Source organism: Stenotrophomonas sp. Pemsol (genome assembly GCF_003586545.1).
GTDB lineage: Bacteria > Pseudomonadota > Gammaproteobacteria > Xanthomonadales > Xanthomonadaceae > Stenotrophomonas > Stenotrophomonas sepilia.
Window position 1 is genome coordinate 3,339,084 of the sequence record NZ_CP025780.1, and the last position, 55,341, is coordinate 3,394,424.

54 protein-coding genes, 1 tRNA gene, 1 pseudogene and 2 riboswitches (1 of these 58 cut by a window edge) are annotated in these 55,341 nt (G+C 66.7%); of the genes and pseudogenes, 23 read left to right on the forward strand and 33 right to left on the reverse strand.

The features are described 5' to 3' along the window. Positions 1-10: 10 nt before the first annotated feature. Positions 11-1,198: a CmlA/FloR family chloramphenicol efflux MFS transporter gene (gene cml / locus PEM_RS15300; RefSeq protein ID WP_005419566.1), complete on the reverse strand. Its 1,188-nt coding sequence runs from the start codon at positions 1,196-1,198 to the stop codon at positions 11-13. A 253-nt stretch (positions 1,199-1,451) separates the two neighbouring features. Then, positions 1,452-1,904, reverse strand: coding sequence for a PA2169 family four-helix-bundle protein (locus PEM_RS15305; protein WP_005419568.1), 453 nt, complete (start codon positions 1,902-1,904; stop codon positions 1,452-1,454). A gap of 464 nt (positions 1,905-2,368) precedes the next feature. Here PEM_RS15305 and PEM_RS15310 point away from each other — a divergent pair, with 464 nt between their 5' ends. After that, complete coding sequence (locus PEM_RS15310) at positions 2,369-3,010, forward strand: glutathione S-transferase family protein (RefSeq protein ID WP_111174832.1); 642 nt, start codon at positions 2,369-2,371, stop codon at positions 3,008-3,010. A 23-nt stretch (positions 3,011-3,033) separates the two neighbouring features. On the opposite strand, the gene PEM_RS15315 is transcribed toward PEM_RS15310, so the two are convergent. After that, positions 3,034-3,441, reverse strand: a complete 408-nt coding sequence (locus PEM_RS15315) for a hypothetical protein (RefSeq protein WP_111128058.1) — start codon at positions 3,439-3,441, stop codon at positions 3,034-3,036. 49 nt (positions 3,442-3,490) lie between these two features. Then, positions 3,491-3,910, reverse strand: a complete 420-nt coding sequence (locus PEM_RS15320) for an H-NS histone family protein (RefSeq protein ID WP_069139687.1) — start codon at positions 3,908-3,910, stop codon at positions 3,491-3,493. Positions 3,911-4,028: 118 nt separating this feature from the next. On the opposite strand from PEM_RS15320, the gene PEM_RS15325 reads away from it, so the two are divergent. Then, positions 4,029-4,421 carry a DoxX family protein gene (locus tag PEM_RS15325; protein WP_019660763.1) on the forward strand — a complete coding sequence of 131 codons (393 nt, stop codon included), beginning with the start codon at positions 4,029-4,031 and terminating at the stop codon, positions 4,419-4,421. 18 nt (positions 4,422-4,439) lie between these two features. On the opposite strand, the gene PEM_RS15330 is transcribed toward PEM_RS15325, so the two are convergent. Together PEM_RS15330 and PEM_RS15335 are read right to left on the reverse strand one after the other, a co-directional pair. Next, positions 4,440-6,215, reverse strand: coding sequence for a serine hydrolase domain-containing protein (locus PEM_RS15330; RefSeq protein WP_240431555.1), 1,776 nt, complete (start codon positions 6,213-6,215; stop codon positions 4,440-4,442). Between the two features lie 61 nt (positions 6,216-6,276). Then, on the reverse strand, positions 6,277-6,918 hold the full coding sequence (locus tag PEM_RS15335) for a hypothetical protein (RefSeq protein ID WP_111128059.1): 642 nt from the start codon (positions 6,916-6,918) through the stop codon (positions 6,277-6,279). An 898-nt stretch (positions 6,919-7,816) separates the two neighbouring features. On the opposite strand from PEM_RS15335, the gene PEM_RS15340 reads away from it, so the two are divergent. From PEM_RS15340 to PEM_RS15350, 3 genes are all read left to right on the forward strand, one after another. After that, positions 7,817-8,599: a hypothetical protein gene (locus PEM_RS15340; RefSeq protein WP_146256612.1), complete on the forward strand. Its 783-nt coding sequence runs from the start codon at positions 7,817-7,819 to the stop codon at positions 8,597-8,599. 451 nt (positions 8,600-9,050) lie between these two features. Further along, positions 9,051-9,455, forward strand: a complete 405-nt coding sequence (locus PEM_RS15345) for a hypothetical protein (protein ID WP_005419578.1) — start codon at positions 9,051-9,053, stop codon at positions 9,453-9,455. A 27-nt stretch (positions 9,456-9,482) separates the two neighbouring features. Beyond that, on the forward strand, positions 9,483-10,619 hold the full coding sequence (locus PEM_RS15350; protein WP_111128063.1) for an XVIPCD domain-containing protein: 1,137 nt from the start codon (positions 9,483-9,485) through the stop codon (positions 10,617-10,619). 88 nt (positions 10,620-10,707) lie between these two features. Here PEM_RS15350 and PEM_RS15355 read toward each other — a convergent pair whose 3' ends face one another. The 6 genes and pseudogenes from PEM_RS15355 to dtd all read right to left on the reverse strand — a co-directional run bounded on the left by PEM_RS15355 (position 10,708) and on the right by dtd (position 15,779). Further along, positions 10,708-11,718 carry a phage portal protein gene (locus tag PEM_RS15355; protein WP_111128065.1) on the reverse strand — a complete coding sequence of 337 codons (1,011 nt, stop codon included), beginning with the start codon at positions 11,716-11,718 and terminating at the stop codon, positions 10,708-10,710. Beyond that, positions 11,717-12,520 (reverse strand): annotated as a pseudogene (locus PEM_RS15360) (terminase family protein); the annotation flags it as partial. The pseudogene PEM_RS15360 and the gene PEM_RS15355, both read right to left, overlap by 2 nt. Before the next feature lie 182 nt (positions 12,521-12,702). Further along, positions 12,703-12,778: transfer RNA gene (locus PEM_RS15365), tRNA-Ile, on the reverse strand. 40 nt (positions 12,779-12,818) lie between these two features. After that, positions 12,819-13,130, reverse strand: coding sequence for a hypothetical protein (locus tag PEM_RS15370; protein WP_065186327.1), 312 nt, complete (start codon positions 13,128-13,130; stop codon positions 12,819-12,821). A 264-nt stretch (positions 13,131-13,394) separates the two neighbouring features. After that, the gene (gene rpoD, locus PEM_RS15375) at positions 13,395-15,248 is read right to left on the reverse strand and encodes an RNA polymerase sigma factor RpoD (RefSeq protein ID WP_005419586.1); all 1,854 of its coding nucleotides are present in this window, start codon (positions 15,246-15,248) and stop codon (positions 13,395-13,397) included. A gap of 90 nt (positions 15,249-15,338) precedes the next feature. Further along, complete coding sequence (dtd, locus tag PEM_RS15380; protein ID WP_005419588.1) at positions 15,339-15,779, reverse strand: D-aminoacyl-tRNA deacylase; 441 nt, start codon at positions 15,777-15,779, stop codon at positions 15,339-15,341. Positions 15,780-15,840: 61 nt separating this feature from the next. Between dtd and PEM_RS15385 the strand changes: the two genes are divergently transcribed. The 4 genes from PEM_RS15385 to PEM_RS15400 all read left to right on the forward strand — a co-directional run bounded on the left by PEM_RS15385 (position 15,841) and on the right by PEM_RS15400 (position 20,096). Further along, a complete protein-coding gene (locus PEM_RS15385) occupies positions 15,841-16,761 on the forward strand; it encodes a lauroyl acyltransferase (RefSeq protein ID WP_053496997.1) in 921 nt (306 codons plus the stop codon). Positions 16,762-16,848: 87 nt separating this feature from the next. Continuing rightward, positions 16,849-17,985 carry a GTP cyclohydrolase II RibA gene (gene ribA, locus PEM_RS15390; RefSeq protein WP_053496995.1) on the forward strand — a complete coding sequence of 379 codons (1,137 nt, stop codon included), beginning with the start codon at positions 16,849-16,851 and terminating at the stop codon, positions 17,983-17,985. Positions 17,986-18,060: 75 nt separating this feature from the next. Then, positions 18,061-18,561, forward strand: coding sequence for a PH domain-containing protein (locus PEM_RS15395; RefSeq protein ID WP_005419594.1), 501 nt, complete (start codon positions 18,061-18,063; stop codon positions 18,559-18,561). Continuing rightward, on the forward strand, positions 18,558-20,096 hold the full coding sequence (locus PEM_RS15400; RefSeq protein WP_111174833.1) for a PH domain-containing protein: 1,539 nt from the start codon (positions 18,558-18,560) through the stop codon (positions 20,094-20,096). Before PEM_RS15395 ends, PEM_RS15400 begins: the two co-directional genes overlap by 4 nt. Before the next feature lie 113 nt (positions 20,097-20,209). Here PEM_RS15400 and PEM_RS15405 read toward each other — a convergent pair whose 3' ends face one another. After that, positions 20,210-21,268: a CDP-glycerol glycerophosphotransferase family protein gene (locus PEM_RS15405; protein WP_111128751.1), complete on the reverse strand. Its 1,059-nt coding sequence runs from the start codon at positions 21,266-21,268 to the stop codon at positions 20,210-20,212. Here PEM_RS15405 and PEM_RS15410 point away from each other — a divergent pair. Further along, the gene (locus PEM_RS15410; RefSeq protein ID WP_005419599.1) at positions 21,267-22,073 is read left to right on the forward strand and encodes a glycosyltransferase family 2 protein; all 807 of its coding nucleotides are present in this window, start codon (positions 21,267-21,269) and stop codon (positions 22,071-22,073) included. The genes PEM_RS15405 and PEM_RS15410 overlap by 2 nt on opposite strands. 30 nt (positions 22,074-22,103) lie before the next feature. Here the strand turns inward: PEM_RS15410 and PEM_RS15415 are convergent, their stop codons facing one another. The 5 genes from PEM_RS15415 to def all read right to left on the reverse strand — a co-directional run bounded on the left by PEM_RS15415 (position 22,104) and on the right by def (position 28,136). After that, complete coding sequence (locus PEM_RS15415) at positions 22,104-23,360, reverse strand: O-antigen ligase (RefSeq protein WP_053496988.1); 1,257 nt, start codon at positions 23,358-23,360, stop codon at positions 22,104-22,106. A 152-nt stretch (positions 23,361-23,512) separates the two neighbouring features. Beyond that, positions 23,513-25,222, reverse strand: coding sequence for a glycosyltransferase family 39 protein (locus PEM_RS15420; RefSeq protein WP_111128753.1), 1,710 nt, complete (start codon positions 25,220-25,222; stop codon positions 23,513-23,515). A gap of 22 nt (positions 25,223-25,244) precedes the next feature. Beyond that, positions 25,245-26,576, reverse strand: a complete 1,332-nt coding sequence (gene rsmB, locus PEM_RS15425; RefSeq protein ID WP_111128755.1) for a 16S rRNA (cytosine(967)-C(5))-methyltransferase RsmB — start codon at positions 26,574-26,576, stop codon at positions 25,245-25,247. Positions 26,577-26,579: 3 nt separating this feature from the next. Further along, complete coding sequence (fmt, locus tag PEM_RS15430; RefSeq protein WP_005419618.1) at positions 26,580-27,503, reverse strand: methionyl-tRNA formyltransferase; 924 nt, start codon at positions 27,501-27,503, stop codon at positions 26,580-26,582. 120 nt (positions 27,504-27,623) lie between these two features. Next, positions 27,624-28,136, reverse strand: coding sequence for a peptide deformylase (gene def / locus PEM_RS15435; protein ID WP_005419619.1), 513 nt, complete (start codon positions 28,134-28,136; stop codon positions 27,624-27,626). A 126-nt stretch (positions 28,137-28,262) separates the two neighbouring features. Between def and PEM_RS15440 the strand changes: the two genes are divergently transcribed. The 9 genes from PEM_RS15440 to PEM_RS15480 all read left to right on the forward strand — a co-directional run bounded on the left by PEM_RS15440 (position 28,263) and on the right by PEM_RS15480 (position 37,802). Then, positions 28,263-29,393 (forward strand): LysM peptidoglycan-binding domain-containing protein, encoded by a 1,131-nt coding sequence (locus PEM_RS15440; protein WP_005419620.1) that lies wholly within the window; start codon positions 28,263-28,265, stop codon positions 29,391-29,393. 110 nt (positions 29,394-29,503) lie between these two features. Continuing rightward, the gene (dprA, locus tag PEM_RS15445) at positions 29,504-30,631 is read left to right on the forward strand and encodes a DNA-processing protein DprA (protein WP_095378166.1); all 1,128 of its coding nucleotides are present in this window, start codon (positions 29,504-29,506) and stop codon (positions 30,629-30,631) included. A gap of 43 nt (positions 30,632-30,674) precedes the next feature. Continuing rightward, positions 30,675-31,148, forward strand: coding sequence for a DUF494 family protein (locus PEM_RS15450; RefSeq protein ID WP_005419622.1), 474 nt, complete (start codon positions 30,675-30,677; stop codon positions 31,146-31,148). Between the two features lie 39 nt (positions 31,149-31,187). Continuing rightward, on the forward strand, positions 31,188-31,946 hold the full coding sequence (locus tag PEM_RS15455) for a pilin (RefSeq protein WP_111128757.1): 759 nt from the start codon (positions 31,188-31,190) through the stop codon (positions 31,944-31,946). 49 nt (positions 31,947-31,995) lie between these two features. Further along, positions 31,996-32,925: an RDD family protein gene (locus PEM_RS15460; RefSeq protein WP_005419625.1), complete on the forward strand. Its 930-nt coding sequence runs from the start codon at positions 31,996-31,998 to the stop codon at positions 32,923-32,925. A gap of 193 nt (positions 32,926-33,118) precedes the next feature. Beyond that, the gene (locus PEM_RS15465; RefSeq protein ID WP_111128759.1) at positions 33,119-35,602 is read left to right on the forward strand and encodes a DNA topoisomerase I; all 2,484 of its coding nucleotides are present in this window, start codon (positions 33,119-33,121) and stop codon (positions 35,600-35,602) included. Between the two features lie 131 nt (positions 35,603-35,733). Then, on the forward strand, positions 35,734-36,324 hold the full coding sequence (locus tag PEM_RS15470; RefSeq protein WP_081275815.1) for a Sua5/YciO/YrdC/YwlC family protein: 591 nt from the start codon (positions 35,734-35,736) through the stop codon (positions 36,322-36,324). 43 nt (positions 36,325-36,367) lie between these two features. Then, complete coding sequence (locus tag PEM_RS15475) at positions 36,368-37,057, forward strand: hypothetical protein (RefSeq protein ID WP_065186322.1); 690 nt, start codon at positions 36,368-36,370, stop codon at positions 37,055-37,057. 34 nt (positions 37,058-37,091) lie between these two features. Beyond that, a complete protein-coding gene (locus PEM_RS15480) occupies positions 37,092-37,802 on the forward strand; it encodes a hypothetical protein (protein ID WP_111128790.1) in 711 nt (236 codons plus the stop codon). Between the two features lie 93 nt (positions 37,803-37,895). On the opposite strand, the gene PEM_RS15485 is transcribed toward PEM_RS15480, so the two are convergent. Continuing rightward, positions 37,896-38,672 carry an SDR family oxidoreductase gene (locus PEM_RS15485; protein WP_005419635.1) on the reverse strand — a complete coding sequence of 259 codons (777 nt, stop codon included), beginning with the start codon at positions 38,670-38,672 and terminating at the stop codon, positions 37,896-37,898. Between the two features lie 111 nt (positions 38,673-38,783). Here PEM_RS15485 and PEM_RS15490 point away from each other — a divergent pair, with 111 nt between their 5' ends. Beyond that, a complete protein-coding gene (locus PEM_RS15490) occupies positions 38,784-38,996 on the forward strand; it encodes a hypothetical protein (RefSeq protein WP_111128761.1) in 213 nt (70 codons plus the stop codon). A 125-nt stretch (positions 38,997-39,121) separates the two neighbouring features. Here PEM_RS15490 and sppA read toward each other — a convergent pair whose 3' ends face one another. The 4 genes from sppA to PEM_RS15510 all read right to left on the reverse strand — a co-directional run bounded on the left by sppA (position 39,122) and on the right by PEM_RS15510 (position 44,309). Then, entirely contained in the window at positions 39,122-41,044 is a 1,923-nt protein-coding gene (gene sppA / locus PEM_RS15495; RefSeq protein ID WP_111128763.1) for a signal peptide peptidase SppA, read from the reverse strand. Positions 41,045-41,159: 115 nt separating this feature from the next. Next, positions 41,160-42,524: an MATE family efflux transporter gene (locus PEM_RS15500; RefSeq protein WP_005419642.1), complete on the reverse strand. Its 1,365-nt coding sequence runs from the start codon at positions 42,522-42,524 to the stop codon at positions 41,160-41,162. A gap of 206 nt (positions 42,525-42,730) precedes the next feature. Further along, positions 42,731-43,312, reverse strand: a complete 582-nt coding sequence (locus PEM_RS15505; protein WP_065186319.1) for a DUF3106 domain-containing protein — start codon at positions 43,310-43,312, stop codon at positions 42,731-42,733. After that, on the reverse strand, positions 43,305-44,309 hold the full coding sequence (locus tag PEM_RS15510) for a hypothetical protein (RefSeq protein WP_111128765.1): 1,005 nt from the start codon (positions 44,307-44,309) through the stop codon (positions 43,305-43,307). The genes PEM_RS15505 and PEM_RS15510 overlap by 8 nt, the downstream gene beginning before the upstream one ends. A 413-nt stretch (positions 44,310-44,722) precedes the next feature. On the opposite strand from PEM_RS15510, the gene PEM_RS15515 reads away from it, so the two are divergent. Further along, the gene (locus PEM_RS15515) at positions 44,723-46,900 is read left to right on the forward strand and encodes a primosomal protein N' (RefSeq protein WP_111128767.1); all 2,178 of its coding nucleotides are present in this window, start codon (positions 44,723-44,725) and stop codon (positions 46,898-46,900) included. A gap of 96 nt (positions 46,901-46,996) precedes the next feature. On the opposite strand, the gene PEM_RS15520 is transcribed toward PEM_RS15515, so the two are convergent. Beyond that, entirely contained in the window at positions 46,997-47,617 is a 621-nt protein-coding gene (locus PEM_RS15520; RefSeq protein ID WP_005419650.1) for a glutathione S-transferase, read from the reverse strand. A gap of 111 nt (positions 47,618-47,728) precedes the next feature. Continuing rightward, positions 47,729-48,508, reverse strand: coding sequence for an NYN domain-containing protein (locus PEM_RS15525; protein WP_005419652.1), 780 nt, complete (start codon positions 48,506-48,508; stop codon positions 47,729-47,731). Between the two features lie 123 nt (positions 48,509-48,631). On the opposite strand from PEM_RS15525, the gene PEM_RS15530 reads away from it, so the two are divergent. After that, complete coding sequence (locus tag PEM_RS15530) at positions 48,632-49,912, forward strand: NAD(P)/FAD-dependent oxidoreductase (RefSeq protein ID WP_065178805.1); 1,281 nt, start codon at positions 48,632-48,634, stop codon at positions 49,910-49,912. 93 nt (positions 49,913-50,005) lie between these two features. On the opposite strand, the gene PEM_RS15535 is transcribed toward PEM_RS15530, so the two are convergent. The 3 genes from PEM_RS15535 to PEM_RS15545 all read right to left on the reverse strand — a co-directional run bounded on the left by PEM_RS15535 (position 50,006) and on the right by PEM_RS15545 (position 51,234). Beyond that, complete coding sequence (locus tag PEM_RS15535) at positions 50,006-50,461, reverse strand: hypothetical protein (protein ID WP_111128769.1); 456 nt, start codon at positions 50,459-50,461, stop codon at positions 50,006-50,008. Between the two features lie 3 nt (positions 50,462-50,464). Further along, positions 50,465-50,896, reverse strand: a complete 432-nt coding sequence (locus PEM_RS15540) for a nuclear transport factor 2 family protein (RefSeq protein WP_032954574.1) — start codon at positions 50,894-50,896, stop codon at positions 50,465-50,467. 71 nt (positions 50,897-50,967) lie between these two features. Then, positions 50,968-51,234, reverse strand: a complete 267-nt coding sequence (locus tag PEM_RS15545; protein ID WP_005419660.1) for a GIY-YIG nuclease family protein — start codon at positions 51,232-51,234, stop codon at positions 50,968-50,970. 40 nt (positions 51,235-51,274) lie between these two features. Beyond that, positions 51,275-51,364: riboswitch (glycine riboswitch) on the forward strand. A 13-nt stretch (positions 51,365-51,377) separates the two neighbouring features. Then, positions 51,378-51,481: riboswitch (glycine riboswitch) on the forward strand. Between the two features lie 84 nt (positions 51,482-51,565). Between PEM_RS15545 and PEM_RS15550 the strand changes: the two genes are divergently transcribed. Then, entirely contained in the window at positions 51,566-52,183 is a 618-nt protein-coding gene (locus PEM_RS15550) for a trimeric intracellular cation channel family protein (protein ID WP_005419661.1), read from the forward strand. Between the two features lie 195 nt (positions 52,184-52,378). Here PEM_RS15550 and PEM_RS15560 read toward each other — a convergent pair whose 3' ends face one another. From PEM_RS15560 to PEM_RS15580, 5 genes are all read right to left on the reverse strand, one after another. After that, positions 52,379-53,452 (reverse strand): 3-deoxy-7-phosphoheptulonate synthase, encoded by a 1,074-nt coding sequence (locus PEM_RS15560; RefSeq protein WP_111128772.1) that lies wholly within the window; start codon positions 53,450-53,452, stop codon positions 52,379-52,381. Positions 53,453-53,747: 295 nt separating this feature from the next. Further along, positions 53,748-54,005, reverse strand: coding sequence for a hypothetical protein (locus PEM_RS15565; RefSeq protein ID WP_005419663.1), 258 nt, complete (start codon positions 54,003-54,005; stop codon positions 53,748-53,750). 90 nt (positions 54,006-54,095) lie between these two features. Then, positions 54,096-54,434 carry a DUF6616 family protein gene (locus tag PEM_RS15570; protein ID WP_005419664.1) on the reverse strand — a complete coding sequence of 113 codons (339 nt, stop codon included), beginning with the start codon at positions 54,432-54,434 and terminating at the stop codon, positions 54,096-54,098. A 47-nt stretch (positions 54,435-54,481) separates the two neighbouring features. Beyond that, positions 54,482-55,222 carry a DNA alkylation repair protein gene (locus tag PEM_RS15575; RefSeq protein WP_111128774.1) on the reverse strand — a complete coding sequence of 247 codons (741 nt, stop codon included), beginning with the start codon at positions 55,220-55,222 and terminating at the stop codon, positions 54,482-54,484. Further along, positions 55,219-55,341, reverse strand: the end of a protein-coding gene (locus tag PEM_RS15580; RefSeq protein WP_005419666.1) for a MarR family transcriptional regulator. 378 nt of this gene lie beyond the right edge of the window; the window shows 123 of its 501 coding nt (coding positions 379-501); its start codon lies off the right edge, out of view; it ends in the stop codon at positions 55,219-55,221. Before PEM_RS15580 ends, PEM_RS15575 begins: the two co-directional genes overlap by 4 nt.

Here is a 55,341-nt window from a genome sequence, read left to right on the forward strand (position 1 = left end):
CCGGCCGAGGCTAGCGGCAGCCGCGCAACATCGCCGCGGCGACCAGGCTGGCCACTGGCAGCAACAGCCCATAGGCCACCAGCGGCCATACCGTATCGCCCGGCAGCAGCACCGTAGCCAGTGTTCCGAAGCAGGCCACGATCAGGCTCTGCATCGCGTAGTAGAGCGCCACCGCCATACCCGACGCATCGGCAAACTCACTCAACGCGCCGTTGGCAGCCACCGAAACCACCATCACCAGCCCCACCGCGATGCCCCACATGGGCAGCACGACGCTGGCGAATGACAGTGGCAACTCCGCAGCGAGCGCCATCAACAACACACCCGCCACCATCACGCACAGGCCACGCACGAATGTGCCAGGCACCGCCCAGCGCGCGATGAACGTCTTCGCCATGCGCGACATGAGGATCATCACCAGTGCCACCGTCGCGAACGCCAGGCTGAAGGTGATCTGGGAGTACTGCATGCGCTCGACCAGCACGCGCGGTGCGATCGAGAAGAACACGAAGAACGTGCCCATCGCGGCACTGAATCCCAGCGTGTAGACCCAGAAGGCACCACTGCGAAGAATTTTCTGCAGTGCCGGTCCAGCGTCCCTGCGCCCTGCGGGTCGGGTTTCCTGCCACAGGCGTTGCGCACGCAGGCCGGCGACCAGGCCAAGCACACCCAGCAGCACGAAGATCGCACGCCAGCCTGCTGCCGCAGCCACCAGTGCACCCAGCATCGGCCCCAGTGCCGGCACGAAGGCCAGCATCGAAGCGAACAGTCCATACAAGGACGCCCCCTGCGGTGTATCCGCGTATACGTCGCGGACGGTGGCAAACGTCGCTACCAGCGCTGCCGACGCGCCAATCGCCTGCACTGTGCGCCAGGCCAGGAAGAACCCGCTATTGCTGGACAGCGCCAGCGCAAACGAGGCAACGGTGAACAGCAGCGCCCCCAGCAACAGCACCGGGCGGCGCCCGATCCGGTCGGACAACGGGCCGAACAGCAGTTGGCCGACGCCGAGCACCAGCAGGTAGATGCTCAGCGTCAATTGCACCCGCGCAGGCGATGTTCCCAACGCGCCGGGCATCAAGGGCACTACAGGTAGATAGATATCCATGGCCAGCGAGGCCAGGAGGTCGAACGGCGCCATCAGCGCAATGGCCGATGGCAGGGTATGGGCCCAACGCGGGGCCTGTCGATTGAACATGGGGAGTCTCCGCCCAGAGTGAGTCCGGCGGTGATCCATCCACTTCGCATGCATCGCAGGGATGTTCACCGCAACAACGTCTGCGTCGTTGTTGCGGCTCAGCGAACTGTCTGCGGACCGTTCCCGTTGTTCATGGTGCTCATTGTTGGCAGTGCGGAACCGGCAAGAGTGTAGCAGCGACCGATTCAGGGTGGCCGGGGCAGCGGTGCCGCCCCGGCCGCGGCGTCCCTGGGGAGTGGGGCGCCGCTGATCGTCAGGCCGCCTTCATCGCATGCTTGCGCGCGCGCATCACGTTGTGGCATTCCTGCACTTCCGGCAACAGCTGGGTGACTTCCTGGCGTACCGCCGGCGGCAGCTCGTTGTCCTTCAGCACGTCCTTGAACGCGCCCAGCAGGCGGTCCTCCGACTCTTCCAGCTCGGCCACATAGCCATAGTTGGTGTCACCGAAGGCTGCACGCACCTTGCCGTAGAACTGCTGCATCGAACCCACCACGGTGCCATGCTCGGCCGGCTTGCCGCCGCTGGCAGCCACCGAACCACTCAGCGCCGCGACGATGCGGCCCTTGACGCCGGCGATGCGGGTGAACAAGGCCGACAGCTCGGCATCCTTCACCTTGGTCGCCGCTTCTTCATAGAACGACTTGCCGTCACGAGCGATCTCGATCAGGTCGTTGAGGCGATGTTCGATGGTGGACTGGGTGCTCATGGCGTTGCTCCTGTATCTTCGTTTCAGGGGAGAAAAGCAGCTTCGACTGCGCTGCCTGCGTATCCACTGTGGACATGCTCGTGTGGTTCCCGGGTGAGCAGCGATTGATACGCACATCACGTCACCCAACCCGCACTGACTGCTTCACGCCACAGTGGCGCGTGGATCACATCGAGCGAGCCCGGGCAGGCTCACCAAGGTACGAAAAGGATGATCAGCACGATCACCAGGACCGCGGCGAGCGCTCCCATCAGCACGTTTCTCTGGCGCCAACTGGGTTTCGGTTTTCCGGGAGTATTCATGCCTGCTACCTGTCTCTGCGGTTGACCCCGGCAGACTGATGGATCGGCGACGGTGCGTGCGTGCAGGACACGTGCAGGCGACGTGCAGAGCACCGACACCCATGTCGATTTCCGGCACACTCGCTCGTCAGATCATCAAAGCCCTCCTTGATTGCGGACCCCATGCCTCCCATCCTCACCGCCTTCGCCACCTCCCCCGACCGCGGCCAGGGCCTGGCCCGTGACATGCGCGTGCGCTGGGCACTGGAGGAACTGTCGGTAGCCTATGACGTACAACTGCTCACCTTCACCGAGATGAAGCAGCCCGTACACCTGGCACGCAATCCGTTCGGGCAGATTCCCACCTGGCAGGAGGGCGACCGGACCCTGTTCGAATCCGGCGCCATCGTCCTGCATCTGGCCGAACAGCACCCCGGCCTGCTGCCGCGCGATCCGGACGCCCGCATGCGCGCGATCATGTGGGTGTTCGCTGCGCTGAACACGGTGGAGCCCCCCATCGTTGAGCGCTCCATGGCCTGGGTGCTGGAGCGCGAGCAGCCGTGGTACGCACAGCGGCTGCCGCTGCTGGATGAGCGGGTTCGGGCGCGACTGGCGCAACTGTCGACATGGCTGGCCAAGGCGCCGTGGCTGGACGGCGATTTCAGCGTGGGCGACCTGATGATGGTCTCGGTGCTGCTGCGCCTGAAGAGCAGCGGGCTGCTCGACGAGTATCCGACGGTGGCCGCCTATGTGGCCCGCGCGACGCAGCGGCCCGCCTACCAGCGCGCCTTCGCCGCGCAGCTGGCGGTGTTCCAGAACGGGTAGTTCCACGCCATGCGTGGAAACACTCAGCGCAAGCTGCGCCGGCAGGCGGCCTGCACCAGCATCAGCTGCGCCACCAGGATCAGCATCGCGCAGCCTGACAGCAGCCACGGGTCGATGTACCACTGCCCATTGAAACTGAAGTCGCCTGCGGAAATGCGTTTCCAACCGTTGAAGTGCTGCATCGCTGCCACCACGAACGCGAAGCCACCCGCGGTGTACGACAACCAGGGCACGATGAGGCTCCCCGGGCGCGCGAACAGCGTCAGCAGGCCGAGCACGCCGATGACCGTGCGCTGCACGCGGCAGTACGGGCAGACATAGGCCATCCCGCTCCATTCCACCGCCCAGGCCAGCAGGCTGACCAACATGCCCGCCACTGCGGCGGCGTGCAGGACTTTCGGCGTGATCGTCATGCCACTCTCGTGTGCCATCCCGTGCTCCTTGGTTGAAAGACCCGGGCAGGGTAGCAGTGCTGCAGCGTCATCCCTTCTTGATGACGGTCCGCTTGCCGATGGTGCTGGTCTTGCCAGCGGTCGGCCTGGCCAAGCCAGGAATCAGGAAATCGGTGACCTTGTGGCCCATCGACACCTTGGACGCCAACCAGCGCGGCATGCGCCCGCGACCGGTCCAGGTCAGGCGCTTGTATTCCGGGTCGCGATACTTGGGCGCGACTTTGCCGGATTTACGGCGGACGGCTTTTCGGGCGGGCGCAGGTGTTTCCGAGGCTTGGCCGCCAAAGAGTTCTTCAAGGGTGTAGCCGGCTTCGGCGGCGGCGGCCTTCAGCATCCGCCGCACCGCACTGGCCGGACGGCGGCTGGAAATCAGCTGTTTCCGCTGTTCAGCGGCAACCACCAGGGCACCCAGCTCGCGAAGGCTGAGCGATTCAATATCGATCGTCATGCGGGAAAGGTCTACTGCAGCGCGGCAGCTGTCAAGGCGCCCTGCCCGGCGCGTAGACACGGGCTTCACCGCCGGTGGGCTCCGATCGCCTGCGTCGGCCATCTCCGAGGACCTCGACGTGAGCACTTCATCGCATTCGCTCGCCTACCTGCTTGCACGCATCCTGCTGATGGCCCTGTTCCTGGTCTCCGGGCTGGGCAAGCTCGGCGATCTCAGTGGTACCCAGGGCTACATGGAGGCAATGGGAGTTCCCGGCATCCTGCTCTGGCCGACCATCGCCTTCGAAATCGGCAGCGGCCTGTGCATCCTGCTCGGCTTCCAGACCCGGCTGGTGGCGGTCGTGCTCGCAGGCTTCAGCCTGGTCACCGCTTTCATCTTCCACCACAACTTCGCCGATCAGACCCAGCAGATCATGTTCCTGAAGAACCTGGGCCTCGCCGGCGGCTTCCTGCTGCTGGCGTGCACCGGGGCGGGACGTTACAGCATCGATGGGCGTGGGCGGCGCGGATGAGCGCGCGGCATGCCGCCATCACCCCTGGCCCATGGGCGCGACGCGCCGCAGGCGCAGGTTGCGCCATGTCGGCTGGGAGCCGCGAAAATCCACCGCTTCGCCATCGCTGGTGAACAACAATCCTGGCTCCACCTCAGCAACCAGGCGGATGCCATCGATGTACAGCCAGCCGTGTCGTTGCTCCAGCACAACGAACATCGATGGTTTGCCCCATTGGTCAACGCGATAGCGTCCCAGCCAGGGTTGCCAATGGGGCGCCTGCGGCCCGGTGGGCCCATCGATGGGATCGTTCTGGTCCAGGCCATCCTCGCCGTTGCTGCATTCCAGGTACGCCGGCAGCATGTCCGTCGCCGCATGGTAACGGTACGTCGCAACCTCTCCATCGGTGTCCACAGTGAAAAGTTGATCGCCGTCGATGGCCGCAAAGCGGGTACCCTCGGCGTGCGCCCCTCGATGCAGTTGCAGCTCCCCGTTTCCGGCAACCCCGATCTTCGCCTTGCCGCTGCGCCCGATCCAGCTTCCCGCCATCTGCTGCATCTGGTCCTGGTTCAACCTGATCGGCGCCAGGCTTGATAGGGGCACACGCGGCTGACGGGGCCCGAAACGCGCCGACAACAGCTGATCGAGCAGACGCTCGCCGATGCCGTACCCCGCAGACGTCGCGCGATTGAACATCGCGGCAAATCCAGCGTTTGCCTGCCTGCAGTAGGTGAACACGCACCCGAATCCGAAGCCCCCGCCGCGGTGGTGCAGCAGCCGCACCGGTGTACTGCCGTAGAGGCGTTCGCTGCGCATGACACCGAGCCCGTAGTCGCCGCCCAGGCCGAAACCATGCATCTCGTCCCAGAGACGGGGCTCAAGCAGTTGCTGCGCACCGGATCGGCCGCCACCGAGCAGGAAGCCAAGATACTTCGCCATGTCGGCGGCACTGGTCCACACGCCTCCCGACACCACCAGCGGCGTCACCGGCGGTACCTGCGTATGGCCTTCCTGGGTTCCCAGTGCCCGCACCTTGCTTGCCAGGTAGACCGACGCATCGGCCGTACTGTCGTGCATTCCCAGCGGCTCGAAGATCCGGCGCTGCAGCCAGGCCGGATAGCTGATGCCCGCAACCTGCTCAAGGACATGACCGGCAAGGTCGAAGCCCAGGTTGGAGTAGCGATAGCGCGTACCCACCGGAAAGCGCAGCCATGTCTGCGAGATGCTGCGGACGTGCGCATCAAAGCCCGGCGACGCCGGTTCGTAGTTGTTGCCCAGGGGCGCCTCGTGCGTGAATCCCGCGCGATTGGCAAGCAGCAGGCGCAGGCTGATGCGCTCCTGTGGAGCATGCTCGAAGCGGCTGCGCACCGTGAACGACGGCAGATAGTGGGTAATGGGCGCGTCCAGATCAAGGATGCCGTCCTGCACGGCCAACAGCACCGCGACCGCCGCGAAGTTCTTCGACGTGGACTGGATGCTGAACATCGTGCTGGCGTCTACGGGCACGCTGCCCTGGCCTGATACGTGACCGAAGCCTTCAGTCCAGCGCACCTGCCCACCTTCGACCAGGCAGACGGCAGCGGCACCGATGCCGCTGCCGTCCATGGCCGAGCGGATCACGCCGCGTTCCGCGTCGATCAGGCTCGCGGTGGTGACGCTTGGCCGCGCTGGGGTGGCAACACCGGTGGGAATGAGCGTGGCCGCCGGAACAGCCGCGGCATTGGCCAGGAAGGTGCGACGACTGAGCGTAACAGGCATCAGATCACTCCACTTCAGGATGCCGCCATCTTCCCGCCAGCAGAAATGGCAGGGCATGTGTCATTCGGCACAGAGTGCGGTGATCGATGGCGCTGCGCCTTCGCTGGCTGAGCAGGCCTCAGCCCGGAGGGTCCGGCAAGCGGATTCCCTGCGCCGAAACAAAGGCGCGGGACTCGCTCCAATAGGCCTGTGGCGGTTCCCGCAGCTCTGGTCGCGCCCAGTAGTCGTTGCCATGCAATGCGCTCATCACATGGCACCAGCCCTCACGCGGATCGTGAACCTGAAATCGCCCGCGATGATGGCGCGGATGATACGCGTAGTGACCAAGCGCCTCCTGGCGCGCTTCATCCGGCGAACGACCCGCCTGATGGACCAGCGTCCATGCACGCATGTGGCGTGCATGCGCGAGCGCGCCCAGGTACTCGTCCTCATCCAGCAGTGGCACCTGCTCACCACGGGCCAGGCACAGTGCGTCCGATTCGGCTTCGTAGTCCAGCGACGGCTCCGCCAGTTCCGGGTGCTGCTGCCAATACCTTTCGCCCTTCATGTGCAGCATCGCCCAGTGCCAGGGCTCGTCGTGGAAGATCAGCGCGTGTTCGTATTCGCGGCCGGGGCTCTGGTCGGGATAGCGCTTCCGTGCCTGTTCGAGCGCCTGCGCCTCGGGCACCTGGCCATAGTGAACCAGGCACCAGGCGAACAGGTGCCGGCTGTCTTCGATTTCGGTGGTGAAGTCTTCCACCGGTGTATCGGTGTTGGGCATGGTCGATCCCTGTGTGCGGATCAGATGGTACCGACGCTGCAGGGCGCGCGGGGCGCGGGGGCAATGAGATCTGCAACAGGTCGTGCGAGGTCGCGTGGGGGCCCATCACGATTCGAATCTGGAATCGACGGATTATGGGGCCTCCACAGCGCTTCCACGCGCCTCCACAGACCTTCCAGCCGTAAACCACGCGGCTGATTCCCAGGCCCCGCGACCATCTTCGCTCATCTTTGTGCACCTCCTTCCGCTGACATAAGGTCGCCGAGCGGTCGCCAATGGGCGCAATGAAGGGAATGCTCGGAGAGAACGGACTGGCCACCTTGCCGATCGGCCAACGGGCCTCGGATCCAGCGTCGCATGGTGTGGGCTGCCCGGATGTGCGGAAGCTCGCCGGCGGTGGGCCCAGGTTCCGCTACAGATACACCAAGGCCAACGGTCAACGCGATCGCGTCGCGGCCGCACCAGGAGGGAGGGCGCAACCTTCGCGATGAGATCGCAACTGCGGCGGCCGCCGTCGGGCTAGCGAGAGAACAAGCCAATTGCTACCGCGGCACGGAATGGCCATTTTGCCACTCATGCGCTCGCCTTCCGAGGAAGGGTATTTGTCGCTTTACGTCCACCGATGCGTGACTGAGAACACGCAAGAGCAAAGCGTAGCCCGCTGCAACGAATTTCTGGTTGAAAGTGAATATCACCCCGCAATATGAAATCCCGGGAATCGAGAGGCAGGGGACCAGCGCCGAAATCAGCTATCACCACGGCCCGAGGTCAGTCCATCGCAAAGCTCCGCGACGACAAGGGAAAAGGAATCAAGTGAAGATCAGTAGAATTCTCATATATGGAATGTTCGTCATCGGCGTAGTCGCAACCATTTCCTGGTTGGCCTGCAGACCATCCGATGTCAGAAAGCAAAGGAGATGAGGTTCCTCTCAGTGAAAAAAGCACTTCGTCAACGGATATCGCATCTGAATCAAGCATTCATCAATCCTTGCGTTCGCCACACCAATCCATCGAATCAACAGTGGCTTTGGGTGGCAAGGCATTTCTGCTCAAGATCGAAACACCTCACTACGAAGGCGACGCCTCGGAATACATTGACAGGCGCATCGCGGCTGCACGGGCCGGCGATGCCCAGTCGAGCTATGAGATCCATAACCGCATTGCCAGTTGCAAGCGGGCGCTTAACTCAGGTGATGCCGATGAGTACAAGGCCTACGCATCAGTGGAAATCGACCAGGAGATTGGCCACTGCCAAGGGCTGATAGGGCGAACGGAACTCGGAGATGAGAATTGGCTCTCTCTTGCTGCCGCCCAAGGGTCGGTCGAAGCGAGACTGATTTTCGCCAAAGACCCGAAAGCCATCATTGGAAACTTGACTGAAGCGCTCAAGGATCCGGAACGGATAACCAATTATCGAAGGGATGCGATTGATTATCTAAATGAGTCGGTATCACAGGGAAGCGTCGACTCGATTGAAGCCCTTGCTGACATCCATGACCGAGGGATCATTGCCGACAAATCCCCTGAAAAGAGCCTTGCATACTGGCTCGCATATCAGCGCGCGCACCCCAATAGCCAATCAGCGGCATCCATTGCGAGACTCTCCGAACTGCTGCAGCCCAACCAGATAGAGCGATCCAACGAGATGTCTGAGGCCATATACAGATCCTGCTGCTTGTAACCCAACAGAAGTTTCCTACTCACCCAACATGGCGCACGATGAAAGCAGTGATTTCGAAGAAATGGTTGATTGCAACCTCCCTGGTTGTCGCGATTGCTTCCTCTTGCCCACCCCGTGCTCGCCCCTTCCAACTAAACGAATAATCTAACACTGCGCGAAATCTCCCAAAATCGCTATCCGGTGGGGGTTCCGACCCGTGCATCACAAGACGTTGTGCTAGATTCGGGACAGTGTTCCTGGCGCGAGAGGTACCTTCATGGATGCATGGCTCGACAAATGCGCTACTTCATCAAGGCGCGGAGATCGGAGTCACCTCCGGCTTGCAGCGTATCGCTGCCTCTCAATAGCCGTTTCAGCGTTGATACTGTCAGCGTGTTCGAGCGGTGCCTCACCAACCCCATCGCATAAATCTAATCAAAGACAGTCCGTCAAATCAGGGAGTGAAATTGGTATGGAGCGATTCAAGAACGACATCGAGCGCCTGTCTAGTGTACGTTTTGATGATGTCGACGCGTTAAATGAACAGCTCCACACGCATCTGGGAGAGCCGACACGCCAGGACGTGATTGACGAACGGATCGCAGAACACGGAATGTTGGGCGACCTTGAGGTCCGGAACATCAGGCTGAGAAGTGCTGCTGACGATCCTGCGCTCGCGAACCTGATCTTTGAGATCGCACCACCAAGCATTGCGCTCGAGGAAATCATCTGGGAAAACTCGACCAAACATCCATCTCGGCCTGACGCGCCTGGCTCTCGCCCTTACTGGTCTGCGCAGGTGAACGATGCAAAGGTCGTGCTCGGACTCGATTCCGATAACGTGACGCTGACCTACATATCGATCAGTCAGCGCTGATCCCTGTTATTGCGAAGGAGCCGGAGCATGGAGCGTACTGAAGAATCTGGACTGCCGCAGCCGCAGGAGGGAGGCCGCCCAGGAGCCACACGGCGTCCTGCATCGCCATTGGACGACCCCTCCTTGGCGCCGCTTCTAGCAAAATCCCCAACACTTCAGGCGGGCCTCACCCAGGCGAGGCGTGAAGGTATCGTTATCCAATGGGGGGCAGCCGGTGAAGGCACTTATCTTATACCCGGCGTCAAGATCGTTATTGACGAGAATGCGATTGGGCAAGGCTCAAGGATCGCAAGTTCTCTTGCTCACGAAGTTGGGCACCATCTCTTCACCGAACCCGAAAATCGAACTTCTAAGCAAGCCTATGTGAACAGCGAGCTGCGAGGAGAAGCCGCCGCGACTCTCAGCAATGTCCAGGTCCAGCGTGAGATCGTTGCAGCTGGCGGTCCAGATATTGGCGTTTCCGGCACAGGTAATCGTCCACAACAATACGGAACCATTGCGGCGGAACTCCAGGCCGGACGGATCAACCGTAACCAAGCACTTGGACAGATCGCTGAGGTGTTCAAGACAGAGGCTCCGTCTGTTGGTCCTCATGCGACATACGAACTCTACTATGGCGACTACTACGACCGGGAAATAGCACCCACGCAACGGCGGCGTAGGCCAGATCCAGAATTTGACGCCGAGCGCATTGCGGTTGCGGAAAGAGTCGGTTCGGACAGCGACGACTCGCCCTCACGGCAGCGAGCATCCTCCTCAGCCCCTGAACTCGGCGATGCTGACCGCTCTCTCTACATGCAGATTAGGGCAGGTGTGGAACGCCTGGACGCAGAGCATGGGAAACCTTGGGACGAGTCGAGTCAGCGCATGTCTGCAAGCTTGCTGGTACTGGCGAAGGAGCAGAGCCTTTCACGGGTTGACCATGTTGTCTTGAACAATCCGACAGAGAACCTAGCTCGAGGTGAGAGGGTCTTCATAGTCGAGGGAGCAATGGACGATCCCGCCCATCGTCGAGGCCATATGAATACGATGGATGCGCTTCGCGCACCGGAGGCGGAATCGCTCCATCGCGCTGATGCGTTGAGCCAATCACAAGCAGCGAGCCTTGAACAACAACCGGCACAGCAGGCGCATACGCGAGACGGGCCATCGTTCTCGAGATAAAGCCGTCACTGTGCTATCGGCGCCATTCATTCCACCGCCTTGGCCCACAAGTGAGCGCCCACGCTGCAGCTCGGGCGCTCTCGAATCATCATGCGGTCGCCTCCAGTTCGAAGGGTTCGAAGCGGATCACGTCCTGGCCCAGCCACTCGTTAATAGCTGCCATGCGCGTCTGCAGCGGCGCCAGTTCCATCGCCGCCGACACGCCCGCCGCGTCGCGGATCGACCCAAACCCGCCACTGTTCTGCGGCACGATACCCAGAAGCTGCGGTGGCACCCGGAGCACCGCCAACATGTCATCGCGGGTCACACTCTTGATCCCGGTGAACTCATCTCGGACCGCCACCTCACTGACCGGGGTCACCTGCAAGCCGTCCTTCTTCCCATTGGGCGAGTGCACGAACAGGTTCTTGAAATTGCCCGGCCCGCGCGACTGCCGCAGCGCGTCGCGCAACGCGTCCACGTCCAAGCCCTCGGGTTGGGGGTCGGTCATGTAGAGAATGTAGCCGGCGTGCGAACCGTTGTTGTAATACTTCCGGCGGAACAGCGTGGCCGACTCGTTCAGCAGCGCGGCCTGTACGGCTGGCATCCACTCCGGCAGGCCGTAGATCTCCTGATCAGCATCTGCCTCTCGCAGCTGGAACACCTCACCGGCGGGAAACTCATGCTCTACCCGTGCGGCACGCACCGGGAAGAACTCACCGGGCTGCACGCCACGGCGCACGTACTGCGCCAGCGGCACCGCCAGACTGTGCGCGGCTCCTGACATGGGGCGGCGACGCTCGACATACCCCATGCCGAAGGTGGTGTAGTCCAGCGCCAGCTGCGAGAACGCCTCACGGCTCAGCAGCCGGTGCGGTCGGAACGTGCGCACCAGCATGTTGCGTTTGAATGTCAGGCCGCTGTGCAGGTACGGGTTGGAGCGCGTTGTGCGCGACAGCCCTTGCAGATCCACCGGTGGCTCGAAGTAGCGGCCATTGCGCCAGCATTCGAGGTAGTCGAGGAAGCCGCGTGATTCCAGCACAGGGCTGGCCTCGCCAAAGGTGAAGGCTTCGATACTCACCGGCGGCGCGGCGATGGCGCTCTGGTCGGTGTCGGTCATCAGAAAATCCCATGGTGCCGCGCGCAGCCCGTCCGCCTTCCAGCGGCTCGCTCTGCAGCGCGTGCGTGAGTGCCCAAGCCAAGTCAGCATGGCCGGTGGTACGCGAGCGCCCGGCGGTGTAGGTCACCTGGCGCCCGCTCGGGGTGATGGTTTTCTGGATCGCCAGCAGTGACTGCGTGAGGTCGATCCAGCCGGCGTCGTATTCCAGCCGTTCGTCATTGATTACGTCATAGGCTTTCAGCACCAGCCGCGTTTTCACCTCGGGCGAATAGTTGAAGACAGTCACGCCGGGGAAGAACTGGCGCACCAGCTGAGCAACGCCGGTGCCCATGCCGGTCGCATCCACGCCGATGTAGGTCACCCAATAGCGCTTGGTGATCTGCTCGATGAACGCCGCCTGGTCTTTGAACTCCATGCCCTTGAACTGGTGGCGTTCCAGCACGCGGAACTTGCCCCCAGGCACCAGCGGCGGGGCCACAACCACGATGCCCGCGCTGTCGCCGGTCTCAGCCGGGTCGTAGCCGATCCACACGGCGCGGTCGCCGTAGGGCCGGACGGCAAACGGCTTGTAATCGACCTGGCAGGGCTGCAGCATCGTGAGCGGGAACACACTGGCGCTGTCGTCCACGAACTCGCACATCAGCAGGTTGGCGAACTCCTCGGCGCTGTAGTCACGGCGCAGTTCCTCGATATCGAACAGGTCACAGCCACGGTCCGCCGCGTCCAGCACGGTCACGATCTGGCGCCAGATGGCGTCCTCGCAGGGCCTGCCACCCATCAGGCGCGCATGGCTCACGTCCAACACCGAGGGCAACCGTGGCGACAAGCAGGATGCGGCCGGGCACAATCGCCCACCACTACGGGCCGCTACGACCACGACTTGCCAGTCGTGAAACCACCTCGCAAGCGTTGAGTTTTCCCGCGAATTTTCCCACCGGCACAAAAAAGGCACTCGGGCGTAAGCCTAAGTGCCTGTTTTTTTTATGGTGGGCCCACCAGGATTCGAACCTGGAACCAAGGGATTATGAGTCCCCTGCTCTAACCGTTGAGCTATAGGCCCTGCGCAGCGCCACAGTGTAGTGGAGGCCACGCTCGATCGGCTACCCGGCAGCAGCAAGAGCCTCAGCAACACGCCCCAACCGCTTCTCCGCCACGTCCGCGAACCACATCTGCCGCCGCAGATGTGCCTGGAACAGCGCCACCGTCCTTCTGGCCTCTTCCAGTGCCTTGTGGTTGCCGCCGTCAAAGCCCTCGACCAGTTCCGCACCAGACAGCGTCAGCAACGCATACGTCGTGCGGCGGGCAAACCCCAGCCGATCTTCACGCTCATCCTGCATCACCTCATCCCAATCAAGCAGCGACGGAAAATCAGTCTGCCGGGAATCAGACAGATCGTGCTCCACATCATTCATGGCCTCACTCCAAATGCATGACGAATCAGTGCAGCGGGCCGTATGTGATGTACGTGACCTGCTGCGCGCTTGCATCAGCGCCGATGGAGACCGGCCTGCCTACGCGATGTGTTGAGCATCTGCACGGTCAGCGTGCGGCTACCGCAGGAAGTAATCAAATGGCAGACGCGACATCGTCAGGATCCGACCGGCATGGCCGGGACGACCAAAGAAAAACCCCGCACCAGGCGGGGTTTCTCTCAACGCTTCAACAGCCGCTGGCTATCAATCGATATCCAGGAAGCTGCGCAGCTGCTCCGAACGGCTCGGGTGACGCAGCTTGCGCAGGGCCTTCGCTTCGATCTGGCGGATGCGCTCGCGGGTCACGTCGAACTGCTTGCCGACCTCTTCCAGCGTGTGGTCGGTATTCATGTCGATGCCGAAGCGCATGCGCAGCACCTTGGCCTCCCTCGGGGTGAGGCCGGCCAGCACGTCGCGCACGGTTTCAGACAAGTTGATGTTGGTGGTGTTCTCGATCGGGGACTCCACGTTGGTGTCCTCGATGAAGTCGCCCAGATGGGAATCCTCGTCGTCGCCGATCGGGGTTTCCATCGAGATCGGCTCCTTGGCGATCTTCATCACCTTGCGGATCTTGTCTTCCGGCATGTCCATTTCCTTGGCCAGCTCCTCCGGCGTAGCCTCGCGGCCGTACTGCTGGAGCATCTGGCGGGAAATGCGGTTCAACTTGTTGATCGTCTCGATCATGTGCACCGGAATTCGGATGGTGCGCGCCTGGTCGGCGATCGAGCGGGTGATCGCCTGGCGGATCCACCAGGTGGCGTAGGTCGAGAACTTGTAGCCGCGGCGGTACTCGAACTTGTCCACGGCCTTCATCAGGCCGATGTTGCCTTCCTGGATCAGGTCGAGGAACTGCAGGCCACGGTTGGTGTACTTCTTGGCAATCGAGATCACCAGGCGCAGGTTGGCCTCGACCATTTCCTTCTTGGCCTTGCGCGCCTTGGCTTCGCCGTAGGCCATGGCACGGCTGATTTCCTTCAGCTCTTCCAGGTCCAGCTGGGTCAGCTTCTCGATGTCGATCGTCGCCTGCTGTTCGGCGATGATCTGGTCCTTCACTTCGCGCAGGGCCGACGACCACTTCTGCTTGCGCTTCAGCGCGTCTTCCACCCACTCCAGGTTGGTCTGGTTGCCTTCCCAGGAACGGATGAAGTCCTTGCGCGGCATGCGCGCGGTGACGGTGGCCAGGTTCAGTACACGGCGCTCATGCGACTTGATGTCGGCCATGGTGTCGCGCAGCTGCTTGGTCAGCACGTCGGTCAGCGGCAGCGGCAGCTTCAGGGTGACGAACACCGCCGACATCTCTTCGCGCAGGCGCGGCAGGTTCTTCTTGTCGCCCTTGGTTGCGGCCTTCTTGAAAGCGTTGAAGGCATCGCTCAGTGCCTGCATGCGCGCGGCGACTTCCTCCGGATCCGGACCGGTCGGTGCGGCTTCTTCATCGCCACCGTCGACATCGTCGTCCTCGTCCTCGTCGCCTTCGGCGTCCGCATCGGCGCTGTCATCGGCAACGACCGCCGGCGGTGCCGGCTCTTCGTCGACCAGGTCGTTGAAGCCGACGATCACTTCGGCCAGGCGCTTCTTGCCTTCCTTGTGGGCTTCGTAGTCGTTCAGCAGCGACTCGACCGAAACCGGGAACTGGCCCAGGGCCGCCTGGACCTGCGAAAGGCCTTCCTCGATGCGCTTGGCGATGGCGATTTCGCCTTCGCGGGTCAGCAGCTCGACGGTGCCCATTTCGCGCATGTACATGCGCACCGGGTCGGTGGTACGGCCACCTTCGGTGTCGAGCGCGCTCAGCGCGGCGGCAGCTTCTTCAGCCGCGGTGTCATCGACTTCGCGGTTGCCGGTGTTGCCATCGTTGAGAAGCAGGGTTTCCACATCCGGCGCAACTTCATGGACATCAATGCCCATGCCGTTGATCATGCCGATGATGTCTTCGATCTGTTCCGGGTCGACCATGTCGTCCGGCAGATGGTCATTGACTTCGGCGTAGGTCAGGTAGCCCTGTTCCAGGCCCTTGCTGATCAGTTGCTTGATTTCGGATTGGGCAGGACGTTCGTTGGCCATGTAGTGCTCGCGCCACCGGCTAGGGAGAAATAGGGAACGTAGCATTATACCAGCCCGGGGCCCCGCCTGCCGGGCGGTGGTCCCGCAGGCTCAGGGCCTGAGAAGGAAGGTCACGGGACCGTCATTGACCAGGCTGACGACCATATGGGCACCAAATCGGCCCGTTTCCACCCCGGGCGCGTGATTTTCACGACAGATCTCGACAAATCGATTGAACCCGCGTTCAGCCTCGTCCGGCGGTGCGGCGGTCGTGAAACTGGGGCGCATGCCCGAACGGGTATCGGCGGCCAGGGTGAACTGGCTGACCAGCAGCAGGCCGCCGCCGGTGTCGCGCAGCGACCGGTTCATCTTCCCGGCCTCGTCGGCGAACACCCGGTAGCCCAGCAGGCGCTCGGCCATCCGTCGCAGCTGGGCCTCGGTATCGCCCGGTTCCATGCCGACCAGGGCCAGCAGGCCGGGGCCGATCTGCCCCACCACTTCCTGGTCGACATGGACGGCGGCCTGGCTGACGCGCTGGATCAGGACGAGCATCGTGGGCTTCCAATGAACAGGGCCGGCCACGATAGCAGCGCCCTTGGCTAAACTGGCGCCGATGAATCCGCAACGCAAAGCCCGGCTGGTCTACCGCGCCACCACCCTGTTCGCCCGCCTGCCCTGGCCACTGTTGCGGGCGTTCGCGCATGCCCTGGCGTGGACGTGGGTCCGTCTCAACGCTCGCGAGAGCCGCGTCACCCGGCGCAACCTGGAACTGGCCTACCCGGAACTGGACGGTCCGGCGCGCGACCGCCTGCACCGCGAGCTGCTGCGCTCCACCGCCCTGCAGGCCATCGAGACGCTGCGGCTGTGGAGCCAGAGGCCGGCCGACAACCTGCGCCTGCACCTGAAGCAGCGCCACGGCGAATCCCTGTACGACGCGGCGCTGGCCAGCGGCAAGGGCGTGATCGTGGCCGCACCCCACTTCGGCAACTGGGAGCTGCTGAACCAGTGGCTGGCCTCGCGCGGGCACATCGCCATCGTCTACAAGCCACCGGAGGACGAGGCCAGCGACGCCTTCCTGCAGCTGGTGCGGGGCGGCCAGAACGTGCAGCAGGTACGCGCCGAGGGCCCCGCCGTGCGCCAGCTGTTCAAGGTGCTCAAGGACGGCGGTGCCACCGGCATCCTGCCCGACCAGCAACCCAAGGCCGGCGACGGCGTGTTCGTGCCGTTCTTCGGCGTGCAGGCACTGACCATGACCCTGGTCAACCGGCTGGCCGAGCGCACCGGCGCCACCGTGCTGTATGGCTGGTGCGAGCGCGTCGGGCCGGACATGGAATTCGCCCTGCACATCGAGCCGACCGATCCCGCCGTGGCCGACCCGGACCCGCAGGTGGCGGCCACCGCGCTCAACGCCGGCATCGAGCGCATCGCCCGCCGCGACCCGACGCAGTACCAGTGGACCTACAAGCGCTATACGCTGCGGCCACCGGGCAGCGGCGAGGAAGACCCGTACGCGACCGAAGAGCATCCGCACTGACGGTCGCACCACGCGGGCCCGTCCGGCCCCTGCGACCGGCGGCCGCACCACGTTGAATACGACGCCGTCGCCCCCATAGAGACTGCGATGTCCGCCTCCCCCGGTCCTGCCATGCCTGCTGCCTCTTCCCTGTTCGGCGATCCCGCCGCGATCCGCTGCGAACGCGCGGTGGCCGAACTGCGTGCCGGTCGCCCGGTACTGCTCCACGATGGCCAGGGCCAGCGCCTGGCGGTGATTGCACTGGACAGCGCCACTGCCAGCAGCTTCGCCACGTTCGCCGGTGCCGCGCGCGAGCGCCACTACCTGTTCCTGACCGCCACCCGCGCCCGCGTGCTCGGCGTGGAAGCGCCGGAAGGCGCGCGCCTGCCGCTGGCCGGCATTGCCTTCGATACCTTGCCCTCGCTGGGTTACCTGCGCGAGCCCGGTCCGATGCCCGACGGCTGGGCAGCCGGCGACGCCTTCGATGCCGGCGCGGTGGAGCTGGCCCGCCTGGGCCTGCTGCTGCCGGCGATGGTCGCGGTGCGCCTGGACGTGGATGACCACACTTTCGACGGTGCCGCCGAGGTGGCCCTGTGCGATCTGGCCGAAGGCGCAGCACATGCGGCCCACGACTACGAACTGGTGGCGCGTTCGCCGGTACCGCTGCGCGACGTCGGCATGACCACCTTCGCGGTGTTCCGCGGCGGCGTGGCCCAGCGCGACCAGGTCGCAATCATCGTCGGCGAACCGGACCTGTCGTCGGTGGTACCGGTACGCGTGCACTCCTCGTGCCTGACCGGCGACCTGTTCGGCTCGCTCAAGTGCGACTGCGGCGACCAGCTGCGGCGCGGGCTGCGCAAGCTGAAGGAACTGGGCGGTGGCGTGCTGCTGTACCTGGACCAGGAAGGCCGCGGCACCGGCATCGCCGCCAAGATGCGCGCCTATGGCTACCAGCACGACGGCCTGGACACCATCGACGCCGATGCGCAGCTGGGCTTCGGTGCCGACGAACGCCGCTACGGCAGTGCGGTGGCGATGCTGCATGGCCTGGGCATTTCGCGCGTGGCTCTGCTCAGCAACAACCCGACCAAGGCACAGCGCCTGCGCAATGCCGGCATCGAGGTGCTGGACTGCATTCCGGTCACCGGCGAGATCACCGCCGAAAACGAACACTACCTGCGCACCAAGGCCGATCGTGCTGGCCACCTGCTGGATGTCGATGCGCTGATCCAGGCTGCCCAGTAACGCAGCCGACCTGCTACCGTCTGCGCGGTGCGGCCACCGCCGCCGCCGCTCGCCCTGCCACCTGACGGAGCCCGCGTGACCGACGTCGCCCCTATCGCCCCGACCACCGAAGCCTGGCAATCGCTGCCGCAACGTGCCGCCCGCCTGGCCGCACTGGAAGGCGCCTTCGGCGGACTGTTCGTACCGGGTCTGCCACTGGCCGCAGCTGCCTGGTTCTTCGATCTGCCCGGCGGCCTGTGGACTGCCGCCCTGGGGCTGCTGATCGGCATCCTCTTCGGCGCCTGGCTCGGCCGCCGGCGACTGACCCGCACCCGCTGGCGCCTGGATGACCAGGGCCTGGGCCTGCGCCGCGACCTGATGTGGCAGCTGGAAACCCGCATTCCCATATCGCGCGTACAACACCTGGACCTGCGCCGGGGCCCGTTGGAGCGCCGCGCCGGCCTGGCCACGCTGATCGTGCACACTGCCGGTACCCGCATGAGCGCGGTCACCGTCAACGGCCTGGATGAAGCCGACGCCGAGCGCCTGCGCGACACCCTCTCGCACCAGCTCGACCAGGACGCCGACGCCCTGTGAGCCTGCCGCCGCCCCTGCCCGCATCGCTGCCTGCCGGTGGCGAGGACCATCGCCTGCACCCGTGGTCGTGGCTGTTCGTACTACTGATGCAGCTGCGCCACTACTTCCTGCCGCTGGTCGCGCTGCTGGTGTTCGGCCAGCGTGGCGAGCGCGACCCGATGTGGGCGCAGTTGATTCCACTGTCGGCGATCGCGGCACTGGTGCTGGTCTCGGTGCTGCAGTACCTCAGCTACCGCTACCGCATCGGCAGCGATGCCATCACCGTGCGCAGCGGGCTGCTGGCGCGCAACCGCCGCGAGATCCCGTTCGCCCGCATCCACAACGTGGAAGTGCGGCAGAACCCGCTGCACCGGCTGTTCGGTGTGGCCGAGCTGCGCCTGGAATCGGCCGGCGGCGTGCGGCCGGAAGCCGAGATGCGGGTACTGAGGCTGGACCAGGCGCTGGCGCTGGAACGGCTGGTGCGCCAGCGTGGGCAGGCACCGCAGCCCGCCGACGTCGTCGCCACGCCCTCGATCACCGGGACCGACACCGAACAGGTGCTGCTGCGCCTGTCGAGCTGGGACGTGGTGCGCATGGGCCTGCTCTCCAACCGCGGATGGGCACTGGCGATCGCCGCCTTCGGCGTGCTGTTCCAGACCGTGCCGCGGCCGGTGATGGACGCGGCCATCCAGCGTGGTGGCAGGGAGGCCTTCGGCTACGCAAGCCACCTGCAGCCCGGCGTGGCCGGCGCCTTCCTGCTGCTGGCCGCAGCCCTGCTGCTGGGCTGGCTGGCGCTGCGGGCGTTGTCGGTGGTGCTGACCCTGCTGCGCTATCACGGCTTCACTCTCAGCGAGCAGGATCGCCGGCTGACCGTCTCGGCTGGCCTGGTCAGCCGAACCCGCAGCAGTGTCGCGCGTCGCCGCATCCAGGCCTGGACGCTGCACGAAACCACCCTGCATCGCTGGTTCGGCCTGCGCCAGCTGCGCATCGACAGCGCCGCCGGCGGCCCTTCGCGGGACCAGGACCGCGCCCTGCGCGAGCTGGCACCGCTGGCCCCGGCAATGCGCTGCGAGCAGTTGGTGCAGCACCTGCTGCCACAACTGCAGTGGCCACCGGCGCAGTGGCAGTCCATTCCGCAGCGTGGCTGGTGGCGGCTGTGCCTGGGTGCGCTGCTGCTGGTCCCCGTGCTGGCCGCAGCCGCGTACTGGCGCTGGGGATCATGGGGCCTGATCGTGCTGGCCTGGTTGCCGCTGGCGCTGCTGGTGGCCCACCGGCAGATGGCGCGCATGGGCTGGTATCTGGATGACCACTACGTCGCCGTGCGCGGCGGTTGGTGGAAGCGCTGGTGGCGCTGGGCCGAGCTGGACAAGGTGCAGGGCCTGCGCCTGCTGCGCTCGCCACTGGACAAGCTGTTGGGCACCAGCAGCCTGCAGCTGGATACCGCCGGCGCGCATGGTGATGTGGCGTTGATCCTGCACTACCTGCCGCAGGCGCAGGCGCAACAGGTGATGGATCAACTGGCGGCCGCGCTGGCGCGGCGCAAGCTGCGCTGGTGACGGCGGGGCCGGATCCCGGCCGCGCATCCATGCATGGCGTGGATCTACTGTAGAGCCGAGCCCATGCTCGGCTTGCCGCAGCCGAGCATGGGCTCGGCGCTACATCACCCCCGTTACTGCTGCGACGGCCCCCAATACCCCAGGTCCTTGCGGATCTGCAGGTCGCGCACCCAGCTCCCGAACGGCTTGCGCCGCAGCACGCCCATCTCGCCGGACAGGAAATCCTCGGTAGCCGCAATCACGCGCTCGCTGGACAGGCCATCGCGGTACGGATGGATGGCATCGGCGTAGCGCACGATCTCCGCCTGCAGCGCGGCGTCGGGATGCAGCGCGCGCTGCAGCATCGCCGGCAGCTGCACCGGGTCGTCGAAGTCGATCATGTGCGGCTTGGGCACCCGGTTGCGGAAGGTCACCACCGGCTTGTGCTGGACGATGAACTCCGAAACGATCGAGGACGTATCGGACACCAGCACATCGGCGGCGCGCTGTGCGGCCATCACCTGCTCCGGCTCGATGAAGCGTGCATTGGCACCGGCCAGGGCGCGGTAGCGTTCGAACAATTCCGGTGGGCACTTCGGGTGCAGGGTCAGCAGCCAGTAGCGCTTGCCCTCGGCGATGTCGGCAGCAATCTGCGCATGCAGGTGCGGGGCTGCGCTCAGGCGTTCGGTGAAGGTCGAACCGAACAGGATCACCGGGCGTCCTCCAGCGGCGGCGCGCAGCGCGGCGCTCTCGCCACCATCGTCGCGGAACAGCGGATCCAGCTTCGGCCAGCCGGTCTCGGCCACCGCGAAGTGGCCCTGCAGGGCCGCGATCTCGCGGAACGGCCCGGTGGTGGCCGGCCCCTGCGTGCAGTACAGGTCGAACATGCCGCGCACCCGGAAGTGGCCGCGCGCACTGTCCCGCTTCTCCACGTTGAAGCCATGGAACAGCTGCACCTTGGCTCCCGAAAGGAAGGTCGGCACCCAGTTGGCGGCGCTGAACACCGCCCGCGGCCGCATTGCCAGCGCCTGCTTGAGGCCGATGTTGGGCACTCCCGGCAGCTGGCTGCCGGCCGCGCCGCCCTCGAACCAGGCTGCCACCTCCTGCCCGGAGGCGTGCAAGGCCTGCGCCAACGGGGCGAGAATAGGCAGCGCATAGCGCTCCGTCGCAAACAACAGGTACCCGGCCATCATGTCCTCCACGACCGCTCCCATCGAACGGCCTCGCATCTCGGCCTGCATTATCGCGTTCAACGAGGCCGGCCGCATCGGCGACTGCCTGGCCTCACTGGCCTTCTGCGATGAGATCGTCGTCGTGGACTCCTACTCCACCGATGCCACCGTGGCCATCGCCGAGGCCGCAGGCGCCCGCGTGCTGCAGCGCCCGTTCGACGGCTTCCGCAGCCAGAAGGCGTACTGCGTCGAGCAGGCCCGCCACGACTGGGTGCTGTGCCTGGACGCCGATGAGCGGATCAGCCCGGAACTGCGTGCGGCCATCGAACAGGCCCGCGACGCTGGCTTCGCTGGCCATGCCGGCTATCGCTTCGCACGCCTGTCGGAGTACTTCGGCAAGTTCCTGCGCCATGGCAATGCCTACCCGGACCGGGTGATGCGCCTGTTCGACCGCCGCCGTGGCGGCTGGCGCGGCAAGCGCGAGATCCACGAGGCCGCCAGCGTCGATGGCAGTGTGGGTACCCTGCGCGGCGACCTGGTCCACTATCCCTACCGCTCCTTGCAGCAGCAGCTGGCCAAGACCGAGAAGTACGCGCGGATGATGGCCGAGCACGAGTTCGCGCGCGGTAAACGGGCCACGCTGGGCAAGCTGGTGCTGGCACCGGCCTGGCGGTTCTGGCGCGGCTTCGTGTTCCGTGGCGGCTTCCGCGACGGCTGGCATGGCCTGGTCTACGCCTATGTGCGCGCCAACTACGTGCGCCAGAAGACCATCATGCTGTGGATGCTGGGCAACGGCCAGGCCGTGGCCGACCCGCCGAACCCCTGATCGCCGGGCCCTGCCCGGCGCGCCGATGCATCACGCCCCGGTGGCTGCCCGGTAGCGCGCGCCTTCGACGATCGACAGGCCGGTCAGCAGGCCGACCAGGGTCACGTAGAAGCTGGCGGTCATCTGGTGCGCGAACATCGACTGGGTCAGTCCGCACAACGCGTAGGTGATCACCAGCATGATGCCGGCTGCGGCCGGCCCACGGAAGGTTGACCGGCCACTACGGCGATGCAGGCGCACGAACAACCACAGCGGGATGCCATACACCGCCAGCAACAGCAGCAGGCCCGGTACGCCCTGGGTCGCTGCCCATTCGGCAACATCGTTGTGTGCATGCCCCAGGTGGCAACGCAACTCTTCCGGATTCTCCCGACAGACCGGTACGCGCAGCATCGCACTGTCGAAATGACCGATGCCAACACCCACCAGCGGGTGATCGAGGAAGGTCTCCCAGGCCACCTGCAGGCGTTCCACGCGGGCACCGGCGGAAGAATCACTGTCGCCCAGTTCCATCCGCTGCACGTCACTGTGCAGCTCGCTCAGGCGCACTTGGTGACGCAGCTCCGGCACCGACAGCAACAGGGTCGCGCCGATCGCCAGCATGCCGGCCAGCACCGACAGGCGCGCCGCACCGGTGCGCCAGCGCAGGCTCAGTGCCAGCACCACCAGAAGCGCCAGCAGGGCGGCGAACACGCCGCGGCTGCCGGTCAGCACGATGGTGCCGCAGCCGGCGGCCGTGCCGAGGATCACCAGCGACCAGCGCCGCGACGGGCGACAGAACACCAGCAGCACCATCAACACCATCACGATGTCGGCCAGCACGATGGCGTTGGTGAACAACTCTGCGCGCGGGGCGCCACCCAGCACCTGCCACAGCGACATCGCGAAGGTGGCGAGCAGGCCGGTCAATGATCCGTACCAGAGCCACCGCAGGTTGGGACGCAGCGCGCAGACCCAGAGCGCGATCCACGGGATCACCACGAATCGCGAGCGGTTGTCGACGTCACGCAGGCCCTGCTCGAACAACACCACCGACAGTACGCCGAGCGCCAGCACCGCCAGCATCAGCCAGGCCAGCACTTTCACCGGCTGACCGGCCATGCCGCGCGCGCGCCACAGCAGCTCCGGCGCAAGCAGCGTGCTGAGCAGCAGCAGCAGGCCATACGGCAGCAGGTTGATCGGCACGGTCAGCACCAGTGCCGGCAGGCAGAACAGGCCCAGCTGGGCCAGCGCATGCGCGGCCCCATGGCGCCCACCGGCGGGAACGCCCAGCGGGTCGCCGGCCATGGGGTTCAGGTTGTCCGGTGAAGCTGGCACGTCGGGAAGTATCGCTGCAATCTGCGGGAAGAACGGGAAGGACCAACGGAGGCCGTCCCAGCCTGCTGTTTTACTGCCTTTGGGCCCGCTTGGGCAGACTGGACAAGCCGGAATCGTGGTGGCTAGTCATGTTCCTGCAAACGCCGTTCACGTTCGCGCTCCTCTGCAGTGACCACGCAGGGCACCTTCACCGCTGCTGCCGGCACCAGCCACCAGCGCCGCCGGTTGGCCACGCCGGCCAGTTCAGAACGGTTGCGGTCGACGCACGACAGCATCGCGTATTCGTGCACCAGCAACCAGCGGCGTCCGGGCGCCAGCCGCTGCCAGCGCGTGGCCGCAATCAGCTGCTCGTCCCAGTCCGTCTCGAAACCGAAGGTCGCTGCGGGGCGGTCGGCCAACAGCAGATGCTGCTCCTTCCAGGCCACCAGCCCCAATTCGGCATCCGGTCCCAGACGGTCACCAACCGTGCGCATCAGGCCGCGGGCGGAACTGGAATCGTTCAGCAGCGGATAGCCGACCAGGCTGTACAGCACCCAGACCATCGCCAGGGTCGACACCAGCGCCAGATGCCGGCGACGGCCGCAGGCCAGCAGGCTCAATCCGCCCCACATGCCCATCGCCAGGATCGTCCAGGCCAGTGCGTCGACGGCGCCGGGCGCCAGCCCGCGGCTGTGGGTCAGGCGCAGCTCGAAGGCCGGCTCGCCCAGCACCGCCATCGCACCGGCCAGGGCCAGGCCCAGTGACAGCAGGCCGGTGAACACCCCCACCACGGCCTGCACATCGCGCCGCCTCAGCAATCCAGGCAACAGCGGCGCCAGCACCAGGCAGAACATCGGCAGTGCCGGCAGGATGTACACATCGCGCTTGCCGGCGGGAATCGAGAAGAACAGCACCACCATCAGCCACCAGGCCAGCGGCAGCAGGTAGCGCGGGTCGCGGCGGCGCAACCGGCGGCGCCACGCCGGAATCGCCCAGGGCAGGGCCAGGAACGCCGGGATCCACATCAGCGGCATCGTCGCCAGGAAGTACCAGGCGGGCTGGTGATGGTCCCAGGAATGGGCGTAGCGCCGCGCCGTCTGCTGGAACAGGATGTCGTCCATGTAGGCCAGGTACTCGTCCGAGCCGGTGGCAAAGCCGGCCAGCAGCATCGGCGCCAGCCACAACGACACCGCCAGCAGGAAGGCCAGCGGCGCCAGCCAGAAACGCGCGTCGCGCGCATGCAGTCCCACCCGTGGCCACTGCAACGCCGCGGCGATGGCCGCAGGCACGAGCATCAGCAGCGCCAGCATCCCCACGCCCTTGGTGATCACGCCGATGCCAGCAAAGAACCAGCCCAGCCACCACCAGCGCCAGCTGGGTCCCAGCAGAAGGTGGCGCAGCAGGCCGTAGTTGGCCAGGGTGATGAACAGCAGCAGCAGTGGGTCGATCTGCGCCTTCTTCGCCTGGAAGGTGAACTGCAGCGCGAACAGCAGCGCCCAGCCGGCGTACAGCCCCACCCGCCGCGTCCACAGGCGTCGCCCCAGGTCGACCACGCACCACAGCGTGCCCAGGGCCGCCAGCAGCGACGGCAGCAGGAAGGCCACGCGCCACTGCCCGACCAGGCCGTACAGCGTGGCCTGCCACCACATCAGCATCGGCGGCTTGTCCGAGTACAGCTCGGTGCCGCGATGCGGGAACAGCCACTGCCCGCTGTCGAACATCTGCTTGGCCACCAGCGCGAAGCGCGGTTCGTCCGACGGCCACGGATCACGAAGGCCCAGCCCGGCCCCCAGCACCAGCAGGGCCATCACCACGAACAACCACGTCTCGCGCGACGCGCGGGATTTCAGCATGGGACTCGGAACGTCAGCGGGGTCAGGCTGTTTTTAGCAGACGCGCGTAAAAGAAACCGTCAGCATCGTTGTCACCCGGCAGGCGCTGGCGCGCAATCCCCTCGCAATCGAGGCCGAATGTGTCATCCAGAGGCTGTGCCGCTGCGTCCGGATGCCACTTCAGGAAGGCTCGCACCTGATCGACGTTCTCGGCGCGCAGGATCGAACAGGTGGCGTACAGCAGCACGCCTCCCGGGCGCAGCACCGACCAGCAGGCCTCCAGCAGGCGGGCCTGCACGCCGACCAGCGCATCGATGTCCTCGGCGCGGCGGTGGAACATCACGTCCGGCTGGCGGCGGATCACGCCGGTGGCCGAGCACGGGGCATCCAGCAGGATGGCGTCGAACGGCGTGCCATCCCACCAGGCCCCGGGATCGCTGGCATCGGCCACCCGGGTCTGCGCGCCCTCACCCACACCGGTGCGGGTGTAGGTATCGCGGGCGCGCGCGAGTCGACGCGCATCGATATCGAGCGCCAGCAGGCGCAGACTGGGGTCACGTTCCAGCAGGTGCGCCGACTTGCCACCGGGTGCCGCACAGGCGTCCAGCACGCGGGCGCCGGTCGCGGGCGCCAGCGCGTCGGCTGCGCATTGCGCCGACAGGTCCTGTACCGACAGTGCACCGTCGGCAAAACCCGGCAGCTGGTTCACCGCAACGGGGGCCGCCAGGCGCAGTGCATCGGCGCAGAGCGCGCTGGGTTCGGCGGCAATGCCCGCCTCGGCCAGTGCCGCCAGTGCCTTGTCACGGCCGCCGTGCTGGCGGTTGGCGCGCAGCCACAACGGTGCCGGTTGCAGGCTGGCGCTGAAGATCGCGTCGGCCTGTACCGGCCAATCGCGTTCCACCGCATCGGCCAGCCATTCCGGGAAGGCATCGCGCGCCGGCTGCTCCGGGAAACCTTCGCGCTGCGCGCGGCGCAGGATCGCATTGACCAGGCCGGCCTGGCGCTCACGGCCCAGCGCACGCGCGGCATCGACCGTGGCCGACAGCGCCGCATGCGCCGGCAGTTCCAGAACGTCCAGCTGGGCGAAGCCCACCATCAACAGGGTGCGCAGATCGGCGTCGCGCGCCGACAGCGGCTTCTGCATCCACGACTGCAAGGCAGCGTCATAGGTACTGCGGCGACGCAGCACCGCAAAGCACAGCGCTTCCAGCAAGGCACGATCGCGGCTGTCGGCCAGCTTCGGCAGCGCCCAGGCCAGTTCGGCCTTCAATGAACGGCCACGGGTGAACACCTGTGCCAGCACACGTGCGGCCAGCATGCGGGTGGCCGCGCCCGGCGCCGCCTTGGCCACGGAGAAATCGTTCTGCTTCGACACCGCTTATGCTCCCACGCGCAGATCACGGCGGGCGTTGAGGTAGTCGGCGGCGGTGATCGCCTTGCCGCCTTCGCGCTGCAGCGTACGCAAGCGCAGTGCGCCCTGGCCGCAGGCGATGTCGATGCCATCGCGGCTGGCCGCCAGCACCGTGCCCGGCGCTTGGCTGTGGGCCTCATCCAGCGCCACCGCGCCATGGATGCGCACGCGTTCGCCAGCCAGCGTCGCTTCGGCGATCGGCCACGGATTGAAGGCACGCACGGTACGCGCCAGCACATCGGCGCCCTGCGCCCAGTCCAGACGGGCTTCGGCCTTGTCCAGCTTGTGCGCATAGGTCACGCCCTGCTCCGGCTGCGGCCGCGCGATCGGCTTGATGCCGGCCCGCAGCAGGCCCAGGCCGTCGGACAGGACCTGTGCACCCAGCTCGGCCAGCTTGTCATGCAGCTGGCCACCGGTATCGGTGGCAGCGATCGGCAGTTCCTGGTGCAGCAGCACCGGGCCGGTATCCAGGCCCGCTTCCATCTGCATCAGGCACACACCGGTCTTTGCGTCACCGGCCTGGATCGCGCGCTGGATCGGCGCAGCACCGCGCCAGCGTGGCAGCAGCGAGGCATGCACGTTCCAGCAGCCGTGGGTCGGGATCGCCAGTACCGCCTTGGGCAGGATCAGGCCGTAGGCCACCACCACCATCAGGTCCGGCTGCAGGTCGCGCAGCTGCTGCTGTGCAGCCTCGTCCTTCAGTGATTCGGGCTGGTAGACCGGAATGCCACGGGCCACGGCCTCGAGCTTGACCGGCGATGGTGCCAGGCCACGGCCACGCCCGGCCGGCCGGTCAGGCTGGGTATAGACGGCCACGACCTCGTGGTGGCGCGCCGCGGCGCGCAGCGACGACACCGCGAATTCCGGCGTACCGGCAAAGACAATCCTCATGGCTACCCCACTTGCAGGATGGATTCGTGCAGGAAAGAAAACGGCGCCGTCGGCCGGCGCCGTGCAGCCCGCGCGCGTCGCGCAGGCACGGGCCACCCGAAGGGCGGCCCGGATGGGCGATCACGCCACGTGCTTGCGCTGCTTGGCCAGCTTCTTGCGGACCATCTCGCGCTTGAGCGGCGACAGGTAGTCGATGAACAGCTTGCCGTCCAGGTGGTCCATCTCGTGCTGGATGCAGGTGGCCAGTACTTCACCCGCCTCCAGCTGCTGTTCCTGGCCGTTGCGGTCCAGGTACTTCACGGTGATGGTGTCGGCGCGGGTGACGTCGGCGAAGATGCCCGGGACCGACAGGCAGCCCTCCTGGTACACCCGGCCCCCGTCCCTGGCGACGATTTCCGGGTTGATGAACACATGCGGTTCATTCTTTTCTTCACTGACATCGATGACCATGAAGCGCTTGTGCACGTCCACCTGGGTGGCCGCCAGGCCGATGCCCGGGGCGTCGTACATGGTCTGGAACATGTTGTCGATCAGTTCCTGGAAGGCCGGCGTGGTGACTTCGGCGGCGTCGATCAACGCAGCCTTGGTACGCAGGCGCGGATCGGGGAACTCGAGAATGGGGAGAAGGGCCATGGCTGTTTCCGGATAGGGGGCCGGCACGCCGGCATACGTCGCAGATTCTAGCTCCAACGCTTGCCTTGCGCCCCGGTTTCTGGACTATAGTGCGTGGACCTGTTGGGGAATCAGGGCTTCACACCTATGTTGCTTCGTTTTCGTACGGTCGTCGCCGCGGCGATGCTGACCGTGGCTGCCTATGCTACCGCCGTGGAAGTGAATGGCGGGCACCCGGACACCTATGTGGTCCGAAAAGGGGATACGTTGTGGGATATCGCCGCACGTTTCCTGCAGAAGCCTTGGCTGTGGCCGGAGATCTGGCAAGCCAATCCGCAGATCGCCAACCCGCACCTGATCTATCCAGGTGACGTGCTGAGCCTTGCCTACCTGGACCGGGTGACCGTGTCCCAGGCCGGCCCGCGCCAGGAGGCCCCGATCGACGCCATTCCGCTGGCCCAGGTCGAGCCGTTCCTGAAGCAGCTGAGCGTTGTCGACAGCATCAAGCAGCTGCCCTACGTGGTCGGCCTGGAGGACAGCCGCCTGCGCGTGTCCGGCGGTGACACCGTCTACGTGCGCCTGGCCGATGCCCAGGTGGGCCAGCGCTGGGCCGTGGTACGCCCGACCGTGCGGTACGCCCAGCCCAAGCCGACCGAAGACCTGACCGCCAATGGCGACGTGACCCCGGGCAGCGGCAACCTGTGGAAGGCCTACAACGCGCCCAACGCCCGCCGTGGCGTGCTCGGCTACGAGCTGGCCCAGGTCGCTACCGGCACCATCACCCAGATTGCCGGCGGCAAGGTCGAGGCCTCCACGCTGGTGCTGGACAAGAACGACGGCGGCCGCGAAGTGCGCGCCGGTGACCGCCTGGTACCGGTCGAAGCCAAGCCGTACGACCTGCAGTTCATCCCTCATGTACCCGCTGCCGGTGTCGAGGGTGTGGACGTGCGCGTGCTGGCCGTCACCGACATGTTCAATGCCGGTGGCCCGCGCGACGTGATCGCGATCTCGGCCGGCCGTGCCCAGGGCGTGGACAACGGCACCGTGTTCTCGCTGTGGCGCCCGGGCCGCCATGTGGCGCACCGCATGAAGTACCCGAACTCCTCGCGCATGGACGACTCGCTCAGCACCGGCGCGGGCCGGGTCTCGCTGCCGGATGAGTATGCCGCACACGCGATGGTGTTCCGTACCTTCGACAACGTCAGCTACGCGCTGGTGATGCAGGGCGTGAAGCCGGTGCAGGTCGGTTACAACGCGCTGCACCCGGACGCGAAGTAACCGTTGCCGGGCGTGCCGACCGCTGCCCGGCAGGCGTCTGCGGGAAAACCTGACGATCACGTGCGAAGGCGCCCTAGGGCGCCTTTGTTGTGTGCGGCCGATAGTGGGGGATGACCACGCATGCATATGAGGCGCTGCTGCGCCTGTTGATGGCGGGAGGCGCACTGGCGCCACGACGGGCCCTGCTGCAGGCCGCGGGCGGTGCGCAAGCCGCCATCGCGCAAGGCCCGGCGAACTGGCGCGCGCACGGCTGCACGCCGGAGCAATGCGCCGCGCTGGAACGTCCCGAGGCCCGGGCGCGTGCAGCCGCCCTGCGCTGGCTGGAACAGGACAATCATCACCTGCTGCCCTGCACCGATCCGGCCTTTCCACCCTCGTTGCTGGAGGTGCCCAACCCGCCGCTGGCGCTGTTCGTCGCCGGCGACCCCAGCCTGGCCTGGCGCCCGTCGGTGGCGCTGGTCGGCAGCCGTTCCCCCACCCCGGGCGGGCGCGCACTCGCCGCGCGTTTTGCCGGCTGTTTCGTCGAAGCGGGCCTGGCGGTGACCAGCGGCCTGGCCGCAGGCATCGATGCGGCTGCGCACCAGGCCACGCTCGAGGCCGGTGGCTGCACCGTGGCGGTGATCGGCACGGGCCCTGACCGCGCCTATCCGGACAGCCACGCCCAGCTGCAGGCGCGCATCGCCGCCGAGGGCGTGGTGCTCAGCGAGTACCTGCCGGGTACGGCGGCCCGCCCAGGTCACTTCCCCGCGCGCAACCGGCTGGTGGCCGGGCTGGCGCTGGCCACCGTGGTGGTCGAGGCCGCGCAGCGTTCGGGCGCGCTGATCACCGCGCGCCTGGCCGCCGAGGCAGGCCGCGAGGTCTGTGCCCTGCCCGGGTCGGTGCTCAACCCGCGCGCGGCGGGTTGCCACCGCCTGATCCGCGAGGGCGCGGCGCTGGTCGAGCGCCCCGAGGAGGTTCTGGAACTGCTCGCCCCTGCCCTTCGCCTGCAGCTGCCGGGCTTGCAATCGCGGCTGTCCACCCCCACTGAACAGGCACTGCCGGCCCTCCTGCCGGCGCGCTGGGCCGACGACCCTGACTACCAGTGCTTGTGGCGAGCCCTGGACCACAACCCAAGCGGTATGGATTCACTGATCACGCGCTGTGGATTGACGGCGCCCCAGGTGTCCTCCATGCTGCTGGCCATGGAACTGGCGGGAATCGTGGTGTGCGTACACGGCCGCTACTGTCGAACTCCCTAGTTTCTTCACCTCCACAGCGTCGCGCGACGCAGGCCGAGGGGCAATGAAAGAGAGCATCCTGGATGTACTGCTGTACCTGTTTGAACACTATTTCAGCGAAGATGCGGACCTGATCCGTGACCGCGATTCGCTGCAGAACGGCCTGATCCAGGCCGGTTTCAGCCCCACCGAGATCAACAAGGCGTTCGACTGGCTCGATGCCCTGGCCGCGCAGCGGCCGAGCGTGGCCCAGGCGCGGGTCGATGGCCCCGTGCGCATCTACCATGGCCCCGAGCTGGACAAGCTGGATGTGGAATGCCGCGGCTTCCTGCTGTACCTGGAACAGCACGGCATCCTCGACGCCGACCAGCGCGAGCTGGTGCTGGACCGGGCGATGGCCCTGGACCAGGACGAACTGGACCTGGACGACCTGAAATGGGTCGTGCTGATGGTGCTGTTCAACCAGCCCGGCTCCGAAGCGGCCTATGCCTGGATGGAGACGCAGATGTTCATGGACGAGCCAGAACCCCTTCACTGACCGTACACTTGGGGGCATAGCGCATTCAGGAGCGTCCCCGTGAGCGAGTGGTTCCATGCAGAAGGCAACCGGCAGCAAGGCCCGCTGCCGGCGGAACAGTTGGTCGAGTTGTTCCGAAACAACCAGATCTCCCTGGACACCCTGGTCTGGCGCGACGGCCTGCCGCAATGGCAGCCGTTGCGCACCGTTGTCGACGAGCTGGGCCTGATCGTGCCGGCGCTGGACGTTGCTGCGCCGGCCCAGCCACCCGAGCCGGAACCGGAACCGGTGGCCCCGCCTCCGCCGCAGCCGCCTGTACTGCCGCCGTCCACGCCCTATGCCACCCAGGCGGCAGCCGGGGTCCTGCCGCCGCCGAAGAAGAAGCTCTCCGGTTGCGCCCTGACCGCAATCATCGGCGGCGGCCTGCTGCTGGTACTGGTGCCGATCATGGCCATCCTCGCGGCGATCGCCCTGCCCGCGTACAAGGACTACACCGTGCGTGCCAGGATCGCGACCGCGGTCAATGCCCTGCAGCCGCTGAAACAGCAGGTGCAGCACTTCGCCGACGATGAAGGCCGCTGCCCCGGCGCCAACGATGCCGGTTTCCCGGCCCCGGGGGACTTCAGCCAGGCCGGCCTGTCGGCGGTGAACATCGGCCGCTTCAACAACGGCCACTGTGGCATCGAAGCAACGCTGGCCGTGCCCGGCAAGAGCCTCGATGGCGACCTGCTGTGGCTGGAATATGATCGCGACAGCGGCCGCTGGGAATGCAGCGGTGAAAGCGACGACAAGTACCTGCCGCCGTCGTGCCGCGGCTGAGCCACGCGCACGGCAGCACCTCCAAGGACGATCCAACAGGGAACATGCAATGACTGAGTGGTACTACGCCGTAGGACAGCAACGCCAGGGCCCGCTGTCGGTCCAGGAGATCCGCCAGCGCTTCCAGCGCGGCGAACTGAACCTGGACACCCTGGTCTGGCGCGAAGGCATGGCCCAGTGGGCTGCACTGCGCCAAGTGGTCGATGAACTGGGCCTGCAGACGCTGGCCGACGCCAGCACCGCCACTGCCAGTGGCGGCTTCGACCTGCGCAGCGACTACGCCGCCATCGACAACGGCACTGCGCCGCTGCCTGGCACGGGCGCGCTCAGCAGCTCACCCTACAACGCACCGGCCGCCGCCGCTGCCGGTGGCGCGCGGCCGGTGATCGGCGGCGAGGTGGTCTACGCCGGCTTCTGGAAGCGCGTCGCGGCCTACATGATCGACTACTTCGTGCTGGCCGTGCCGGGCGGCATCATCGGCGCCATCATCGGCGTGGTGCTTGGCGCCAGCATGGGCGCGGTGGGCAGTGGCGAGACCTCCATCGAAATCGTCGCGCAGCTGGCCAGCGCGCTGATCAACATGGCCATCGGCGTGGCCTACTACACCTGGTTCCATTCCTCGCAGGGCGGCGCCACGCTGGGCAAGATGGCGGTCGGCATCAAGGTCGTGCGCAGCAATGGTGACCGCCTGACCCGTGGCCGCGCCTTCGGTCGCTACTGGGCCATGCTGCTGAGCAGCTTCACCCTGGGCATCGGCTTCCTGATGGCCGCCTTCACCGAGCGCAAGCAGGGCCTGCACGACATGATCTGCGACACCCTGGTGGTCGACCGCTGGGCCTACACCGACCAGCCGCAGCTGCAGCGCCATGAGCTGGGTACGGTCACCATCGTGATCCTGGTACTGACCGGCCTGCTGACGGTGGCGGGCCTGGTGCTGCTGGTGGCTGCGGTCGGCTTCATCGCCAAGATGGCCTCATGAACGGCCATCCTCACGTCTGGCTGCTTGACAGGGGCTGGCCGGGCGTGATTCCTCTAATAAGGTGAAACCTGAACGCCCGGCACACTACCGGGCGTTCAGCGTATTGATTTGTCCGTGGCCGCTTCACTAATGCGGCCGTTTGCTCCACCCTAGCGGCCCCTTCCCTGCGGCTCGCCCCACAGACACTGCTGCCATGCCCAAGCACCTGCTCATCGTCGAATCGCCGGCCAAGGCCAAGACGATCAACAAATACCTCGGCAAGGACTACACCGTCCTGGCCTCGTATGGGCATGTGCGTGACCTGATTCCGAAGGAAGGCGCGGTCGACCCGGACAACGGGTTCGCCATGCACTACGACGTGATCGACAAGAACGAAAAGCATGTCGATGCGATCGCCAAGGCCGCCAAGGGCGCCGACGACATCCTGCTGGCAACCGACCCGGATCGCGAGGGTGAAGCGATCAGCTGGCATATCGCCGAGATCCTGAAGGAACGCGGGCTGGTCAAGGACAAGCCGATGCAGCGCGTGGTGTTCACCGAGATCACCCCGCGCGCCATCAAGGAAGCGATCAGCCAGCCGCGTGCGATCGCCAGCGACCTCGTCGACGCCCAGCAGGCCCGCCGCGCACTTGACTACCTGGTCGGCTTCAACCTGTCGCCGGTGCTGTGGCGCAAGGTGCAGCGCGGCCTGTCTGCCGGCCGCGTGCAGAGCCCGGCGCTGCGCATGATCGTCGAGCGCGAGGAAGAGATCGAAGCCTTCATCGCCCGCGAGTACTGGTCGATCGCTGCCGAGTGCGCGCACCCGTCCCAGCACTTCAATGCCAAGCTGGTCAAACTGGACGGGCAGAAGTTCGAGCAGTTCACCGTCACCGATGGCGACACCGCTGAAGCGGCGCGCATGCGCATCCAGCAGGCCGCGCAGGGCTCGCTGCACGTCACCGACGTCGCCAGCAAGGAGCGCAAGCGCCGCCCGGCGCCGCCGTTCACCACCTCCACCCTGCAGCAGGAAGCCTCGCGCAAGCTCGGCTTCACCACCCGCAAGACCATGCAGGTGGCGCAGAAGCTGTATGAAGGCGTGGCCATCGGCGACGAAGGCACCGTCGGCCTGATTTCGTACATGCGTACCGACTCGGTGAACCTGTCGCAGGACGCGCTGGCGGAAATCCGCGACGTGATCGCCCGCGACTACGGCATCGCCTCGCTGCCGGACCAGCCCAACACCTACCAGACCAAGTCGAAGAACGCCCAGGAAGCGCACGAAGCGGTGCGCCCGACCTCGGCCCTGCGCACCCCGTCGCAGGTCGCCCGGTTCCTTACCGACGACGAGCGGCGCCTGTACGAGCTGATCTGGAAGCGTGCGGTGGCCTGCCAGATGATCCCGGCCACGCTCAACACGGTCAGCGTCGACCTGTCGGCCGGCAGCGAACACGTGTTCCGCGCCAGCGGCACCACCGTGGTCGTGCCCGGCTTCCTGGCCGTGTACGAGGAAGGCAAGGACAACAAGAGCGCCGAGGACGAGGATGAGGGCCGCAAGCTGCCCGCGATGAAGCCGGGCGACCGCATCCCGCTGGAACGCATCCTGGCCGAACAGCATTTCACCCAGCCACCGCCGCGCTACACCGAAGCGGCGCTGGTGAAGGCGCTGGAAGAGTACGGCATCGGCCGTCCCTCGACCTACGCCTCGATCATCCAGACCCTGCTGTTCCGCAAGTATGTGGAAATGGAAGGCCGCAGCTTCCGCCCGTCCGACGTGGGCCGCGCGGTGTCCAAGTTCCTGTCCAGCCACTTCACCCAGTACGTGGATTACGACTTCACTGCCAGGCTTGAGGACGAGCTCGATGCCGTCTCGCGCGGTGAGGAAGAATGGATCCCGCTGATGGCCCGTTTCTGGGAGCCGTTCAAGGAACTGGTCGAAGACAAGAAGGAATCGGTCGACCGCGCCGAGGCCAGTGGCGCGCGCGAGCTCGGCACCGACCCCAAGACCGGCAAGCCGGTCAGCGTGCGGCTGGGTCGCTTCGGGCCGTATGCCGCCATCGGCAGCACCGCCGAGGACGCCGAGGAAAAGCCGAAGTTCGCCTCATTGCGCCCCGGCCAGTCGATGCACACCATCTCGTTGGAAGACGCGCTGGAACTGTTCCTGATGCCGCGCGCACTGGGCGAGGACAATGGTGAGCCGGTCAGCGTCGGCATCGGCCGCTTCGGCCCGTTCGCCAAGCGCGGCAGCACCTACGCCTCGCTGAAGAAGGAAGACGACCCGTACACCATCGACCTGGCCCGCGCCGTATTCCTGATCGAAGAGAAGGAAGAGATCGCGCGCAACCGGATCATCAAGGAGTTCGAGGGCAGCGACATCCAGGTGCTGAACGGCCGCTTCGGCCCGTACATCAGCGATGGAAAGATGAACGGCAAGATCCCCAAGGATCGCGAGCCGTCATCGCTGACCCTGGCTGAAGTGCAGCAGCTGATGGAAGAAACCGGCAAGCCGGTGCGCAAGGGCTTCGGCGCCAAGAAGGCCGCTGCGAAGAAGGCACCGGCCAAGAAGGCTGCGGTGAAGAAGGAAGCAGCGCCGAAGAAGGCCGCGGCCAGGAAAGCGCCGGCCAAGAAGGCGGTGAAGAAAGCTGCCGCAAAGAAGGCACCGGCGAAGAAGGCCGTCAAGAAGACCGCTGCAAAGAAGTAGATCCACGCCATGCGCGGATGAGGGGTAGTGCCGGCCGCTGGCCGGCAACCCCTGGAAGCGTCGGATGCCGGCCAGCGGCCGGCACTACCGAGTGGGTGCGTTCCACCCCTTCTGCACGCAGCGGGGGGATAATGGAGGCCCACGCCGGGCCGGTCGCCGTCATGAAAGAACTCACCCTGAACTCTGCTGTCGCCACGCTCCGCGCCGGTGGCGTGATTGCCTATCCGACCGAGGCGGTCTGGGGCCTGGGCTGCGATCCGTCACATGAAGCCGCGGTGCACGCGGTGCTGCGGCTGAAACAGCGCCCGATCGAGAAGGGCATGATCCTGGTCGCCGCCGAACTGTCGCAGCTGGAGGGCTGGGTCCGCCTGCAGGCGCTGCCCGACGCCCGCCAGCGCGCGGTGCTGGCCAGCTGGCCGGGCGCCAACACCTGGATCCTGCCGGCCGGTCCGCGCGCCCAACCGTGGGTCACCGGTGAACACAGCGGCATCGCCGTACGCATCAGCGCCCACCCACTGGTCGCCGCCCTGTGCCGCGCCTGGGGCGGGCCGCTGGTCTCCACCAGCGCCAACCTGGCAGGTGAACCGCCGGCACGCAGTCGCGCCGAGCTGGATCCGCGCCTGCTGCGCCTGCTCGATGGCCTGCTCGATGGCGAGACCGGTGGCCTGGCCCAACCGACCCCGATCCGCGACGCGCTCAGCGGCAACGTGCTGCGCTCCTGAGCGGACGATTGCACTGCCACGCACAATCACGCACCCTGCCGCCATGAACCTGCTGCGCACCGCCTTGGGCCTGTGCCTGCTGCTGCCATGGACCGCACCGGCCGCAGAGGACGTGCGCGTCTATCGCTGCGTCGCCAGCAATGGCGCCGTGGCCCTGCAGGACAGGCCCTGCAGCAGCGGCCGGCAGGAAGTGCGCGACCTGCAGCGCCCGCGCGACCCGACGCCACGGGTGGTGCGCAGCGATGCGACGCCCGCGCCTCCCGACGAGGTTCCGGTGATGCGCGATCGCGAAGTCCGCCACGTCTACATCCAGCCGCCACAGCCGTTGTACGAATGCGTGAGCGACGACGGTCGCCGCTATACCAGCGACAACAACGAGGGCAATCCGCGCTGGGTACCGTTGTGGACCAGCGTCTGGCTTCCGCACGGGCACCACGGCCCGGTCCATCCCGGCCCACGCCCGGCCTTCGGCACGCCGGTCGGCCCCCCCATCGGTGAAGGAACCGGCTACCGGCCGCCCGCGGTGGGTGTCGGTGTGCAGGTTCCGGCCGGCAGCGTGCTGGTCCGCGACAGCTGCCATGCGCTGCCGCCGCAGGAAGTCTGCGCGCGCCTGCGCGACCGCCGCTGGGAACTGGACCGCCGCTACAACAGTGCGCTGCAGAGCGAGCGTACTGCCATCAGCAACGAACAGCGTGGCATCGACGCACGCCTGTCGCGGGACTGCGACCGCTGAGCGCAGCACCTGCCGTGGCATGTACGCTGTGCGCATGAAGAACCTGATCTGGCTGGCCCTGGGCCTGTTCGCCGGCAACGCAGTGGCCGACGACGGGGTGATCTACCGCTGCACCTCCAGCAACAGCGATGTGCCCACCCTGCAACGTACGCCCTGCCCTGCCGGCAGCAAGCAGCAGGTGGTGCGGATTCCGGCCGCTGCCAGTGCGCCGCCCACGCCGACCCCTGTGCCGTCGCCACCCGAACCGGCGGCGGCGGGTATGCCGCCGGCTTCCGCGCCCAGCCCCCGCCGCCCCGGCGAAGGACGCACGATCATGGAAGCCGGCATGGTCGAACGCGAAGGCGGCGATCTGATACTCGACAGTGCATCGCTGCCACGCCAGGTTGATGCCGCGCCGGACAGCAATGCGCCGCCGAAGCCGCCGCTGCCGCCCATCTTCCAGTGCACCGACAGCCAGGGCGGTGGCTACCTGCACGAATACGAAGCTGCCCCCGGCCGCTGCGAACTGATGACCGTGCAGGGCCTGGGCGGCGCCACACCGGTCAATGCTGCAGGCTGCGAAGTGGTGCGCGACCGCTGCGAGGAACTGCCGGAAGCGCAGCGCTGCAGCAGCTGGCAGCAACGCTTCCGCGACGCACGTGGCCGCGAGCGGTTCGCCTCGCCGGAGAACCGCGACAAGGCCCGCGGGGAACGCGAACGGTTGCAGGGCGTGCTGGAGGCCAGCAACTGCCCGGTACCGGGGTGACTGCCATGCGGTAGTGCCGGCCGCCGGCCGGCAACTGCAATCACCTGAAGATCCCGTGGTTGCCGGCCAGCGGCCGGCACTACCACCGCATGATCAGAACCCGTAGCGCAGGAAACCGCCATCCACTGCGATGCATTCGCCGGTGACATAGCTGGCCGCCGGCAGGCACAGGAAGCCCACGGCTGCGGCCACTTCCTCCGGTTCACCGATGCGGCGCATCGGCGTGCGGTTGACCACTTCCTCGTAGTAGTCCGGGTCCGACAATGGACCGGACGTGCGCCGCGTGCGGATGTACCAGGGCGCCACCGCGTTGACCCGGATGCCATCCTCGGCCCACTCGACGGCCAGGTTGCGGGTCATCTGGTGCATCGCGGCCTTGGTCATGCCGTAGACCACGCCACTGCGCACGTGGGTCAGCCCGGACACGCTGCCGACATTGACGATCGACGACGACGCGTGCCGGGCCAGCAGCGGATGCGCGTAGCGCGACAGCTCGAAGGCCGAGAACAGGTTGGTCTCGAAGATCTTGCGCCACTCGTCCTCGGAATACTCCGTGGCTGCCTTGGTGACGTTGCCACCAGCGTTGTTGACCAGGATGTGCAGGCCATCACTGTGGTCTTCCACCCAGTCCAGGATCTGGCGGCGGTCCTCGTCATCGGAGACGTCCGCGGCCAGCGCATGCACCTGGTGCTGCGGATACACATCCAGCAGTTCGTCGCGCGCGGTCTCCAGCATGTCGATATCGCGGCCGACGATCATCAGATCGGCGCCGAGCCCCGCCAGTTCATGCGCGATGGCCAGGCCGATGCCGGCGCTGGCGCCGGTGATCAGGGCCGTCTGGCCGTCCAGGCGCCACCGTTGCTGGGTCATGTGTCCTCCGGGGCCGCGCCCGCTGTGTTTCGATGCCGCAAGGATACGCGCTCACGGCAGGGCGTTGCCGGAGATGCGACACTGCGCGAACGCCCACCGCGGAGTACCGCCATGCGCATCCTGATCCTGTTCTTGTCCCTGCTGGCCATCGTGCAGCTGGTGGCCTGCCAGCGTCCGCCGACGCCGAACCCGGAGAAGCCACCGGTACCCAAAGCGATGTCGCATGCGATCAACGAGCCGCTGGACCGCGCCAAGGACGTGCAGAAAACCGTCGATGATGCTGCCGCGCGTGAGCGCAAGGCCGAGGTCGACGCGGCGCAATGACGAGTGGCCTATGGGGTCAGAGCCCTTTGCGAAGCCAAGGGATCCGACCCCATGAACGAGAACGCCCGGCCAAGGCCGGGCGTTTCGCTGTCCAGTAGTTCCACGCCCTGCGTGGATGGCTTCCGTCAGAACCCGCAGAAGCAGTAAGCAAGCGCCTTCACCGGTGCGCCATTGCCCTTCTCGCGGGCCGCGTTCTCGACAAAGCGCAGCTGCGTATCCACTTCCGGCATCGTGCGTGCCAGCATCATCCGTGCCATGCCCGAATCGGACAGCATCCAGGCACCGGCGCGGCTGCCGGCGAAACCGCTGACGAACTGTGCGAACGGCGTGGCCGCCTTCTCGATGTAGCGCACGCGATAAGCGTCGGCCTTGCCCAGCTTGGCACGGCTGGCAGCGTCGGCCACGGCATCCTTCAGGCCACCGAAGGCATCGACCAGGCCGCGTTCCTTGGCCTGCGCACCGCTCCATACGCGGCCGCGAGCCACCTCGTCCACCGCCTCGACCGGCTTCTTGCGGGCGTCGGCGACGCGGCCGGTGAAGTCGGCGTAGCCCTTGTTGATCACCGACTGGATGACCTGGCCCACGGCCGGATCCATCGGGCGGGTGACATCGAATGCACCGGCGAAACGGGTGGTGCCGACACCATCGGTGTGCACGCCGATCTTGTCCAGCGCGCGGCTGAAGTTCGGCACCATGCCGAAGATGCCGATCGAACCGGTGATGGTCGACGGATCGGCGTAGATGCGATCGGCATTCATGCTGATCCAGTAGCCGCCGGAGGCAGCCAGGTCGCCCATCGACACCACCACCGGCTTGTCGGCGGCCTGCAGCGCCACCACTTCACGGCGGATCTGCTCGGAGGCGAACACCTCACCGCCCGGCGAATCGACGCGCAGCACCACGGCCTTCACGTTGTCGTCGTCGCGCGCGGCGCGCAACAGCGCTGAGGTCGACTCGCCGCCGATGCGGCCGGCCGGCAGGTCGCCACCGCTGATCTCGCCGGCAGCCACCACCACGGCCACCTGCGGACGCGAGTCCACCGGGTTGCGGCGGGCGTCGAGCAGGGCCAGGTAACGGCCGAAGTCGACGTTGCGGAAACCACCGTCGGCGTCTTCGTCGGCCACGCCGCGCTCGATCATCAGATCCTCGAATTCCTCGCGGGTCTTCAGCGCGGTCACCAGCTTCTGCTGCAGCGCGAACTTGGCCAGGTCGCCACCGGCGGCGGCAATGCCTTCCGGCAGCGTGTCGATGCCGGCAGCCAGCTGTGCCGGATCCAGGCGGCGCGCCTTGGCGATGTCGCCCAGGTAGCGCTGCCACACATCGTTCATCCAGAACAGGTCGGCTTCCTTGGAGGCCGGCGACGCGGCGTCAAGCACGTACGGTTCGGCCGCGGACTTGTACTCGCCCACCTTGAACAGGTGCACGTCCACGCCCAGCTTGTCCTGCAGGCCGGTGCGGAAGTACTGGCGGTAGCGGCCGAGGCCTTCGAGCACGACCGAACCCATCGGGTCCAGGTAGACCTCGTCGGCCTGTGCAGCCAGCAGGTACTGCGACTGGCCCATGCTCTCGCTGTAGGCCACCAGCTGCTTGCCGGAAGCGCGCAGGTCCTGCAGCGCGGCGGCGACTTCACGCAGCGAGGCGAAGCCCGACGGCTGCAGCTTGTCCAGCTCCAGCACCACGCGCTCGATCTTCTTGTCTTCCTTGGCCGACTCGATCACCCGCAGCAGGTCGCGCAGCTGGATCTCTTCGGCACCGTTGTCACCCACGGCCTTGGCCAGTGCGCGGCTGACCGGATCGGCACTGAACTGCTCGACCAGGCGGCCTTCCGGCGCGATCACGAGCGTCGTGCGGTCCTGCAGCGACTTGCTGGCACCGGCACCCATGCCGGCGGCGATGACGAACATCACCAGCAGCAGGAACAGCAGGCCGAAGAACACCAGGTTGAGGATCAACCGGCGGGTGAAGTTCATGACGTCCCACAGCCCGATGAAGAAACTGGCGACGGGGTTGCGACGCGCCGGGGGCAGCGGGGGCACGGGTTGATTCATGGAACGCTCCGGATGGCTTCTTGCCGTGGTACCAGCATAGCCGGTGCCGCGTGATGCGGCATCGGACACAAGTCAGGGGATCGCCCGCCATGGGTCGGCATGGCGGGCAGGACGATCAGGACAGCGCGGACTGCCCGATGCGCTGGCTGCTGCGGCGCAGGCGCCAGCCCATCAGGATGGCAGCGGCGGTCAGGCCGACGATCAGGCCGATCCACATGCCCTGCGGGCCCATGCCCAGCCCCAGGCCGAGCCCGGCGCCGAGCGGCATGCCCAGGCCCCAGTACGCGAACATGGCGATGAACATCGGCACGCGGGTGTCCTTGAGGCCGCGCAGCGCACCCGCCGACAGCACCTGGATGCCGTCCGGGAACTGGAAGGTGGCCGCGTACAGCAGCAGGGTCGAGGCCAGGCCGGCCACTGCCAGGTCGTTGGTGTACACACCGACGATGGCATCGTGGCCGAACAGCAGCACCGCCGCTGACAACGTCTGCGTGCCCATGATGATCGCGTAACCGGCCCACGCCGCACGCCGTACGCCGAAGCCGTCACCACGGCCGACCGCATGGCCGACGCGCACGGTGGTGGCCTCGGCCACGCCCATCGGGATCATGAAGCACAGCTGCGCGACGTTGATCGCGATCTGGTGTGCCGCCGCTTCATTGGCACCCAGGCGGCCGATCAGCAAGGCGGTGACGATGAACAGGCCGCCTTCCATCAGCACGGTGATGCCGATCGGCAGGCCGGTGCGCAGCAGCTCCCAGATCGCCTTCCAGCGCGGTCCCTCGAAGTGCGAGAACAGCTGCAGATGGGCGAAGCGCTTGGTCCGCCACAGATACAGGGCGAATGCGGTCGCCTGCAGCCACATCATCACCGCCGAAGCGATGCCCAGGCCCTCGGCCCCCAACTCCGGGAAGCCGAGCTTGCCATTGGCCAGCACGTAGCCCATCGGCGCCAGCACCAGCAGGCCACCGAAGCCGAGCAGCATGGTCGGCAGCGTCCAGTGCATGCCCTCGCTGAGATAACGCATGCAGAAGTACAGGGTCAGCGCCGGGCCACCCCAGCGCACCGCATGCAGGAACGCAGTCGCCCCCGGCACGATGTCCGGCGCGATGCCGAAGGCCGGCAGCAGCGGCGGCACCACGGTGAGGAAGGTGAACATGATCAGCCCCAGCCCCAGCGCCAGCCACAGTGCCTGGCGGAACAGCGGGCCGATCTCGCGCTCGCGGCCGGCGCCGTGCAGCTGCGACACCGAAGCGGTGAGCGAGATCAGGGTGCCGATCGGAATCAGCATCGGCAGCCACAGCAACGCCGTACCGATGGTGACTGCGGCAAGGGTCGCCGTAGCGTGGTGGCCGGCAATCACGTTGTCGACGAAGGAGATCAGACCGGTGGACACATGGCCCAGCACGAGCGGCAGGGCGAGCAGACCGGTGGCGCCGACTTCCTTGCTGAAGCGCGGCGTGGAGGTTGCAGTAGACATAAGGTGCTTGACGCGAACTGCGGTTGCGCGCGAAGGGCACAGGCACCGGGTTGCGGGCGCCCATCTTACGCGGGCGGCGCCTGCATTCCCATGACATGGCGTGAATGCTGGGTTTCAGCCGCCCAAAGCAAAAAGGGGACGGAGGGGATTAAGTCGCATTCGGCACTGACTGGCCTGATACGACTTAATCCCCTCCGTCCCCTTTTCTACTGGCCGGCCTGGCGCTTCAGCCAGCTGTCGCGCTCGGCGGCGGGCACGGCGAGGAAGGCGCTGCGTACCGTGTCGCGTTCCTGCGGCGGCGTGCGCTGCGCGACCAGGGCCAGCTGGGCCAGCTGCGCCGGGTTGAGCTGGCGCAGCACGGCCAGCGCGGTCTCGCGTTGCTCCGGTGGCACGAATCCGAACAGTCCGTGCAGCTTGGGGAATTCCAGGCCCAGCTGCGGGCCCAGCCGCCATCCGGCGCGGATCGCCTGATCCTGCGCCTGGAATTGCTGCCGCATGCGCTGCTGTTGATCGGCCGGCAGCGAATTGAAGCGCGCAGCCGCCTGACGGATGCGCTCGCGCTCTGCTTCCGGCAATGCGCGCCAGGCGGCGTAGTCGGCACGGCGCTGTCGCTGCTGCTGCGTATCCAGCTGAGCGAATTCGGCAGGTGCTGTTGCAGCGGCCGACGCCGGCGTGGCCGGCGAACTGCCCGGAACCGGTGGCGGCAACGGCACGCTCAACGGCTGCGGTGCGGCGGACAGCGACAGCGGCAGGGCCAGCAGCAGGCTGGCGAGCACGGACTTATTCATCGGCGGCAGCCGTTTCCAGCGTGGCACTGGCCGGCTCCGGCCGGCTCGGCTTGGCTTGCGATTCATCCACCGGCAGCGGGCCGCCCGCGGCAGTCCACGCGTACAGGTCGGCATCGGCGACCAGCGGGTAGTCGCGGTCTGCCAGCATCGCTGCGTCATCATTGGCTTGCGCCTGGCCCGCGTCCGGTGTGGCGTCCACCTTGCTCGGTGGCAGGGCTTCCACGGTCACCGGACCGGCTTCGCCCACCACGCCCTCCGGCAAGGGTGCATCGCTGCCTAACGAATGTCCCTGCAGGTGGCGCCACCCCAGCGCGGCGGCCAGCAGTACCGCCACCGTCACCAGCAGGATCAGCGGACCGCGCCAGCGCGGCCTGGCATTCGCGCGGCGGCGCTTGCCGTTGGCGGCCGCACGCTCGTCCCGCTGCGGTGCGCGCCAGCTGGAGGCCGGTGCTTCATTGTGGGTGGTGGGTGCGGCCGGCTGCTGCAGTTGCTGCAGGCGCGTGGCCGGCAGGTCACGGACACGGGCCTGTACCTGCTCGGCCAACTGGCGCCAGGCCACGGCATCGGGCCGGCCCTGGGCATCACGCGGGCAGGCATCGGCCAGCAGGTGCTGGTAACCGGCCTCGTCCTGGTCGAGCACGCGCATGGCGATGCCCTCGTCCAGGCTGCCGCCCACCCGCAGCAGCAGCGCCAGTCGTGGAAGTGGCGGCATCGCGCCCAACGCGGCCAACGACGGCGCCCACTGCCCGCCCGCCGGCTCGCGCAGCGCCTGGCGCTGGCCCAGCAGGGTCCAGAAGCGGGTCGGCCATTGCGCCATCGGCAGGTCGCTGGCGACCGCTGCAAACGCGCGCATCACTGCCACCAGGGTCTGCTCGGCACGCGCGGCATCGCCGCACTGCAGTTCAGCCACCACCAGGGCGCGGCGTTCGACGCCACGCAGGAACGCCGACAGCGCGCCGGCCGCGGTCGAGGAAACAGGGGCGGGCACAGCCGTCATCGGTCACTCCAAAGGTCTGCCGGCATGATAGCGGCAGCCCATCGGCACCCGTAGGACTTGCGCCCACAGGCACTTCGTGCTGCAGGTTGTGCACAGCACCACGCTCCCCGCGCGGGAAATTGCGGCATGCCGCTGAATTCACTCTGTTTCAGCAATGTTTCACACTCAAGTTGTTGATTTTGAACGCCTTTCAAGTGTGGCGATTTTTTGACCAACCCAAGGGTGAGCTCGTCGCCATCGGCCTCCTGCGTTCCCGTCGACCGGTAACGCACAACGTTATCCACAGAACATGTGGATAAGACTGAATCTCCAATGGACACCGATATTTAGGTGACATTTATGATTCAACGGTCGTCGCCCGGGCACGTCTGCCCCCTGCCATTCGCGCGTGCATGGCCCGTTACACTGGCCCGATGCTTTCACCCATTCCGACCCTGCAGGTCGCCCTGCCCGTCCCCCTGCCCCGCCTGTTCGACTACCTGTCGCCGGAGGGCGATGGCCCCACGGCCGCGGTCGGCTGCCGCCTGAAGGTGCCGTTCGGCAACCGCGAGCTGGTCGGCGTGGTGGCCGGCCACGGCCAGACCGACGACGGCCAGGGACTGCGCCAGGCGCTGGCCTGGTGCGACCGGCAGCCGCTGCTGCAGGGCGAACTCTGGCAGAGCCTGCAGTGGCTGGCGCGCTACACCCATGCGCCACTGGGCGAGGTGCTGAGCACCGCCCTGCCCGGCCCGCTGCGCCATGGCGAGGCCCTGCCCGACACCCACCACTGGGGTTGGCAGCTGACCACCGAAGGCCACGCCCAGCGCGAAAAGCTGCGCGCCGGAAGCCGTCCGCGGCAGCTGGCCGAGCTGCTGGCAGGAGCGATCGTGGATGAGGACGTGCTCGGCGAACGCATGGCCGACTGGCGCACCGCTGCACGCAGCCTGGCCAAGCGCGAGCTGGCCGAGCGCGTGGCGATGACGGTGGCACCGCAGCATGCGCAGCCGCTGCCCGGCCCCACGCTCAACCCGGACCAGGCCGGGGCGGTGGCTGCGATCAACGCTGCCGACGGCTTCCAGCCGTTCCTGCTGGACGGCGTGACCGGCAGCGGCAAGACCGAGGTCTACCTGCAGGCGATCATCCATTGCCTGGCGCAGGGCAGGCAGGCGCTGGTGCTGGTACCGGAAATCGGCCTGACCCCGCAGACCCTGACACGTTTCCGCGGCCGCCTGGGCATCGCCGTGCACGCCTTGCATTCGGGGTTGAACGACAACGAGCGCGCGCGCGTCTGGGCGGCCGCCTCCCGAGGCGAAGCGCGGGTCATCGTCGGCACCCGCTCAGCGGTTTTCACGCCATTGCCGCAGGCCGGCCTGCTGATCGTCGACGAGGAACACGACGGCAGCTACAAGCAGCAGGACGGCATCCGTTACCACGCGCGCGATTTCGCTCTGGTGCGCGCCAAGGCGCTGGGCATTCCGGTGCTGCTCGGCAGCGCCACCCCTTCACTGGAAACGCTGCACAACGCCTACGCCGGGCGCTACACGCACCTGCGCCTGAAGCAGCGCGCCGGCGATGCGCGGCCACCGCGCGTGCGCATCCTCGATGTACGCAAGCGGCCGCTGCACGATGGCCTCTCGGCCGATGTGCTGGCTGGCATCGGCGAACACCTGCAGCGTGGCCAGCAGGTGCTGGTGTTCAAGAACCGCCGTGGCTACGCACCGGTGCTGCTGTGCCACGACTGCGGGTGGACCGCGCCGTGCCAGCGCTGCGATGCGCCGATGACCGTGCATGGCGGCGGCCGACGCCTGCAATGCCACCACTGTGGCGCGCGCCAACCGGCGCCGTTGGCATGCCCGGCCTGCGGCAGCCTGGCGCTGCAGCCGCAGGGCATCGGCACCGAACGCCTGGAAGAACACCTCACCGCCGCCTTCGCCGATTTCCCGGTGGTGCGCATCGACCGTGGCACCACCTCACGCCGCGATGCGCTGGAGCAGCAGCTGGCGAAACTGGGCGACCAGCCCGGCATCCTGGTCGGCACGCAGATCCTGGCCAAGGGCCACGACCTGCCGAAGCTGACCCTGGTGGTGGTGGTCGGCATCGACGAAGGCCTGTTCTCCGCCGACTTCCGCGCCAGCGAGAAGCTGGCGCAGCAGCTGATCCAGGTGGCCGGTCGTGCAGGACGTGCGCGTGACCCCGGCGAGGTCTGGCTGCAGACCCATCACCTTGGTCACCCGCTGCTGGAAACCCTGGTGAGCGGTGGCTACCACCCGTTCGCGCAGGCCGAGTTGAACCAGCGGCAAGCCGCAGGGTTCCCCCCGTTCGCGCACCTGGCGCTGATGCGCGCCGAAGCGCAGCAGGTCGAGCACGCCAATGCGTTCCTGCTGGCTGCGCGGCAGTTGCTGGGCGAGCAGAACGTGGTGGAGGCGTACGGCCCGATGCCGGCGCCGATGCCGCGGCGCGCGGGCTACCAGCGCACACAGCTGCTGCTGTCGGCGCCGCAGCGGCCACCCTTGCATGGCGTGCTCGCGCAGCTGGTTCCGCAGCTGTATGCGCTGCCGGAAGCACGCAAGGTGCGCTGGTCGCTGGATGTGGATCCAACGGACCTGTATTGAGGGGTCAGAGCCCACCCGTCGGGTGGGATCCGACCCCGATGCCCTGGGGTCGGATCCCTTTTCGCAGAAAAGGGCTCTGACCCCGGACGCCTTCGCTTACGTCAGCGGCGACATCACGCCGCGCTGGTAGGCCGGGCGCTCACGCAGCCGCGCATACCAGTCAGCCAGATGCGGCAGCTCCGGTCGCTGGATCGGCAGCTCGTACCAGGCGTAGACCAGCGAGCCCAGCGGGATGTCGCCCATCGCGAACTTCTCGCCCGACAGCCACGGCTGCCTGGCCAGGGTAGCGTCGGCCATCGCCAGGTAGTCACCGGCGCGCACGATGGCGGCATTGATCCGCGCTTCATCGCGGTCGGCCGGCGCGGTGCGCATGATGCCCCAGACCAGGTCGCTGTACAGCGGCGCCATCCGCGACGTGCTCCAGTCCATCCACTTCTCGGCCTGGGCGCGTTCCATCGGGTCCTCAGCGTACAGGGTGCCCAGTGCATAGCGGGCGCTCAGGTAGCGCACGATGGTGTTCGATTCCCACAGCGGCAAGCCGTGGTCTTCGATCACCGGCACCAGGCCGTTGGGATTCATCGCCTGGTACTCCGGCGTCTGCGTACCACCATGGCTGCCACCGACTTCGATGGATTCGTACGGCAGGCCGATTTCCTCGGCGCACCACAGTACCTTGCGGACGTTGCTGGAATTGCGGCGGCCCCAGATCTTCAACATGCGGGTTTTCCTTGCTGGCAATGCGAGCGGCAACGATACGCCTGATCGGGCGGAGATGTCCGTGCCGGATGCGGGATCTGGCATCCGGGCATTGCCGGCCAGCGGCAGGCACTACCTGTTCTTTTTTGGCAGCGCGCGCACGTAGGACGACTTGCCATCCTTCTTCAGTTCGAACAGACCGATCGCCGCCAGCAGATCGCTGAGCTTGCCGTAGCCATAGTTGCGCGGATCGAACGAGGCCTGGTTGCCGATCTGGCTGCCGACCGGTCCGAGGTGCGACCAGCCATCCTCACCCTCGGCCGCGGACACCGCACGGCGCAGCATCTTCACCAGCCGGGTGTCACTGCGCATTTCCGCACCGCTCTTGCGCGGACGCGCATCGTCGTTGGTCACCGGCTCGTTCGAGGCCTGCTCGCTGGACGCCTGTTCGGCATCGGGCACGCTGGCATGGGTCTGGCCCAGTGCCTCCAGGTAGGTGAACTTCGAGCACGCATTGACGAATGGCTCGGGCGTCTTCTTCTCGCCGAAGCCATATACCTTCACGCCATCGGTCAGCAGGCGCATCACCATCGGGGTGAAGTCCGCATCGCTGGAGACGATGGCGAAGCCATCAAGGTTGCGCGCGTACAGCAGGTCCATGGCATCGATCACCATCGCCATGTCCGAAGCGTTCTTGCCCTTGCTGTAGGCGAACTGCTGGATCGGGCGGATCGCATACTCATGCAGCACCGCTTCCCACCCCTTCAGTCGCGGGCTCTTCCAGTTGCCGTAGGCACGGCGCACGTTGGCCACGCCGTAGCGGGCGACTTCCGCCAGGACCTCGTCGATCTTCGAGGCCGGCGCATTGTCGGCGTCGATCAACAGGGCGATGCGCTTTTCCGGTTCGCTCATGGGCTCCTCACGGGCCGTTGCCTGAACCCGAGTATCGCCGATCCGGGCAGGCGCTGACGTGACAGGTGGCCGCCGTGCGAAGATGCCAGGCGCTTCCCCCGATGCCCCCACTGGAGTGAGTCGATGAGTCGCGAGCGCGTTCCCCACCTGGTCGTTGTCGGCGGCGGTTTTGCCGGTCTCTGGGCCACCCGTGCCCTGGCCCGCGAGCGCATACGCATCACCCTGGTCGATCGCCGCAACCATCACCTGTTCCAGCCGCTGCTGTACCAGGTGGCCACCGCCGGCCTGTCCGCGCCGGATATCGCCGCACCGCTGCGCCACATCCTCGGCCACCAGCGCAATGTGGAAGTCCGCCTCGGCGAAGTGGTGGCCATCGACAAGCGGGCGCGGCAGATCCGCATGGCCGATGGCAGCACGCTGGATTACGACAGCCTGCTGCTGGCCACCGGCGCCACCCACGCCTACTTCGGCAACGATCAATGGGCCGATGATGCGCCCGGCCTGAAGACGCTGGACGATGCCATCGCGCTGCGCCGCAAGCTGCTGCTGGCGTTCGAACGCGCCGAGGCCGAACCGGACCCGGCGAAGAAGGCGGCGTGGCTGAGTTTCGCCATCGTCGGTGGTGGTCCCACCGGCGTCGAACTGGCCGGCACCCTGGCCGAGATCGCGCGCCACACGCTGCGCAACGAATTCCGCCACATCGACCCGGCCAGCGCCAGGGTGCGGCTGGTCGAGGCTGGGCCGCGCGTGCTGTCCTCGTTCCCGGATGTGCTTTCGCTGAAGGCGCGCCGCCAACTGGAAAAGCTGGGCGTGGAAGTGCTGACCGGTACCCCGGTGAGCGACATCGACAGCCAGGGCTTCAAGCTCGGCGAACAGTTCGTACCGGCGCGCACCGTGGTCTGGGCCGCCGGCGTGGCCGCTTCACCGCTGGCGCGCACGCTGGACGTGCCACTGGACCGCGCCGGACGCGTGCCGGTGCAACCGGACCTGACCCTGCCCGGTCACCCGGAGCTGTTCGTGGCCGGCGACCTGGCCGCACTGAGCCAGGCCGACGGCAAGCCGGTACCCGGGGTGGCACCGGCCGCCAAGCAGATGGGCAAATACGTGGCCGAGGTGATCCGCGCGCGCCTGCACGGCAAGCCCGAGCCCGGCCCGTTCAAGTACGCCGACTACGGCAACCTGGCCACCATCGGCCGCATGGCCGCGATCGTGCACCTGGGCCGGCTGCAGCTTTCCGGCGTGCTGGCCTGGTGGTTCTGGCTGGCCGCGCACGTGTTCTTCCTGATCGGCTTCCGCAACCGCATCGTGGTGCTGCTGAACTGGGCAGTCGCGTACTGGAGCTACCAGCGCAGTGCGCGGATCATCTTCGGTGATGACCAGGATGACCGGCGGCCGAGGCGGTAGGGCTGCACGCAACGGGGTCACGCAGCGGGGTCGGATCCCTTTCCGCAGGAAAGGACTCTGACCCGGTCAACACCCTCCACGCATGGCGTGGATCTACTGGTTCATCGGGCCACCGGGCACCCGCCGTTTCGACCAGGTCCGGCAGAAGTCCTCCTTCCTCGCGGTGTCGGCAATCTGCGCAGTACTCCAATGCCGGGTGATCCAGATCGTCAATGCAGTACTGCTGAGATGCCAGCGCGGCATGCCGCGCTGTGGTTGCCGCCACAGGTGGCGTCGGGCAATCCAGAAGGCCTCCCGCTCCACTTCCGGCACCTTCTTCTTCATCACGTCCTTGTCGAAGAACTGCGCGGCGAAACGCCAGGGATTCATCGGCTGGTATCCCGCGCGTGGTTCACTGCTGCACGCTGCCACACCACTGGGCGCGCGTTCGGCCGGCGTCGGCCGACCGCCTGCCAATGCCAGCCCGAGCAGGTACAGCAGGCCAGGCAACAGCGCGATGCCGGCGACCAGCACGACGACAGAGATCCATGCTTTGCCGGCGGCACGCATCGCTCACTGTGCCTTCGGCTTTGGATACCACAACGCGTTGACGATGACCCAGCGCTGGTCGAAGCGCCCCATGTGGAAGTAATCGACGAACCACGGGGTCTCCAGCCGCACCGAGGCCGCGTTGCCGGTCACGTCCAGCACCGTGCAGCGACGATCCCATTGATCCTTCGGGGTCTTCAACGCGCCCTGCTTCGTCAGCGAGACCAGTTCTTCCTTCGACATCCGGCGCAGGCCCAGGCGTTCGTCGGGTGTATCGCCGAGCACAGCGCGCTTGGCCAGGTCCGGATGCAGGGAGCGGGCGACGCGCTGTGGGTCCGCCTCCAGCTGGCCGTCGACGTAGTCGTGGCAGGTGGCTTCGATGGCCGCGATGGTGGCCGGGTCGGGGGCAGGGCTCGTTGCTGCGGAAAGAGCGAACAGCAGGGCGATCGTGGACATCCGGGTCTCCAGCTCTGGGCGCGGGGCGATCATCGCATGGGCCGGGTAGCCCATCCACGCGTGGCGTGGATCTACAGGACCGGCGCCTGCAGCCAGGCCAGCTTGCGTTCGCGGGGCTGCTGCTTGAGTTGCCACTCGGCGCGTGAGGCGGCGGCCCGGTCCGGGTATTCGCGCACGGCCAGCACGCGCAGCGGTGGCCGGGCCCGGGTGTAGCGCGCGCCCTTGCCGGCCTGGTGGGCGGCGAAACGCGCATCCACGTCGGTGCTGATGCCGGCGTAATAGCTGCCATCGCGGCATTCGAGCAGGTACAGGAACCACGGGCGGAGGGACGGGGCCATGCCCGGATTATGCCGTGCTGCACTGCAGCGGATATACTGGCGCCCGAATGCAGGAGAGTGGCGCCGCGCTGGCGCCCGCCGAAGGCGCAGGCTCCCATGATCGCTCAGGCCGGTGGGCTGGAATCCCACCAACCATGCATTCGACTCGCCGAGCTGGAGAGAGGTCACCGGGCACGCCCGGGACGATCCGCCGAAGGGGCACGCGGCCAACGCCGCTGAACTCTCAGGCAAAAGGACAGCGGGAGCGGCACCGGTCATCGTCATCCCGTCATTGCGCAGGCAGTGGTGGCAGTTGCGCATGGCCGGCCCCACCGCGCCCGGAGCCTGTTCCATGCTGCTGTCCATCATCTACCTGGTTGCCATTTCCGCCGAAGCCATGACCGGTGCACTGTCTGCCGGCCGCCGCCGCATGGACCTGTTCGGTGTGGTCATGATCGCCTGCGTCACCGCCCTCGGGGGCGGCTCGCTGCGCGACATCCTGCTCGGCCACTACCCGCTGGGCTGGGTGAAGCATCCCGAGTACCTGGGTTTCACCGTGTGCGCGGCGCTGATCGCCACCTGGGTGGCGCGCTGGATGCACCACTTCCGGCGCACCTTCCTGGTGCTCGATGGCCTGGGTCTGATCGCCTTCACCCTGATCGGCTGCTCGATCGCGCGCGAGGCCGGCCATGCGATGCCGATCGTGCTGATCGCCGGCATGCTGACCGGCGCGTTCGGCGGCGTGCTGCGCGACATCCTCTGCAACGAGGTGCCGCTGATCTTCCAGAAGGAGCTGTACGCGATCATCGCGCTGCTGACCGGCGCGGCGTATCTGTTGCTGCTGCACTGGGGCGTGGCCGACGCCACCGCGATCCTGTGCTGCCTGGGCGGCGGCTTCGCGCTGCGCCTGCTGGCGATCCACTATCGCTGGGAAATGCCGAAGTTCGTGTACCACGACGAAGTGCATTGAGCCTCTTCGTAGCGTCGAGCATGGCTCGACGCTACAAATATCGGCATCACCACCCCGGCGATGTACCTGGCGCTGTCGCTCATGCGCAGCGCCAGGCGCATCGCCGGTGCAGATGGGCCGGTCTCCAACTCCGGCCGGCCCTGATCGCGGCCGCACCCCCGCAGGCGCTGGCCGCCATCCACACACGTGCCGCACTCAGGCGGCTTGGGACACCTTCACGTCGCGACGGGCGCGCACGGCCGCAGCCAGTCGCTCCAGCACCGTCACGGTGGTGTCCCAGTCGATGCAGCCATCGGTGATGCTCTGCCCGTAGACCAGCGGCTGGCCTTCCACCAGTTCCTGGCGGCCACCAACCAGATGGCTCTCGATCATCACGCCCACGATGCGCTGTTCGCCGTCTTCCAACTGAACGGCGATGTCGTCGATCACCTTCGGCTGGTTCTCGGGGTTCTTCAGGCTGTTGGCATGGCTGGCATCGATCATCAGGCGCGCCGGCAGCTTGGCCTTGGCCAGCACCTGGCAGGCCTCAGCCACGCTGCCAGCGTCGTAGTTCGGTTGCTTGCCACCGCGCAGGATCACATGGCAATCCGGGTTGCCGGTGGTCGACACGATGGCAGTGCCACCCTGCTTGGTGACCGACAGGAAATGATGCGGGTTGGATGCCGCACCCACCGCGTCGGCGGCGATCTTCACGTTGCCATCGGTGCCATTCTTGAAGCCGACGGGGCACGACAGCCCCGAAGCCAGCTCGCGATGCACCTGGCTTTCGGTGGTGCGTGCGCCGATCGCGCCCCATGCCACCAGGTCGGCGATGTACTGCGGCGAGATCACATCGAGGAATTCAACACCGGCCGGCAGGCCGAGCTTGTTGATGTCGCGCAGGAGGCCACGGGCGATGCGCAGGCCCTTGTCGATCCTGAAGCTGCCGTCCAGGTCCGGGTCGTTGATCAGGCCCTTCCAGCCCACCGTGGTGCGCGGCTTCTCGAAGTACACGCGCATGACGATTTCCAGCTCGCCAGCCAGCGCGTCGCGCAGCGGCTTCAGGCGCTGGGCGTACTCGATGGCGGCGTTGGGGTCATGGATCGAGCACGGGCCCACCACCACCGCCAGGCGGTCGTCACGGCCGTGCAGGATCTGGTGCAGGGCCGCGCGCGAGGCGCTGACGGTGTCGGAAGCTTCATCGTCACAGGGCAGCATCGCCAGCAGCTGGGCAGGCGGTGTCAGCGGTTCGATGGTGCGGATACGCAGGTCGTCGGTGTGCGGGGGCATTGCAGGAGATCTCCGGAACGTTGGGGGTCCCCAGCGTGGCGGCATGAAAAAAGCCGCCAGGTTCGCTGGCGGCTTTCGGGAATGCGTCTGAAGCTTTCTTCAGGGTGAGCGCAGTCCTTCCTCCGCCAGTGGCTTCGGAAAGTAATACCAGTAAAAGCGGGTAGCGGCTGCGTTCATGGGATCTATTGATAGCACAGCTTTTGCGCAGTGCAAAATGTTTCATCCGCAACTGGGGGCGCGGTTCAGTGATGCGCCTGACTGCGCAGCGCACGCGGTGGCCGCTGTGCAACGTCGCTCATCTGCCATGCACTTCCACGTCCAGCAGCAGGCCTTCGTGGATGTCGGCCCAGCGCTCCAGCACGCGGTCCAGCTCCTGCCGGGCCTCGTCCAGCTGCTCGGGATTGAGCAGGGAACGGGTGGTGTAGAGATCGGACACCAGCCGGCGCAGTACCGCTTCCGGGATGGCCACCGAGGGCCCTTCCATCTGCGGCAGCTGCAGTGCCGGCGTATCGCCCTGCGGGCCGTACAGCGTTACCTGGAGCGTGCTCTGCATGATCAACTTCCCTGCGGATGGACATGGGCAATGTCCTGTTTACCGCGTCCGGGGGACAGGCGCATGTGCCATGCGCGTCCGGAGGCGCTGCTACAAGGCGGCCAGGTCGGCAAGGTGCTGCCCCATCCCATCGTCTGCGCCGACGGCATTGGTGGTGGCGAAGTACTGATGCCAACCGGTGGCGGCAATGCCTTCCAGCAGGGCGTCGGCGTCTTCCCGGCTCGCGCACCTCCATACAGCGTAGAACTGCTCGCTGCCACCGTGCGCTGCGCCCTCCGCGACACGACCCATCGCCACCGGTGCGATGCGAACCGGATCGAACTGCTGCATGCCTGCGCCGATGCGGGTGAAGAAGGCAGTGCGTTGGTCAGGCGGGAGAGCGGTCCAGGCCGGGGTGGCGGTGTAGAGCTCGATGAGGGTGTAGGACATGGAAGGTCTTCCTTGAGGTTGATGAGATTGCAGGCCGGCAGCCGGTACTACCGCAACGAGCGCAGGGCGCGTTTGCGGATGTAGGCATTGGCATCGCCAGGGTGTTGCTGTTGCCACCGCGCGCACAGCTCACGCAGCCACTGCGGTTGAGTCTTGCCGGCATCGTTGAGCCAGTTCCCGACCGAGTCCTGCACGTAGCGCGCCGGGTCGTTGGCCATTGCTTCCAGCATCGGCAATGCGAGTTCTGGATGCTGCTTGAACAGCACGATATGCGTGGACCACACGCCTCGTGGGCGCAGCGCTTCGCAGGCGAAGCGGCGCAGGTAAGGCGATGCTTCCTGCGCCCACACTTGCAGGTACTCAAGCGCCTGCAACGGTGCGGCAACGATGTCGCTGCGCAGCGCCAGCCATGCCCATTCGCGCACGCCGAAGTGCGGGTCGTCAGCCAGCGAACGCATCGCCCGCAGCTTGGCCGGCAGCGCCGCGCCGGCATCGCTGCCAATCAGGTAACAGGCCCAGCCACGCACGGTGTCTGATGCGTGTGCCTGCCAGCGCGAGGGATCACCCTGCCCGGCTTCGCGCAGCAACCGCGCCGCCAGCGCCATGCGCTGGGTGATGCCCTTGCCGGAGGCGTTGCGCATACGTTGCAGCGCTTCCGGCTCGAGCACAGGTGCCACGCCCTGTAGCAGTGCGGCGAAATCCACTGCCAGGCATTCGGCCAGATGCGTGGCAGCGGCATCACCGCTGTTGAGTGCACGCAGCCGGTCCGCGGGAATGGGCGTGCTCATGCGGAGGCTTCCCGCCCGGTGTCCGTGTGCTGCCAGACCTTGCGCAGCAGCTGTGACAGCTGCTGCCGTTCATCAGCATCCAGGCCGTTGAACAGGCCGCTGATCCATTGTGTGTGCTG

Excerpts from the sequence above, each read along its gene's own strand:
- cml (WP_005419566.1), bottom strand. The coding sequence starts at position 1,198 with ATGTTCAATCGACAGGCCCCGCGTTGGGCCCATACCCTGCCATCGGCC.
- PEM_RS15305 (WP_005419568.1), bottom strand. The coding sequence starts at position 1,904 with ATGAGCACCCAGTCCACCATCGAACATCGCCTCAACGACCTGATCGAG.
- PEM_RS15310 (WP_111174832.1), top strand. The coding sequence starts at position 2,369 with ATGCCTCCCATCCTCACCGCCTTCGCCACCTCCCCCGACCGCGGCCAG.
- PEM_RS15315 (WP_111128058.1), bottom strand. The coding sequence starts at position 3,441 with ATGGCACACGAGAGTGGCATGACGATCACGCCGAAAGTCCTGCACGCC.
- PEM_RS15320 (WP_069139687.1), bottom strand. The coding sequence starts at position 3,910 with ATGACGATCGATATTGAATCGCTCAGCCTTCGCGAGCTGGGTGCCCTG.
- PEM_RS15330 (WP_240431555.1), bottom strand. The coding sequence starts at position 6,215 with ATGCCCTGCCATTTCTGCTGGCGGGAAGATGGCGGCATCCTGAAGTGG.
- PEM_RS15335 (WP_111128059.1), bottom strand. The coding sequence starts at position 6,918 with ATGCCCAACACCGATACACCGGTGGAAGACTTCACCACCGAAATCGAA.
- PEM_RS15340 (WP_146256612.1), top strand. The coding sequence starts at position 7,817 with ATGTCAGAAAGCAAAGGAGATGAGGTTCCTCTCAGTGAAAAAAGCACT.
- PEM_RS15345 (WP_005419578.1), top strand. The coding sequence starts at position 9,051 with ATGGAGCGATTCAAGAACGACATCGAGCGCCTGTCTAGTGTACGTTTT.
- PEM_RS15350 (WP_111128063.1), top strand. The coding sequence starts at position 9,483 with ATGGAGCGTACTGAAGAATCTGGACTGCCGCAGCCGCAGGAGGGAGGC.
- PEM_RS15355 (WP_111128065.1), bottom strand. The coding sequence starts at position 11,718 with ATGACCGACACCGACCAGAGCGCCATCGCCGCGCCGCCGGTGAGTATC.
- PEM_RS15370 (WP_065186327.1), bottom strand. The coding sequence starts at position 13,130 with ATGAATGATGTGGAGCACGATCTGTCTGATTCCCGGCAGACTGATTTT.
- rpoD (WP_005419586.1), bottom strand. The coding sequence starts at position 15,248 with ATGGCCAACGAACGTCCTGCCCAATCCGAAATCAAGCAACTGATCAGC.
- dtd (WP_005419588.1), bottom strand. The coding sequence starts at position 15,779 with ATGCTCGTCCTGATCCAGCGCGTCAGCCAGGCCGCCGTCCATGTCGAC.
- PEM_RS15385 (WP_053496997.1), top strand. The coding sequence starts at position 15,841 with ATGAATCCGCAACGCAAAGCCCGGCTGGTCTACCGCGCCACCACCCTG.
- ribA (WP_053496995.1), top strand. The coding sequence starts at position 16,849 with ATGTCCGCCTCCCCCGGTCCTGCCATGCCTGCTGCCTCTTCCCTGTTC.
- PEM_RS15410 (WP_005419599.1), top strand. The coding sequence starts at position 21,267 with ATGTCCTCCACGACCGCTCCCATCGAACGGCCTCGCATCTCGGCCTGC.
- PEM_RS15405 (WP_111128751.1), bottom strand. The coding sequence starts at position 21,268 with ATGATGGCCGGGTACCTGTTGTTTGCGACGGAGCGCTATGCGCTGCCT.
- PEM_RS15415 (WP_053496988.1), bottom strand. The coding sequence starts at position 23,360 with ATGGCCGGCGACCCGCTGGGCGTTCCCGCCGGTGGGCGCCATGGGGCC.
- PEM_RS15420 (WP_111128753.1), bottom strand. The coding sequence starts at position 25,222 with ATGCTGAAATCCCGCGCGTCGCGCGAGACGTGGTTGTTCGTGGTGATG.
- fmt (WP_005419618.1), bottom strand. The coding sequence starts at position 27,503 with ATGAGGATTGTCTTTGCCGGTACGCCGGAATTCGCGGTGTCGTCGCTG.
- def (WP_005419619.1), bottom strand. The coding sequence starts at position 28,136 with ATGGCCCTTCTCCCCATTCTCGAGTTCCCCGATCCGCGCCTGCGTACC.
- PEM_RS15440 (WP_005419620.1), top strand. The coding sequence starts at position 28,263 with ATGTTGCTTCGTTTTCGTACGGTCGTCGCCGCGGCGATGCTGACCGTG.
- dprA (WP_095378166.1), top strand. The coding sequence starts at position 29,504 with ATGACCACGCATGCATATGAGGCGCTGCTGCGCCTGTTGATGGCGGGA.
- PEM_RS15450 (WP_005419622.1), top strand. The coding sequence starts at position 30,675 with ATGAAAGAGAGCATCCTGGATGTACTGCTGTACCTGTTTGAACACTAT.
- PEM_RS15460 (WP_005419625.1), top strand. The coding sequence starts at position 31,996 with ATGACTGAGTGGTACTACGCCGTAGGACAGCAACGCCAGGGCCCGCTG.
- PEM_RS15465 (WP_111128759.1), top strand. The coding sequence starts at position 33,119 with ATGCCCAAGCACCTGCTCATCGTCGAATCGCCGGCCAAGGCCAAGACG.
- PEM_RS15470 (WP_081275815.1), top strand. The coding sequence starts at position 35,734 with ATGGAGGCCCACGCCGGGCCGGTCGCCGTCATGAAAGAACTCACCCTG.
- PEM_RS15475 (WP_065186322.1), top strand. The coding sequence starts at position 36,368 with ATGAACCTGCTGCGCACCGCCTTGGGCCTGTGCCTGCTGCTGCCATGG.
- PEM_RS15480 (WP_111128790.1), top strand. The coding sequence starts at position 37,092 with ATGAAGAACCTGATCTGGCTGGCCCTGGGCCTGTTCGCCGGCAACGCA.
- PEM_RS15485 (WP_005419635.1), bottom strand. The coding sequence starts at position 38,672 with ATGACCCAGCAACGGTGGCGCCTGGACGGCCAGACGGCCCTGATCACC.
- PEM_RS15490 (WP_111128761.1), top strand. The coding sequence starts at position 38,784 with ATGCGCATCCTGATCCTGTTCTTGTCCCTGCTGGCCATCGTGCAGCTG.
- sppA (WP_111128763.1), bottom strand. The coding sequence starts at position 41,044 with ATGAATCAACCCGTGCCCCCGCTGCCCCCGGCGCGTCGCAACCCCGTC.
- PEM_RS15500 (WP_005419642.1), bottom strand. The coding sequence starts at position 42,524 with ATGTCTACTGCAACCTCCACGCCGCGCTTCAGCAAGGAAGTCGGCGCC.
- PEM_RS15505 (WP_065186319.1), bottom strand. The coding sequence starts at position 43,312 with ATGAATAAGTCCGTGCTCGCCAGCCTGCTGCTGGCCCTGCCGCTGTCG.
- PEM_RS15510 (WP_111128765.1), bottom strand. The coding sequence starts at position 44,309 with ATGACGGCTGTGCCCGCCCCTGTTTCCTCGACCGCGGCCGGCGCGCTG.
- PEM_RS15515 (WP_111128767.1), top strand. The coding sequence starts at position 44,723 with ATGCTTTCACCCATTCCGACCCTGCAGGTCGCCCTGCCCGTCCCCCTG.
- PEM_RS15520 (WP_005419650.1), bottom strand. The coding sequence starts at position 47,617 with ATGTTGAAGATCTGGGGCCGCCGCAATTCCAGCAACGTCCGCAAGGTA.
- PEM_RS15525 (WP_005419652.1), bottom strand. The coding sequence starts at position 48,508 with ATGAGCGAACCGGAAAAGCGCATCGCCCTGTTGATCGACGCCGACAAT.
- PEM_RS15530 (WP_065178805.1), top strand. The coding sequence starts at position 48,632 with ATGAGTCGCGAGCGCGTTCCCCACCTGGTCGTTGTCGGCGGCGGTTTT.
- PEM_RS15535 (WP_111128769.1), bottom strand. The coding sequence starts at position 50,461 with ATGCGTGCCGCCGGCAAAGCATGGATCTCTGTCGTCGTGCTGGTCGCC.
- PEM_RS15540 (WP_032954574.1), bottom strand. The coding sequence starts at position 50,896 with ATGTCCACGATCGCCCTGCTGTTCGCTCTTTCCGCAGCAACGAGCCCT.
- PEM_RS15545 (WP_005419660.1), bottom strand. The coding sequence starts at position 51,234 with ATGGCCCCGTCCCTCCGCCCGTGGTTCCTGTACCTGCTCGAATGCCGC.
- PEM_RS15550 (WP_005419661.1), top strand. The coding sequence starts at position 51,566 with ATGCTGCTGTCCATCATCTACCTGGTTGCCATTTCCGCCGAAGCCATG.
- PEM_RS15560 (WP_111128772.1), bottom strand. The coding sequence starts at position 53,452 with ATGCCCCCGCACACCGACGACCTGCGTATCCGCACCATCGAACCGCTG.
- PEM_RS15565 (WP_005419663.1), bottom strand. The coding sequence starts at position 54,005 with ATGCAGAGCACGCTCCAGGTAACGCTGTACGGCCCGCAGGGCGATACG.
- PEM_RS15570 (WP_005419664.1), bottom strand. The coding sequence starts at position 54,434 with ATGTCCTACACCCTCATCGAGCTCTACACCGCCACCCCGGCCTGGACC.
- PEM_RS15575 (WP_111128774.1), bottom strand. The coding sequence starts at position 55,222 with ATGAGCACGCCCATTCCCGCGGACCGGCTGCGTGCACTCAACAGCGGT.